45 protein-coding genes and 2 tRNA genes are annotated in these 43,401 nt (G+C 68.4%); 25 read left to right on the forward strand and 22 right to left on the reverse strand.

The features are described 5' to 3' along the window. From ACDP63_RS08185 to ACDP63_RS08230, 10 genes are all read right to left on the reverse strand, one after another. Nucleotides 1-982: DNA polymerase III subunit delta' (locus ACDP63_RS08185; RefSeq protein ID WP_409927894.1), on the reverse strand; the 982-nt coding region annotated here is incomplete at its 3' end. After that, nucleotides 979-1,578, reverse strand: a complete 600-nt coding sequence (gene tmk / locus ACDP63_RS08190; RefSeq protein ID WP_024844965.1) for a dTMP kinase — start codon at nt 1,576-1,578, stop codon at nt 979-981. The genes tmk and ACDP63_RS08185, both read right to left, overlap by 4 nt. 14 nt (nt 1,579-1,592) lie before the next feature. Further along, nucleotides 1,593-2,750: a D-alanyl-D-alanine carboxypeptidase family protein gene (locus ACDP63_RS08195; RefSeq protein WP_024844966.1), complete on the reverse strand. Its 1,158-nt coding sequence runs from the start codon at nt 2,748-2,750 to the stop codon at nt 1,593-1,595. A gap of 105 nt (nt 2,751-2,855) precedes the next feature. Beyond that, the gene (gene lexA, locus ACDP63_RS08200; RefSeq protein ID WP_409927895.1) at nt 2,856-3,554 is read right to left on the reverse strand and encodes a transcriptional repressor LexA; all 699 of its coding nucleotides are present in this window, start codon (nt 3,552-3,554) and stop codon (nt 2,856-2,858) included. Between the two features lie 111 nt (nt 3,555-3,665). Continuing rightward, on the reverse strand, nt 3,666-4,838 hold the full coding sequence (gene glp / locus ACDP63_RS08205) for a gephyrin-like molybdotransferase Glp (protein WP_024844968.1): 1,173 nt from the start codon (nt 4,836-4,838) through the stop codon (nt 3,666-3,668). A gap of 11 nt (nt 4,839-4,849) precedes the next feature. Beyond that, a complete protein-coding gene (moaC, locus tag ACDP63_RS08210) occupies nt 4,850-5,323 on the reverse strand; it encodes a cyclic pyranopterin monophosphate synthase MoaC (RefSeq protein WP_024844969.1) in 474 nt (157 codons plus the stop codon). Continuing rightward, on the reverse strand, nt 5,320-6,111 hold the full coding sequence (trpC, locus tag ACDP63_RS08215) for an indole-3-glycerol phosphate synthase TrpC (RefSeq protein ID WP_024844970.1): 792 nt from the start codon (nt 6,109-6,111) through the stop codon (nt 5,320-5,322). The genes moaC and trpC overlap by 4 nt, the downstream gene beginning before the upstream one ends. Before the next feature lie 9 nt (nt 6,112-6,120). Further along, on the reverse strand, nt 6,121-6,789 hold the full coding sequence (locus tag ACDP63_RS08220) for a uracil-DNA glycosylase (protein WP_024844971.1): 669 nt from the start codon (nt 6,787-6,789) through the stop codon (nt 6,121-6,123). After that, complete coding sequence (trpD, locus tag ACDP63_RS08225) at nt 6,782-7,819, reverse strand: anthranilate phosphoribosyltransferase (protein WP_024844972.1); 1,038 nt, start codon at nt 7,817-7,819, stop codon at nt 6,782-6,784. The genes ACDP63_RS08220 and trpD overlap by 8 nt, the downstream gene beginning before the upstream one ends. Next, complete coding sequence (locus tag ACDP63_RS08230; protein ID WP_024844973.1) at nt 7,816-8,406, reverse strand: anthranilate synthase component II; 591 nt, start codon at nt 8,404-8,406, stop codon at nt 7,816-7,818. Before ACDP63_RS08230 ends, trpD begins: the two co-directional genes overlap by 4 nt. Nucleotides 8,407-8,570: 164 nt before the next feature. Between ACDP63_RS08230 and ACDP63_RS08235 the strand changes: the two genes are divergently transcribed. From ACDP63_RS08235 to trpE, 4 genes are all read left to right on the forward strand, one after another. Continuing rightward, entirely contained in the window at nt 8,571-9,485 is a 915-nt protein-coding gene (locus tag ACDP63_RS08235) for a hypothetical protein (protein ID WP_024844974.1), read from the forward strand. Between the two features lie 10 nt (nt 9,486-9,495). Further along, on the forward strand, nt 9,496-10,671 hold the full coding sequence (locus tag ACDP63_RS08240; protein WP_024844975.1) for an aminotransferase: 1,176 nt from the start codon (nt 9,496-9,498) through the stop codon (nt 10,669-10,671). Between the two features lie 123 nt (nt 10,672-10,794). Then, the gene (locus ACDP63_RS08245; protein WP_024844976.1) at nt 10,795-12,747 is read left to right on the forward strand and encodes a peptidylprolyl isomerase; all 1,953 of its coding nucleotides are present in this window, start codon (nt 10,795-10,797) and stop codon (nt 12,745-12,747) included. Next, nucleotides 12,747-14,249, forward strand: a complete 1,503-nt coding sequence (trpE, locus tag ACDP63_RS08250; RefSeq protein WP_024844977.1) for an anthranilate synthase component I — start codon at nt 12,747-12,749, stop codon at nt 14,247-14,249. Before ACDP63_RS08245 ends, trpE begins: the two co-directional genes overlap by 1 nt. Before the next feature lie 102 nt (nt 14,250-14,351). Here the strand turns inward: trpE and ACDP63_RS08255 are convergent, their stop codons facing one another. The 4 genes from ACDP63_RS08255 to fabI all read right to left on the reverse strand — a co-directional run bounded on the left by ACDP63_RS08255 (nt 14,352) and on the right by fabI (nt 16,769). After that, the gene (locus ACDP63_RS08255) at nt 14,352-14,735 is read right to left on the reverse strand and encodes a hypothetical protein (RefSeq protein ID WP_024844978.1); all 384 of its coding nucleotides are present in this window, start codon (nt 14,733-14,735) and stop codon (nt 14,352-14,354) included. Nucleotides 14,736-14,849: 114 nt separating this feature from the next. Then, nucleotides 14,850-15,347 (reverse strand): xanthine phosphoribosyltransferase, encoded by a 498-nt coding sequence (gene gpt, locus ACDP63_RS08260; RefSeq protein ID WP_024844979.1) that lies wholly within the window; start codon nt 15,345-15,347, stop codon nt 14,850-14,852. Between the two features lie 9 nt (nt 15,348-15,356). Next, complete coding sequence (locus tag ACDP63_RS08265; protein ID WP_024844980.1) at nt 15,357-15,959, reverse strand: LysE family translocator; 603 nt, start codon at nt 15,957-15,959, stop codon at nt 15,357-15,359. A gap of 9 nt (nt 15,960-15,968) precedes the next feature. After that, entirely contained in the window at nt 15,969-16,769 is an 801-nt protein-coding gene (fabI, locus tag ACDP63_RS08270; protein WP_024844981.1) for an enoyl-ACP reductase FabI, read from the reverse strand. A gap of 110 nt (nt 16,770-16,879) precedes the next feature. Here fabI and pdxH point away from each other — a divergent pair, with 110 nt between their 5' ends. The 5 genes from pdxH to ACDP63_RS08295 all read left to right on the forward strand — a co-directional run bounded on the left by pdxH (nt 16,880) and on the right by ACDP63_RS08295 (nt 19,352). Beyond that, nucleotides 16,880-17,542 (forward strand): pyridoxamine 5'-phosphate oxidase, encoded by a 663-nt coding sequence (gene pdxH / locus ACDP63_RS08275; RefSeq protein ID WP_024844982.1) that lies wholly within the window; start codon nt 16,880-16,882, stop codon nt 17,540-17,542. 131 nt (nt 17,543-17,673) lie between these two features. Then, nucleotides 17,674-18,267, forward strand: a complete 594-nt coding sequence (locus ACDP63_RS08280) for a cold-shock protein (RefSeq protein ID WP_024844983.1) — start codon at nt 17,674-17,676, stop codon at nt 18,265-18,267. A gap of 86 nt (nt 18,268-18,353) precedes the next feature. Further along, complete coding sequence (locus ACDP63_RS08285; protein ID WP_409927896.1) at nt 18,354-18,758, forward strand: DUF192 domain-containing protein; 405 nt, start codon at nt 18,354-18,356, stop codon at nt 18,756-18,758. Between the two features lie 67 nt (nt 18,759-18,825). After that, nucleotides 18,826-18,902, forward strand: a tRNA-Pro gene (locus tag ACDP63_RS08290). Between the two features lie 249 nt (nt 18,903-19,151). Continuing rightward, nucleotides 19,152-19,352, forward strand: coding sequence for a hypothetical protein (locus ACDP63_RS08295; RefSeq protein ID WP_143091260.1), 201 nt, complete (start codon nt 19,152-19,154; stop codon nt 19,350-19,352). On the opposite strand, the gene ACDP63_RS08300 is transcribed toward ACDP63_RS08295, so the two are convergent. Continuing rightward, the gene (locus tag ACDP63_RS08300; RefSeq protein WP_024844985.1) at nt 19,349-19,546 is read right to left on the reverse strand and encodes a hypothetical protein; all 198 of its coding nucleotides are present in this window, start codon (nt 19,544-19,546) and stop codon (nt 19,349-19,351) included. The genes ACDP63_RS08295 and ACDP63_RS08300 overlap by 4 nt on opposite strands. Before the next feature lie 172 nt (nt 19,547-19,718). On the opposite strand from ACDP63_RS08300, the gene ACDP63_RS08305 reads away from it, so the two are divergent. The 6 genes from ACDP63_RS08305 (at nt 19,719) to ACDP63_RS08330 (ending at nt 26,735) form a co-directional block, all read left to right on the forward strand. Beyond that, on the forward strand, nt 19,719-20,975 hold the full coding sequence (locus tag ACDP63_RS08305; RefSeq protein WP_024844986.1) for an aspartate kinase: 1,257 nt from the start codon (nt 19,719-19,721) through the stop codon (nt 20,973-20,975). A gap of 31 nt (nt 20,976-21,006) precedes the next feature. Continuing rightward, complete coding sequence (ptsP, locus tag ACDP63_RS08310; protein WP_024844987.1) at nt 21,007-23,250, forward strand: phosphoenolpyruvate--protein phosphotransferase; 2,244 nt, start codon at nt 21,007-21,009, stop codon at nt 23,248-23,250. A 704-nt stretch (nt 23,251-23,954) separates the two neighbouring features. Beyond that, on the forward strand, nt 23,955-25,781 hold the full coding sequence (locus ACDP63_RS08315; RefSeq protein WP_024844988.1) for an ABC-F family ATP-binding cassette domain-containing protein: 1,827 nt from the start codon (nt 23,955-23,957) through the stop codon (nt 25,779-25,781). 181 nt (nt 25,782-25,962) lie between these two features. Then, entirely contained in the window at nt 25,963-26,169 is a 207-nt protein-coding gene (locus ACDP63_RS08320; RefSeq protein ID WP_024844989.1) for a cold-shock protein, read from the forward strand. Nucleotides 26,170-26,234: 65 nt separating this feature from the next. Further along, nucleotides 26,235-26,438, forward strand: coding sequence for a hypothetical protein (locus ACDP63_RS08325; RefSeq protein ID WP_024844990.1), 204 nt, complete (start codon nt 26,235-26,237; stop codon nt 26,436-26,438). Nucleotides 26,439-26,585: 147 nt separating this feature from the next. Further along, nucleotides 26,586-26,735, forward strand: coding sequence for a hypothetical protein (locus ACDP63_RS08330; RefSeq protein ID WP_155984367.1), 150 nt, complete (start codon nt 26,586-26,588; stop codon nt 26,733-26,735). A 53-nt stretch (nt 26,736-26,788) separates the two neighbouring features. Here ACDP63_RS08330 and ACDP63_RS08335 read toward each other — a convergent pair whose 3' ends face one another. Beyond that, complete coding sequence (locus ACDP63_RS08335) at nt 26,789-27,364, reverse strand: TIGR02281 family clan AA aspartic protease (RefSeq protein WP_024844991.1); 576 nt, start codon at nt 27,362-27,364, stop codon at nt 26,789-26,791. Further along, on the reverse strand, nt 27,364-27,975 hold the full coding sequence (locus ACDP63_RS08340; RefSeq protein WP_024844992.1) for a MarC family protein: 612 nt from the start codon (nt 27,973-27,975) through the stop codon (nt 27,364-27,366). Before ACDP63_RS08340 ends, ACDP63_RS08335 begins: the two co-directional genes overlap by 1 nt. 165 nt (nt 27,976-28,140) lie before the next feature. On the opposite strand from ACDP63_RS08340, the gene ACDP63_RS08345 reads away from it, so the two are divergent. The 10 genes from ACDP63_RS08345 (at nt 28,141) to ACDP63_RS08390 (ending at nt 39,994) form a co-directional block, all read left to right on the forward strand. After that, nucleotides 28,141-28,419 carry a twin-arginine translocase TatA/TatE family subunit gene (locus ACDP63_RS08345; protein WP_024844993.1) on the forward strand — a complete coding sequence of 93 codons (279 nt, stop codon included), beginning with the start codon at nt 28,141-28,143 and terminating at the stop codon, nt 28,417-28,419. Nucleotides 28,420-28,437: 18 nt separating this feature from the next. Continuing rightward, entirely contained in the window at nt 28,438-28,953 is a 516-nt protein-coding gene (gene tatB, locus ACDP63_RS08350; RefSeq protein WP_024844994.1) for a Sec-independent protein translocase protein TatB, read from the forward strand. Continuing rightward, on the forward strand, nt 28,954-29,796 hold the full coding sequence (tatC, locus tag ACDP63_RS08355; RefSeq protein ID WP_024844995.1) for a twin-arginine translocase subunit TatC: 843 nt from the start codon (nt 28,954-28,956) through the stop codon (nt 29,794-29,796). It begins immediately after the preceding gene. Then, nucleotides 29,789-30,631 carry an ATP-binding protein gene (locus ACDP63_RS08360; protein ID WP_024844996.1) on the forward strand — a complete coding sequence of 281 codons (843 nt, stop codon included), beginning with the start codon at nt 29,789-29,791 and terminating at the stop codon, nt 30,629-30,631. Before tatC ends, ACDP63_RS08360 begins: the two co-directional genes overlap by 8 nt. A 166-nt stretch (nt 30,632-30,797) precedes the next feature. Beyond that, nucleotides 30,798-30,874: transfer RNA gene (locus tag ACDP63_RS08365), tRNA-Met, on the forward strand. A 267-nt stretch (nt 30,875-31,141) separates the two neighbouring features. Then, complete coding sequence (locus ACDP63_RS08370; RefSeq protein WP_024844997.1) at nt 31,142-32,971, forward strand: sigma-54-dependent Fis family transcriptional regulator; 1,830 nt, start codon at nt 31,142-31,144, stop codon at nt 32,969-32,971. Between the two features lie 157 nt (nt 32,972-33,128). Then, nucleotides 33,129-35,276, forward strand: coding sequence for a hydantoinase/oxoprolinase family protein (locus tag ACDP63_RS08375; protein WP_028710106.1), 2,148 nt, complete (start codon nt 33,129-33,131; stop codon nt 35,274-35,276). A 20-nt stretch (nt 35,277-35,296) separates the two neighbouring features. Next, complete coding sequence (locus tag ACDP63_RS08380) at nt 35,297-37,612, forward strand: hydantoinase B/oxoprolinase family protein (protein WP_028710107.1); 2,316 nt, start codon at nt 35,297-35,299, stop codon at nt 37,610-37,612. 67 nt (nt 37,613-37,679) lie between these two features. Then, a complete protein-coding gene (locus ACDP63_RS08385; RefSeq protein WP_024845000.1) occupies nt 37,680-38,180 on the forward strand; it encodes an acetone carboxylase subunit gamma in 501 nt (166 codons plus the stop codon). Nucleotides 38,181-38,341: 161 nt separating this feature from the next. Next, the gene (locus tag ACDP63_RS08390; protein WP_024845001.1) at nt 38,342-39,994 is read left to right on the forward strand and encodes an acyl-CoA dehydrogenase family protein; all 1,653 of its coding nucleotides are present in this window, start codon (nt 38,342-38,344) and stop codon (nt 39,992-39,994) included. On the opposite strand, the gene ACDP63_RS08395 is transcribed toward ACDP63_RS08390, so the two are convergent. From ACDP63_RS08395 to ACDP63_RS08415, 5 genes are all read right to left on the reverse strand, one after another. Continuing rightward, nucleotides 39,979-40,908 carry a DNA/RNA non-specific endonuclease gene (locus ACDP63_RS08395; protein WP_024845002.1) on the reverse strand — a complete coding sequence of 310 codons (930 nt, stop codon included), beginning with the start codon at nt 40,906-40,908 and terminating at the stop codon, nt 39,979-39,981. The genes ACDP63_RS08390 and ACDP63_RS08395 overlap by 16 nt on opposite strands. Continuing rightward, on the reverse strand, nt 40,908-41,162 hold the full coding sequence (locus ACDP63_RS08400; RefSeq protein ID WP_143091259.1) for a hypothetical protein: 255 nt from the start codon (nt 41,160-41,162) through the stop codon (nt 40,908-40,910). The genes ACDP63_RS08395 and ACDP63_RS08400 overlap by 1 nt, the downstream gene beginning before the upstream one ends. A gap of 18 nt (nt 41,163-41,180) precedes the next feature. Continuing rightward, nucleotides 41,181-42,728 (reverse strand): S8 family serine peptidase, encoded by a 1,548-nt coding sequence (locus ACDP63_RS08405; RefSeq protein WP_231493200.1) that lies wholly within the window; start codon nt 42,726-42,728, stop codon nt 41,181-41,183. Nucleotides 42,729-42,758: 30 nt separating this feature from the next. Beyond that, complete coding sequence (locus ACDP63_RS08410) at nt 42,759-43,046, reverse strand: hypothetical protein (RefSeq protein WP_143091258.1); 288 nt, start codon at nt 43,044-43,046, stop codon at nt 42,759-42,761. Further along, a partial coding sequence (locus tag ACDP63_RS08415) for a hypothetical protein (protein WP_409927897.1) occupies nt 43,043-43,401 on the reverse strand: 359 nt, incomplete at its 5' end. The genes ACDP63_RS08410 and ACDP63_RS08415, both read right to left, overlap by 4 nt.

The raw sequence follows: 43,401 nt of genomic DNA on the forward strand, positions 1-43,401 counted from the left end.
CCCAAAGCCGTGCCGCTGCCGGATCGGGGGCGATGCGGCTCAGCACCTCGGCCTCGCCCTCGGCCGCCTCGGGCAGGGGGGCACCCAAGAGGCCGGTGCGCGCGGCGCGAGTCAGAAAACGGTCGAGAAGAGTTACGACCAGGTCGAAGGGATCGCCCTCGGCCCCCGCGCGTCCCGCCGCCAGTTCGGCCAGGGCGGCGGCGGCGCGGCGGTCCATGCGCGGATAATCGGCGAACAGCCCGGCGATGCGCTGGTAAAGCGCCAGCCCGTCCTGCCCGGCCAGCCGCAGCGCCTCGCCGATCGAGCCGCCGGACAGCGCCGCCAGCCGGGCCGCGTCATGGTCAAGGCCGAGGTCGTGCAGAACCCGGCCCATGTCCTCGGGGCTCAGCGGCTGCAGCCGCAACTCGCGGCAGCGCGAGCGGATGGTCGGCAAAAGCCGCGCCGGCTGATGCGCGACCAGCAGCAGCGTCGCTTCCTGCGGCGGTTCTTCCAGCAGCTTCAGCAGCGCATTGGCGGCGGCCTGGTTCATTTCGTCCGCGGCGTCGATGATGGCGATGCGCCGCCCGCCCTCGGCCGCGCTCATGTGGAAGAAGCCCTGCAGGCGGCGGACCTCGTCCACGGTGATCTCGGCGCGCAGGCGCAGGGTCTTTTCATCCACCGGGCGCCGGACCAGGTGCAGCCGCGGCTCGGACAGCGCGCGGATGCGGCGGACGGTGGGATCGTCCTGCGGCGTGGTCAGGTCGGGCGACGCGGCACCGCTCAGCAGCCATTTGGCGATGGTCCAGGCCAGCGTCGCCTTGCCGGTGCCGCGTGGCCCCGAGATCAGCCAGGCATGGTGCAGCCGATGCGCCTGGGCGGCGGCCAGGAAATCCGCGACCGCGGCGTCCTGGCCGATGATGCGCGCCGCCTCGCGGGGATGGGGCGCGCCCGGCACGCGGTCGGGTTCGGGCAGCGGCTCGTCGCTGATGCCGGGCCGGCTCATGTCAGGGCGGCCAGTACGCGGGCGGCGACCTCGTCCTCGCTGCCGCGGCCGTCGATCACCCGGATGCGTTCGGGCGCCTCGGCAGCCAGCGCCAGGAAGCCCGCGCGCAGCTTCTGCTGGAAGCCCAGGCCCAGCGTCTCGAACCGGTCCTCGGCCCCGCCGCGGGCCTGGCCGCGGGCCAGCGCCACCGCCGGGTCGATGTCGATGATGAAGGTGCGGTCGGGCTCGATGCCGATGGTCAGCCGGTGCAACTCTTCGACCAGCTGGCGCAGCTCGGCGCGGGCGAGGCCCTGGTAGACTCGGCTGGAATCGGCGAAACGGTCGGTCACGATCCAGGCGCCGCGGTCCAGCGCCGGTCGGATCAGCCGCTCAACATGGTCGCGGCGGGCGGCGGTGAACAGCAGCAGCTCGGTTTCGGGGGACCAGCGTTCGCCCGCGCCCTCGACCAGCAGGCGGCGGATCTCCTCGGCGCCCAGGCTGCCGCCGGGTTCGCGCGTCAGCAGCGTCTCGGTGCCGCGCGCGTTCAGCGCCTGTGCCAGCCGCCGCGCCTGGGTGGATTTTCCCGATCCGTCGATGCCCTCGAAACTGATGAACATGGGTGGCTGCGGCGTCAGTTGCGCATCGCCTGGACGGCCCTTTCGCCCAGGCGGAAGGCTGCGCTTTGCATGCGGCCCAGCACGCCGGTCCGGGCGACGTTGCTGGCTGCGAACAGCGGCAGGCGCGATTGTCCGGCGCCGGGAATGTCCACGATCAGTTCGCCCAGCCGGTCGCCTTGGGCGATGGGGGCTTCGATGGGGCCGTTGAAGACAGCTTCGGCCTTGACGCCCGCATGCGAGCCGGCGGGGATCAGCACCCGGACCCCGTCCTTGGTGGTCAGTCCGACGCGGCTCTTGTCGCCCAGCCAGACCGGGGCCTGGACCACGATCTCGTCCTTGGGGATGATGGTGCGCATGGTGAACTGGCGATAGGCCCAGTTCACGATCTGCTCGGATTCCTCGGCGCGGGCCTTTTCACTGGGCAGGCCGGTGATGACGAAGACGATGCGCCGGTCGCCCTGTACGGCCGAGCCGACAAGCCCGTAGCCCGCCTCCTGCGTGTGCCCGGTCTTCAGCCCGTCGGCCTTCCAGTCGCCGGTTCCAAGCCGCAGCAAGGGGTTGCGGTTGCCCGCATTCGAGGGCACCCGCCCCTTGTAGTTGTATTCGGTAAGGGCGAAGTTCTTGTAGAGTTCCGGGAACTCGGTGATCAGCCGGGTGGCGAGCAGGCCCAGGTCGTGCATCGACATCCGGTGCTGGGGATCCGGCCAGCCCGAGGCGTTGACGAAATGCGAGTTCGTCATGCCCAGCTGCCGGGCGCGCTCGTTCATCAGCCGGGCAAAGGCTTCTTCGGTCCCGGCCAGCCCCTCGGCCACGACGACGCAGGCATCATTGCCCGAATTGATGATGATGCCGTGGATCAGATCCTCGACCGTCGGCCGATCTGCCGGTTCGACGAACATCTTCGACCCACCCATCTGCCAGGCCTTGGTCGAGACGGGAAAGGTCGTGTCCATCGCCACCCGACCGTCGTGCAGTGCCTCGAACAGCATGTTCAGGGTCATCAGCTTGGACATGGAGGCCGGCGGCAACGGCTCGTCGGCGTTCTTTTCCATCAGCACGGTGCCGGTCGCCACGTCATAGACCCAGGCCGCACGGGCCGTGGTGTCGAAGGCCTGCGCCGGCAGCGCAAGCAGCATGGCCAGAGTGAAGATGCGGAACGTCAGTGCGCGCATGGATTATCCTTGACCTGTCGCCTTTGGCCCATGGTTATCCCAGCCGGCCGAGACCCGCAACGCCGCCCGGCGATCTGTGCCGCGCAAGTGAACGGTGGTCGCCGCCTAATAGCTGCGGATCAGCCCCACCAGCCGGCCCTGGATCCGGACCTTGTCCTCGGGCAGCATGCGGGTTTCGTAAGCCGGGTTTGCGGCTTCCAGCGCGATCATGCCCCCCTTGCGGCGATAACGTTTCAGCGTGGCTTCGAAACCCTCGATCAGCGCCACCACGATATCGCCGTTTTCGGCCGCGTCCTGTTCGCGGATCACCACCACGTCGCCGTCGTTGATCCCGGCCTCGATCATCGAATCGCCGCGCACCTCAAGCGCGTAATGACGATCCTGGCCCGAGAGCATCGAGCCGGGCACGGCGATGTGATGTGAGATTTCCGAGATCGCCTCGATCGGGACGCCGGCGGCGATGCGGCCCATCACCGGCAATTCGATGACCGAGACGGAGACGTCCATGGCGCCGCGCGGCAGGGGAGCGGGACGGTCGGGAACCACCCCTTCGATCACGCGGGGCTGGAAGCCCGGACCCTTGCTGAGGCTGTCGGGCAGGCGGACGATTTCCAGCGCGCGGGCGCGATGCGGCAGGCGGCGGATGAACCCGCGTTCTTCAAGGGCGGTCACGAGGCGATGTATTCCCGATTTCGAGCGCAGGTCCAGCGCGAGCTTCATTTCGTCGAAGGACGGCGGCACCCCGTCGCGAGCCATCCGCGCCTGAATGAATTCAAGAAGCTGGATCTGTTTCTTCGTCAGCATGCTCTGCCCCCGATCTGCTGCGGCCGCCATCATGTTCATCGAATGTTCTAGCGCGCCCCGTCCCATGCGTCAATCGTTATGGCGATTCGGGTAAATTTCCGGTTAACCGGGCTAGAGCGGCAGGTAGCCCATGCGCTCGCCGGCCCGGTGTGCCGGGTCGTGTGCGGGACGGATCAGCAGCGCGTCGGCCTCGGCCAGAAGCCAGAGCCGGGCGGAATCCTGGTCGCCGAAGGGCTCGATCCGGGGCAGTGTCTCGCCGGGGGCGAGGCGGGCGCGCAGATAGTGCTGCCGGTCGCCCTCGGGCGGCAGGTCGCGGGCGAGCGTCGCCTGCAAGGGCTCGGGCCCCGCCGGCAGGCCCTGCATGGCCCGGATCAGCGGCTGCATGAAGAGTTTCGCGCAAACCACGGCAGAAACGGGGTTTCCGGGCAGGCCCAGCATGGCGGCGAGGCCGATCCGCCCGGCCATCAGCGGCTTGCCCGGCCGCATGGCCAGCTTGTAGAAGGCCCGCTCCATGCCGAGATCGGCCGCCACCTTGCCGATCAGGTCGTGATCGCCCACCGAGGCGCCGCCGATGGTTACGATCAGGTCGCACCCTTGGGCCTGGGCAAAGCGGTCGCGCAGGCTTTGTTCGGTGTCGCGGGCGAGCGGCAGGATGACGGGATCGGCCCCGGCTTCGCGCGCCAATGCCGCGATGGCGAGGTCGTTCGAGCTGATGATCTGGCCCGGCGCAGGCTCGGAGCCGGGGGGAACCAGTTCGTCGCCGCCGGCCAGGACGGCGACGCGCGGGCGGCGCGCGACCGTCACCTGCGGCACGTTCATTGCCGCGATGAGTGCCAGATCGGCGGGGCGCAAGGGGCGCCGCGGCAGAAACTCGGAGCCTTGTGCGAAATCATTGCCCTTGGCGCGGATATTACGACCGTGGCCGGGCTCGGCCACCGTGATGTGGTCGCCTTCGCGCACCACCAGCTCCTGCATGACCACGCGGTCGTAGCCTGCGGGAACCGGCGCGCCGGTGAAGATGCGGATGGCGCTGCCGGGGTGCGTTTCGCCGGCATAGGGCTGGCCGGCGGCGGCGGTGCCGATTACCGGCAAGGGGCCGGGCAGGTCGGCCGAGCGCAGCGCATAGCCGTCCATGGCCGAGGCGTCGAAGGGCGGCTGCGTCAGCCGGGCCACGGCGGGCGCCAGCAGCGCGCGGCCAAGCGCCTCGGCCAGCGCCACCTGCTCTGGCTCGGGGGCGGGTGCAAGGGCCAGGACGCGGGCGCGGGCTTCTTCGACGCTGATCATGGGTTCCCCCTTCAGGGTGCGGCGCGGAACGGGCCGGATTTGCCGCCGGTCTTGGACAGCAGGCGGATGCCTTCGATCCGCATGTCCTTCTGCGCGGCCTTGAGCATGTCATAGACGGTCAGGCAGGCGGTCGAGACGGCGGTCAGCGCCTCCATCTCGACCCCGGTCTTGCCGGCGGTGCGAACGGTGGCGGTGACGCGGATGCCGGGCAGGGCGGGGTCGGCCGCCAGATCGACCGAGACCTTGGTGATCGGCAGCGGGTGGCACAGCGGGATCAGCTCGGCGGTGCGCTTGGCGCCCATGATGCCGGCCAGCCGCGCCACGCCCATCACGTCGCCCTTGGCCGCGCCGCCCTGCGCCAGCACCAGCGTTTCGGGGGCCATGATCACCATGCCCTCGGCCACCGCCTCGCGCGCGGTCTCGGGCTTGTCCGAGACATCGACCATATGCGCCTGGCCCTGGGCGTCGAAATGCGTCAAGCTCATGCGGCAAGACCCAGGATCTGGCGGGTGGCGCCGGTCACGTCCGGCTGGCGCATCAGGCTTTCGCCGATCAGGAAGCGCCTGACCCCGGCCCCGGCCATGCGGTTCAGGTCGGCAGGCGTGAACAGCCCGCTTTCGCAGACCAGGTCGCGATCCGCAGGCACATGCGGCGCCAGGTCCAGCGTCACCTCCAGGCTGACCTCGAAGGTCTTCAGGTTGCGGTTGTTCACCCCGATCAGCGGCGACTTCAGGCGTAGCGCGCGGTCGAGTTCGGCGCGGTCATGCACCTCGACCAGCGCGTCCATGCCCCAGTGGAAGGCCGCATCCTCAAGCTCGGCGGCCAAGGTGTCGTCGACCGAGGCCATGATGATCAGGATGCAATCGGCACCCCAGGCGCGGGCCTCGGCCACCTGATAGGTGTCGTAGAGGAAGTCCTTGCGCAGCGCCGGCAGGCCGCAGGCATCGCGCGCGGTGGTCAGGAATTCGGGCGCGCCCTGAAAGCTGGGGGCGTCGGTCAGCACCGAAAGGCAGGCCGCCCCCCCGGCCTCATAGGCGCGGGCCAGCGCCGGCGGGTCGAAATCCGGGCGGATCAACCCCTTGGAGGGGCTGGCCTTCTTGATCTCGGCGATCAGCGCATGGCCGGTCGCGGCCTTCGCGGCCAGCGCGCGGGCAAAGCCGCGGGGGGGCGAGGCTTCGCGGGCCGCGGCCTCGATGCCCGACAGCGGCCGGGCGGCCTTGGCGGCGGCGATTTCTTCCAGCTTGTAGGCCTTGATGCGGTCGAGAATATCCATGACGTCGGTTTACCCCGCGGCGGCGGTTTCGGAAAGGGCCCAGTCGATCACCGGCTCGCCCCGCGACCGCAGCCAGTCGTTGACCCGGCCGAAGGGGCGCGAGCCGAAGAAGCCGCGCCGCGCCGATAGCGGTGAGGGATGGGCGCTTTCGATCACCAGATCCTGCGGACGCGGCAGCCCGGTCAGCGCCTTTTGCGCGTGGCCGCCCCAGAGGATGAAGGCCAGCGGGCGCTCGGCCTGCGCGCGGGCGACGGCCTGCCGCGCCAGCTTCTCCCAGCCCCATTTCGCATGGACGCCGGCTTGGCCGGGCAGCACGGACAGCGCGGTGTTCAGAAGCAGCACCCCCTGCCGCGCCCAATGGCTCAGGTCGCCGTTCGGGGGGGCGGCGCCGATATCCTCGCGCATCTCGGCATAGATGTTTCGCAGCGAGCGCGGCAGCGCGGTTTCCGGCGTGACCGAAAAGGCCAGCCCGTTGGCATGGCCCGGCGTGGGATAGGGGTCTTGCCCCAGGATCACCACCCGGACCTGCTCCGGCGGCGTCAGCTCCAGCGCGGCGAAGACGCGGGCGGGGCCGGGCAGCCAGTCGCGGTCCCGCAACCGGGCCGCGATGGCCGGCCAGTCCTGGCGAAAGAACGGCAGGCCGGCCCAGGCGCCGGGAACGGGGATGGGCTCAGCCATGGGGCTCGGCCGGCGCGCCGACCTGGGCGGCCAGCGCGGCCAGCTTGGCCCTGGCCTTGCCGCTGTCGATGGAATCGCGGGCGATCTCGGCTCCTTCGCGCAGCGATGCGGCCTTGCCGGCGATCAACAGCGCGGCGGCGGCATTCAGCAGCACGGCATCGCGATAGGCGCCCGGCGCGCCGTCCAGCAGCGCCCGCAGCGCCGCGGCGTTCTGCGCCGGATCGCCGCCCAGGATCGCCTCGAACGGATGCACCGGCAGGCCGGCATCCTCGGGCGAGACCTGGAACTCGGTGATCTCGCCGTCCTTGAGCTGCGCCACCCAGGTCGGCTCGGCGATCGAGATCTCGTCGGTGCCGTCGCCGCCATGCACCAGCCAGGCGCATTCCGAGCCCAGTTCGCGCAGCGTCTCGGCCATCGGCCGGTTCCAGACCTTGTCGAAGGTGCCCGTCAGCTGCCGCTTGACCGAGCCGGGATTGGTCATCGGCCCCAGCAGGTTGAAGATGGTGCGGGTGCCCAGTTCAGCCCGCGCCGGACCGACATGGCGCATGGCGGGGTGATGCACCGGCGCCATCATGAAGCAGATGCCGGTCGCGGCCAGCGCGGCCTCGGCGATCTCGGGGGTGCCCATCACGTTCAGCCCCAGATGGGTGATGGCATCGGCCGAGCCGGATTTCGAGGACAGGTTGCGGTTGCCATGCTTGGCGACCGGCACGCCGGCGCCCGCGACCACGAAGGCGGTGGCGGTCGAGATGTTCAGCGTGCCCTTGCCGTCGCCGCCGGTGCCGACGATGTCCATGGCGCCCTCGGGGGCCTTGATGCGGTTCATCCGCGCGCGCATGGCGCGGGTGGCGGCAGCCATTTCCTCGACCGTCTCGCCGCGCACGCGCATGGCCATCAGCAGGCCGCCGATCTGGGCGGGGGTGGCGGCGCCCTCGAACAGGGCGGAAAAGGCTGCCTCGGCCTCGGTCCCGGTCAGCGGCCGGCTGGCGGCCAGGCCGATCAGCGGGCGGATGTCGGTCGGCGCGCTCATGCGGCGCGGTCCAGGTTCGAGCAGCGGCGCAGGAAGTTGCGGATCATGTCGTGGCCATATTCCGAGGCGATGCTTTCGGGATGGAACTGCACGCCCTCGACCGGCAGGGTCCGGTGCATCAGCCCCATGATGGTGCCGTCGGCGGCGGTGGCGGTGACGCGCAGGCAATCGGGCAGGCTTTCCGGTTCCACGGTCAGCGAATGGTAGCGCGTCGCGGTCAGCGGCGAGGGCAGGCCGGCGAACACGCCGGTTCCGTCATGGGTGATGGCGTCGGTCTTGCCATGCACGATGCGGCTGGCGCGCACCACCTTGCCGCCGAAGGCCTCGCCGATGGCCTGGTGGCCCAGGCAGACCCCGAACAGCGGCACGCCCTTTTCCGCCGCCGCGCGGATCAGCGGCACGATGATCCCGGCATGGGCCGGATCGCAGGGGCCGGGCGAGATCACGATGCCCTGCGCGCCCATCCCCAGCGCCTCGTCGACGGACAGGGCGTCGTTGCGGCGCACGACGACCTCGGCCCCGGCCTCGCCCATGTAATGCACGAGGTTCCAGGTGAAGCTGTCGTAATTGTCGATGAGCAGGATCATGGTCTGGGCCTTCCGGCTGGGGCGCCTTGCATTGGGGGGTGAACCCCGGAAATTCTGCGGCTATAGATGGGCTAAAGCCTTGCCGCGGGTCAAGAGCGCAGGGCAAGAAAAACCGCGCTGGGGCGCATGCGGCGCGGCATGTGGGGCAGGGGCTGGGCAAGGACATGGCAAGAGGGTTCGCGACGGGTCTGGTTCATGGCGCGCTGGTCTGCGGCGCGGCGCTGGTCGGGCTGTCGCTGGCGTTGCCGCAGCCGCCGCGCCCCGAGGCACCCGCCGCCGGCCAGGGCCCGGCGGCCGAGACGCTGTCCGTCCCGGCGGGTTCCGGGTTCTCGAACGCCAGCGACATGCAGCCGCAGGCCCCCGCGCCGCTTGCCGCCGGGGTGCCGCGCCCCGCCGCGGCCCCGCTGGCGCCGCGCCCGGCCGACGAGCCTGCGCCGGCGCCCGCCGATCCGGCCGGGCTGCGCCCGCTTGCACCCGCCGAAAGCCCCGTCGCGCCCGAGATCGCCTTGCCCGAGGCCGATCCGGTCGACCTGCCCGATCCGGCAGCCGAGGCGCCGGTCCCCGTGCCGCCGCCCGGCCAGGTGGTGGTGCCGGCGCTGGACCGCGCCCCTGAACGTACCATGCCGGCCCCCGCGCCCGGGCCGGACGCGGCATCCGCCGACGCGCTGTCCCAACCGGCCGCAGAGGCCCCCGCCGCGCCCGCCGTTTCCGCAGGGTCGGAACCGGCCGCAACTGCGCCCCCACCGCTGCCCGCCGCCCCGCCGCCCGAGCCAGCGCCAGAGGCGCGGCGCCAAGCGGCGCCCGAGGCCCCTGCCGTTTCCGCCGGGACGCAGCCGGCCGGAAGCGCGCATCCGTCGCCGGCCGTCGCCCCAGGGCCCGAGGCATCGGCCGGTCCCGAAGCGGCGCCCGGAACCGGGGCGGCGATGTCCGGTGCCGCGGTGCCGGACCCGCGGGCGTCGTCGCGATCGCCGGAAGCCTCCGGGTCCGGCCAGGAGGAGGGCCCGGCCCGGTCCGCACCCGGCGCCGGACCCGACCTGTCCACCCCGCCCGATTTCGGCGCCTTGCGCCTGACCGACTGAGGCCCGTCCCATGCTGCCGCTGAACCCCGCCCTTGCCGCGACCTTTCGCCCGCCCGTCATGGAGGCGCGGCGCTGGCTTGCCGGCCTGACCTTTCCGCCCGAGCGGCCGTTGATCAATCTCAGCCAGGCCGCGCCGGTCGAGCCGCCGCCCGAGCCCCTGCGCCGTGCCATGGCCGAGGCGGCGCTGGAGCGGGCCGATGCGCATCTCTATGGCCCGGTGCTGGGCCGTCCCGAGTTGCGCGAAGCGGTGGCCCGCGACTGGTCGCGCGCCTATGCCGGCACCATCCGCCCCGAAGAGGTGGCGATCACCCAAGGCTGCAACCAGGCTTTCTGCGCCGCGATCCAGAGCCTCGCCGGGCCGGGGGATGAGGTGATCCTGCCTGCGCCCTGGTATTTCAACCACAAGATGTGGCTCGACATGCAGGGCATCCGCACTGTCCCCGTGCGCTGCGGCGCGGAGATGGTGCCGGACGCGGCCGAGGCGGCCAGGCTGGTCACCGAGCGCAGCCGGGCCATCGTGCTGGTCAGCCCCAACAACCCCTCGGGGGCGGAATACCCGGCCGAGACCCTGCGCGCCTTTGCCGAGCTGGCGCGGTCGCGCAGCCTGGCGCTGGTTCTGGACGAGACCTATCGCGACTTCGACGCCCGCGAGGGCGCGCCGCACGACCTGTTCGCCGATCCCGACTGGGGCGAGGTGCTGATCCATCTCTACAGCTTCTCGAAAGCCTACCGGCTGACCGGGCATCGCGTTGGCGCGGTCATCGCCAGCCCCGCCCGCATGGCCGAGATCGAGAAATTCCTCGACACCGTCGCGATCTGTGCCGGCCAGATCGGCCAGATCGGCGCGGCCTGGGGCATGGCGAACCTGCGCGATTGGCTGGCGGGCGAGCGGGCCGAGATCCTTGCCCGCCGGGCCGCCATGGCCGAGGGCATGGCGCAGCTTCCCGGCTGGCGCGTCAAGGGCTGCGGCGCCTATTTCACCTGGGCCGAACATCCGTTCGACATGCCTGCGCCGGACCTTGCGCAGCGCCTGCTGCGCGAGGCGGGGGTGCTGCTGCTGCCCGGCACCATGTTCATGCCCGAGGGCGACGTGCAGGGCGCGCGCCATGTCCGCATCGCCTTTGCCAATGCCGACCGGGACGGCATCGCGGCGCTGATGCAGCGGCTCGAGGCGTTCCGGCCCTGACCGGCCGACCGGATTGTGACCGGCGGGCAAGGCGGCGCGGCGTCGCGGCTCTTGCCGCCGGGCCCTTGGCACCCTAAAGACTTGCGCTGACTGGCAAGAACAACGGCGGGGCACGGCGACAAGATGCGAGGCAAGGGCAAATCGACGATCGTCTGGTTGCTGATGGGCATGCTGGTCCTGGGGCTGGGCGGCTTCGGCGTCACCAATTTCTCGGGCGGCACGGCCGATATCGGCGCGGTGGGCGATGTCGAGATCTCGGCCCAGGACTATGCCCGCACCCTGCGCGCCGAGATGCAGGATTTCTCTGCCCGCACCGGCCGGCAGATCAGTGCCGCCGAGGCCAAGGCCATCGGCGTGGACCAGGCGGCGCTGGTGCGGCTTTACACCGCCGCGGCGCTGGAGGCCGAGGCGAACCGGCTGGGCGTCTCGGTCGGCGACCAGGCGGTGGCCGAGCAGATCACCGGCATCGCCGCCTTCCGCGGCCTGAACGGCCAGTTCGACCGCGCCATCTATGCCGACGCGCTGCGCCGCGAGGGCATGCGCGAGGCCGAGTTCGAACATGACCTGCGCATGGACATGGCCCGGCTGATCCTGCAGGACGCGGCGCTGGCCGGTGTCAGCGCGCCCGAGCCGGTGGTGGCGCAGACCCAGGGCTGGCTGCTGGAGACGCGCGACATCCATTGGCGCGAACTGACCGCCGAGGATCTGCCCGCGCCGGTTTCCACCCCCGACGAGGCGACGCTGCAAGCCTGGCACAAGGCCAATGCCGACCGCTTCACCGCGCCCGAGATCCGCCAGATCACCTATGTCTGGCTGACCCCCGAGATGCTGGAGGGCGAGGTCGAGGTCGACGAGGCGGCGCTGCGCGAGCTTTACCAGGACCGGATCGAGGAGTTCCAGCAGCCCGAGCGCCGCATGGTCGAGCGGCTGGTCTTCCCCACCATGGCCGCCGCCGAGGAGGCCAAGGCCCGCATCGAGCGCGGCGAGATCACCTTCGAGCAGCTGGCCGCCGAGCGCGGGCTGACGCTGGCCGACATCGACTTGGGCGAGGTGAGCCAGGCCGAGCTGGGTGCTGCGGGCGAGGCGGTGTTTGCGCTGGAGGAGCCCGGCGTCGCCGGCCCGGCCGGTTCCGACCTGGGGCCGGCGCTGTTTTCGATGAATGCGATCCTGGAACCGCTGGACATTCCCTTCGAGGAGGCGCGCGACGACCTGCGGCTCGAGGCCGCGGTGGACCGCGCGCGGCGCCAGATCGAGGAGCGTTCGGACGAGTTCGCCGACCTGCTGGCCGGGGGCGCGGCGCTGGAGGACATGGTCGAGGACACGCCGATGAAGCTCGGCCGCATCGATTGGAGTCCCGGCGCCGAGGCCGATCCGAATGGCATCGACGCCTATCCCGAGTTCCGCCAGCGCGCGGCGCAGCTGACCGAGAAGGATTTCCCCGAACTGTTCGAGACCGGGGACGGCGGCGTCTTCGCCCTGCGGCTGGACAAGATCGAGCCGCCGGCGCTGATCCCCTTCGAGGAGGTGCGCGAGCGCGTGGCCGAGGATTGGGCGCGCAACGAGACGCATCGCCTGCTGCTCGCCCTGGCCGAGGAGCGCCGCGTCGAGGCCGAGGCGGCCGCCGAGACCGGCATCGAGCCGGCCCCGGCGGCGGCGACCGCGCCGGTCGCCCAGGCCCTCGGCGCCGCCGCGACCGCGCCGGGGACCGACGCCCCCGCCACGGCTGACCAGAAGCCCGCCCCCGATCCCGGCACGCCGGCGACCGGCCTTGCCCGCGGCGGTTTCATTAACGGCGTGCCGCAGGACGTGGTGACCCAGGCCTTCGAGATCGCCGAGGAAGGCGCGACCGAGGTGGTCGATGCCGAGAACCGGGTGTTCCTGGTCACGCTGGACAAGATCCACCCGGCCGAGACCAGGGGCGACGAGGCCGCGCAGATCCGCGAGGGCATCTCGGCCCGGCTGGCGGATTCGCTGCGCCAGGACGTCTTCGACTATTACACCCGCGCGCTGCAGTCCCAGGCCGGCATGACGCTGAACCAGACCGCGGTGGATGCGGTGAACGCGCAGGTCCAATGATGGAGATCACCCCGGATTTCGCGTCATTCGAGCGGGGCTGGGCCGAGGGGCGCAACCAGCTTCTGACCATCCGGCTGGCAGCCGACCTGGACACGCCGGTCAGCCTGATGCTGAAGCTGGCCGAGGCCGCGCCCAATTCCTTCATGCTGGAAAGCGTCACCGGCGGCGAGCTGCGCGGCCGCTATTCCTTCGTCGGCATGAAGCCCGACCTGATCTGGGAATGCCGGGACGGCAAGGCCCGCATCAACCGCAACGCCCGCTATTCGGACGAGTTCGCGGGTGACGACCGCCCGGCGCTGGACAGCCTGCGTGCCCTGATCGCGGAAAGCCGCATCGACATGCCGGACGGCGTGCCGGCGGGTGCGGCGGGGCTTTTCGGCTATCTGGGCTATGACATGATCCGCCTGGTCGAGCGCCTGCCCGACGTGAACCCCGATCCGCTGGGCCTGCCGGATGCGATGATGATGCGCCCCTCGGTCGTCGCGGTTCTGGACGGGGTCAAGGGCGAAGTCCTGCTCTGCGCCCCGGCCTGGCACGATGGGGAAACCCCCGCCCGCGCCGCCTATGCCCAGGCTGCCGAGCGGGTGATGGAGGCGCTGCGCGCGCTGGACCGCCAGCCCAGCGAGCCGCGCGCCCTGGGCCACGATCTGAAAATCGGCGAATTGCGCAGCAATTTCAGCAAGGAAGCCTATCTGGCGGCGGTCGAGAAGGCCAAGGAGTACATCCGCGCCGGCGACATCTTCCAGGTGGTGCCCTCGCAACGCTGGGCGATGGATTTCCCGCTGCCGCCCTTTGCGCTTTACCGCGCGCTGCGGCGCACCAACCCATCGCCCTTCATGTTCTTCCTGAATTTCGGCGGCTTCCAGATCGTCGGCGCCTCGCCCGAGATCCTGGTGCGGCTGCGCGAAGGCGAGGTGACGATCCGCCCCATCGCCGGCACCCGCCCGCGCGGCGCCACGCCCGAGGAGGACCGCGCGCTGGAGGCCGACCTCCTGGCCGACCAGAAGGAACTGGCCGAACACCTGATGCTGCTGGACCTCGGCCGCAACGACGTGGGCCGGGTGGCGCGCATCGGCACGGTCACCCCCACCGAGCAGTTCATCGTCGAGCGGTATTCCCACGTCATGCATATCGTCTCGAACGTGGTGGGCGAGCTCAACGAAGGCGAGGACGCGCTGTCGGCGCTGCTGGCGGGGATGCCGGCGGGCACGGTCTCGGGCGCGCCCAAGGTCCGGGCGATGGAGATCATCGACGAGCTGGAGCCGGAAAAGCGCGGCGTCTATGCCGGCGGCGTCGGCTATTTCGCCGCCAATGGCGAGATGGACATGTGCATCGCCCTGCGCACCGGGGTGATCAAGGACGGCACGCTTTACATCCAGGCCGGCGGCGGCGTGGTCTATGACAGTGACCCCGAGGCCGAGTTCATGGAGACGGTGAACAAGAGCCGCGCCCTGCGCCGCGCGGCCGAGGAAGCGGCGCGTTTCGTGCGCGGAAACGGATAGGAGAGGGCCCGGCCCGGCAAGGCGGCTAGCGGATTGGCGGGGGGCGGTGGTTCCGGCCGGGCAAGTTGCCAGCATCGCTGCGCCCGAATGCGGCAGCAGAAGTCAGTCCCGCCAAAAGGGAATGTCTCTGCGACAGTAATTTCCCACCGCCATCCCCAGCGGCAGCGAGCCGTCGCGCGGTCCCGAACCGAATTCGGACAACCCGGCCCCTTCGGCCTTGCGTGCGGGATCGAGCGTGAAGACGATCCCTTGGCCCGCCTTGCGCGGCTTGGGCGTGGCGCGCCAGATCCGGGCCTTGCCAGGCTGGCCCAGGGCGCGCTGCGCAAAATCGCCCGCGGCGCACCAATAATCGGTGTCCTCGCGCCGAGCCTGGTAGGCGACCGCGATCTCGGTCGGGCCGGCCTGGGTGACGGTCATGCCGTTGCGGGCCATGAAGGCGGCCGCCGGCATCGGCAGCAACAGCGCAACAATGAGGATCGGACGCATCACCGTTTTCCCTCGCAGGACAGGGGCCGCTTCCGGCCCGCCATCCGATGATGCGCCACGACGATCTGCGGGGCAATCCTGAAGCGCCGCGCGCCCGCGACATGCCGCGCGGGATCAATCCTCGCCGCGATAGGGCTGGACGTATTGCAGCGCCATGTCCCAGGGGAAGAATATCCAGGTGTCCTGGCTGACTTCGGTCACATAGGTCTCGACCATGGGCCGGCCCTTGGGCTTGGCATAGACGGTGGCGAAATGCGCCTTGGGATACATGGTGCGCACATGTTCCAGCGTGCGCCCCGAATCGACCAGGTCGTCGACCACCAGGATGCCGTCGCCGTCCTGCATCACCGCCGGGTCCGGAGCCTTCAGCACCGTGACCTCGCCGCGCTCCTGCCCGCCCTTGCCGCGATAGGACTTGACGGAAATCGTGTCGATCACCCGCACGTCAAGTTCGCGCGCGACGATCATCGCCGGTACCAGCCCGCCGCGGGTGATGGCCAGGATCGCGCGCCAGGGGCGATCCTCGAGCCGCCAGGCCAGGGCACGGGCGTCGCGGTGCAGCTGGTCCCAGCTGATATGGAATCCGCGTTCATGGGGCAGGCGATCGTTCATGCTGGCTCCTTAGTGGTTGACGATCAGAAGCAGGCCCAGCAGCGCGATGGCGATGCCGGCGGCCCGGTCGATCCAGAACTTTGCCGCAAAATAGCGCGCGCGCATGAGGGCTGTCGACATCAGAACGGCGACCAGCGCATACCAGAACAGCTCGGTCCCCAGGCAGATGCCATAGATCAGCGCCTGCCGCGCGATCCCCATCGGCTCGGGAAAGACCGACAGGATCAACGCGGCATAGAACAGCGCCGGCTTGGGATTGGAGAGGTTCAGCGCGATCCCGCCCCAGAACCCCTTGCTGGCGCCGCCGGCCGCCGGCGGCAGGGGCAGGGTCGAGGCGCGCCACAGCGTCCAGGCGAACCACAGCAGGTAGAAGCCGCCAAAGACCTTGAGCGCGACGAACAGCGCCGGGTGCAGCCGGAACAGCACCGCCAGCCCGGCCAGCGCGAACAGGCACCACAGCGAGGCGCCCGTGGCCAGTCCAAGCGCATAGGGCAGGGCGCGGGCGCGACCATGCAGGAAGGCGGTCTGCACCGTGGCGATGATCGCCGGCCCCGGCGTCAGGATCGCCAGCGTCAGCGCCGAGACAAGCGCGATGACCTGTTCGGCGCTCATCGCGGAGGATCAGTCCTTTTTCGTCGTGGCGATGTCGGGGGCGTCCACGGCCTTCATGCCGACGATGTGATAGCCGGAATCGACGTGATGGGTTTCGCCCGTCACGCCCGAGCCCAGGTCGGACAAGAGATAGACCGCCGACTTGCCGACATCGTCGATGGTGACGTTGCGGCGCAGCGGCGAGTTCAGCTCGTTCCATTTCAGGATATAGCGGAAATCACCGATGCCGCTGGCCGCCAGCGTCTTGATCGGCCCGGCCGAGATGGCGTTGACGCGGATGCCGTCCTTGCCGAAATCCTCGGCCAGGTAGCGCACCGACGCCTCCAGCGCGGCCTTGGCGACGCCCATGACGTTGTAATGCGGCATCACCCGCTCGGCGCCGTAATAGGTCAGGGTCAGCATCGAGCCGCCGTTCGGCATCATCGCGGCGGCGCGGCGCGCCACGGCGGTAAAGGAATAGACCGAGATGTCCATGGTCATCAGGAAATTGTCGCGCGTGGTGTCGGCATAGCGGCCGCGCAGCTGCTCCTTGTCGGAAAAGCCGATGGCATGGACGATGAAGTCCAGGCTGTCCCAGCGTTCCGCAATGGTCGCGAACAGCCCGTCGACCGAGGCCTCGTCGGCCACGTCGCATTCGGCCAGCAGGTCCGAGCCGATCTGCGCGGCCAGCGGCTCGACCCGGCGCTTGAGCGCCTCGCCCTGATAGGAAAAGGCCAGCTCGGCACCCTGTTCGGCCAGCGCCTTGGCGATGCCCCAGGCGATGGACTTGTCGTTCGCCAGGCCCATGATGAGGCCGCGGCGACCCTTCATCAGCCCATTCCCGCCGTCACTTGACATGATGCTGCCCCTCGCGCTTCTTCGGTTTGCAGCAGGATTAGGCGAACTGCATGGAGGCATCAAGTGTCGGTAAGCAGGCAGACATGAGCGACCGCAGCGGAATTTTCGCCGGCGACGACCCCTTTGCCATCGCCCGCAGCTGGCTGGCCGAGGCCGAAAGGACCGAGCCGAACGACCCCAGCGCCATGGCGCTGGCCACCGTCGATGCCGCGGGCATGCCCGACGTGCGCATGGTGCTTTTGAAGGGGATCGAGGGGGCGGGGGCCGAGGGCTCCTTCGTCTTCTATACCAATTACGAAAGCGCCAAGGGCAGCCAGATCGAGGCGACCGGGGTCGCCGCCTTCGTCATGCACTGGAAGTCGCTGCGCCGGCAACTGCGCGTACGCGGCCATGTCACCCGTGTCGAATCCGACCTGGCCGATGCCTATTACGCCTCGCGTCCCTTGCAGTCGCGGATCGGCGCCTGGGCCTCGCGCCAAAGCCGGCCGCTGGCCAGCCGCGGTGCGCTGATGGGTGATGTGGCGCGGCTTGGGATCAATCTTGGGTTGAATCCCCCGCGCCCGCCGCATTGGGGCGGCTATCGAATCCGCCCGGTCCAGATCGAATTCTGGGCCGATGGCGCCTTCCGCCTGCATGACCGTTTTCGCTGGACAAAACGAGGTTTTTCCGACGAAAGCGGCGACGGACAGGACAATAGTCAAGAAATAATTCAAAGTTTATGGCAAGTCTGCCGTCTTAGCCCTTGATGCGGGTTCGCGATTTATCCATGGTATGGAAAGCCTGACCAATCCGGCTCCACCTTCGTTCAGCCTAGACCGAAGGGCGCGGGACCGGAGTTTCGGGTTGTTTCTGGTTTTCTAACGGGTGACAGGACGACATGGAAGAAGACGACGAGCAACAGCGCAAGATCGCGGGCGTCGTGAAATGGTTCGATGGCAGCAAGGGCTTCGGTTTTCTGACCGATCCCGAGGGTGGCGCCGACATTCTTCTGCACGCCAACGTACTGAGGAATTTCGGCCAGAGCTCGGTTGCCGAGGGCTCTCATGTGGTTGCCATCATCCAGAAGACGCCGCGCGGCATGCAGGCGGTCGAGGTGCTGGAGATCACGCCGCCTGCCAGCGAGCCGATGCCCGCCATCGCCGATCTGTGTTCGGCCACGCCGGAAGAGATCGCGCAGCTGCCGCTGCTGCCGGCGCGGGTGAAATGGTTCGACAAGGCCAAGGGCTTCGGCTTTGCCAATATCTTCGCCGAAAAAGCCGACGTGTTCCTGCATGTCGAGGTGTTGCGCCATTCCGGCTTTGCCGATCTGGCCGTGGGCGAGGCGATCGCGCTGCGCGTGGTCGATGGCCGGCGGGGGATGATGGCCGCGCAAATCCTGTCCTGGGAGAAAGCCGCGATCGAGGCGCGGCAGACACAGCCGGGGGGAGCGGCCGCGCTCGCTAAATTGCGGCTGGTCGCGGGCGCGGTATGAAGTTGAGGGCCGTTACGGTTGTTCTTGCTTTTCTTGTCATAAATCAATCCTCGGCCCTTGCGGCCCCGTGTCATCCCGACCGGGCGTTGTTCCAGGGTCGGGGCAAGCCGGTCGAGGTGGCGGTCGAGATCGCGGACAGCGACGAGGAACGCGCGCGGGGCCTGATGTTCCGCCGCGACCTGCCGGCGGGGCAGGGCATGCTGTTCATCTACGAATCGCCGCAGCCGGTCAGCTTCTGGATGCGCAACACGCTGATTGCGCTGGACATGATCTTCATCGACGCACGGGGCGAGGTGCGCCACGTTCATCCGATGGCCAAGCCGCTGGACGAGACGGCGATCGCGGGCGTGGCGCCCGGCGATCCCGCGCCCGAGCGGCTGATGGTGCTGGAGGTGCCGGGCGGCGACGCGGCGCGGCTGGGCATCCATCCCGGCATGGTGCTGTCGCATCCGCGCCTGCCGCAGCAGGATGCGCTGGCGTCCTGCGACTGAAGGTGCTGCGGCCTCTCAGTTTTCCCTTTCCCCCAGCGCGGTCAGCCGCTAGACAGCGCGACAGGTCCGGGGCGTAGCGCAGCCTGGTAGCGCGACGGTTTTGGGTACCGTAGGCCGGAGGTTCGAATCCTCTCGCCCCGACCACCACTCAGTCACCACTCAGTTCCTTCCGACCCTCACCGGTTTGCAGCGCGGTTTGCGGCCTTGTTCCGGATGCCGCCCGCGCCGCTTTCCCGCAGGGATCCGGCGGCGAGCCCGGCGGTTTCCTGCCGAAAAAGCCAGCGTGACTTTGCTGCATCAGCGCCGCTTCATGAAGCTGGGGGCGCCCCCGGTTGTTTTCGGGGTGTCACATTCGTCTGATCGAAGGTGTTTTGATGAGTATGCGAGGTTCTCATGAACGCTTGGTGGAGCGCGTCCGTCTGCATCAACCGGACCCTTGGGGGACAGCAATCAGAGCCGCTTTGCTCGCGCGTCTATCGTCAGCCGCCGTCGCCCTGGCGCAGCGCCTTCATGGCGCTGATGGACCGCGTCTTTGCCGAGACGGCCCATTGCGAGAATATCCATAGCCGCTGGCGCGACCGCAGCGACGCCTAGCGTTTCGCGGCCAGGCTCCGCTCCAGCTGCTCCAGCGCGGCGATGGTGGCGTCATAGCTGTTGCCGGCCTTGGGAAAGCGTGCCTTGCGGCCGCGATAGAAGGCCAGCCATTTCGGCAGCTCCTCCAGGGGATAGGTCGCCGACCAGATCTTGCCGGTCAGGGTGAAGGTGGATTCGTCATGCGTCACTTTCATGCCCGCCCTTTTGCGGTCCTGCGCCGGCGGCATCAAGATGCCGAGCGCGTCGGCGGCCGGGCTGGCAAAATAATGCACCGGAAGGTTCGGGAAATGCCTGCCGCCCCTTGTTCTTTTCCCGTCCCGACCCTAGAAGGCCCCCCTGAAAACTGGTGATGCTGGGGGCAAGGGAATGCCGCTTCTGGTGATGAAATTCGGCGGCACCTCGGTTGCCGACCTGGACCGCATCAAGAACGCCGCGCTGAAGGTTCAGCGCGAGGTCGAGCGCGGCTATGACGTGATCGTCATCGTCAGCGCCATGTCGGGCAAGACCAACGAACTGGTCGGCTGGGTCGAGGCGACCTCGCCGCTGTTCGATGCGCGCGAATACGACGCCGTGGTCGCCTCGGGCGAGAACGTCACCGCCGGGCTGATGGCGCTGACCCTGCAGGAACTGGGCGTGCCCGCGCGCAGCTGGCAGGGCTGGCAGGTGCCGATCAACACCACCTCGCAGCACTCCTCGGCGCGCTTCGTCTCCATCCCTCGCGACAATATCGACCAGAAATTCGCCGAGGGCATGCGGGTCGCCGTGGTCGCGGGTTTCCAGGGGCTCGGCTCGGACAACCGCATCACCACGCTGGGCCGCGGCGGCTCGGATACCACGGCGGTCGCCTTTGCCGCCGCCTTCGGGGCCGAGCGTTGCGACATCTATACCGATGTGGACGGGGTCTATACCACCGATCCGCGCATCACCTCGAAAGCGCGCAAGCTCAAGAAGATCGCCTTCGAGGAGATGCTGGAACTGGCCAGCCTGGGGGCCAAGGTTCTGCAAACCCGCTCGGTCGAGCTGGCGATGCGCTACAAGGTCCGCCTGCGGGTGCTGTCCTCGTTCGAGGAAACCGACGAGAACAGCGGCACCCTGGTCTGCGATGAGGATGAAATCATGGAATCGAAAGTCGTCAACGGCGTCGCCTATTCCCGCGAAGAGGCCAAGATCACCTTGGTCACGGTCGAGGACCGCCCCGGCATCTCGGCCGCGATCTTTGCGCCCCTGGCCGAGGCCGGCGTGAACGTGGACATGATTGTCCAGAACATCTCGGAAAAGGATTACGAGGATCACCCCGGTTCGGTGACCGACATGACTTTCTCCTGCCCGGTGAATCAGGTCGCCCGCGCCCGCAAGGCCATGGAGGATGCCAAGGCCGCCGGCCATATCGCCTATGACGACCTGGTCGTGGATACCGAGGTCGCCAAGGTCTCGGTCGTGGGCATCGGCATGCGCAGCCATGCCGGCGTCGCCGCGCGCATGTTCAAGGCGCTGGCCGATGAAAACATCAACATCAAGGTGATCTCCACCAGCGAGATCAAGATTTCGGTGCTTATCGACCGCAAGTATATGGAACTGGCGGTTCAGGCGCTGCATGATGCCTTCGAACTGGAAAAGCCCTGAATCCGGGCCGATAGGCTGAAGCGGGAGGATTATGCCCGAACGCAAGGACAGCGACTCGCGCAAGCTGCTGCGGCGGCTGCGCGAAACCTTGGCCGCCCCTGGGGGCGGCCAGGACCGTCTCGATCAGATCACCCATCACATCGCCGATTCGATGGGAACCGAGGTCTGTTCGATCTATCTTTTCCGCGATCCCGCCACGCTGGAGCTGTGCGCCACCGAGGGGCTGAAGCCCGAATCGGTGCATAAGACCCGGCTGCGCCTGGGCGAGGGGCTGGTCGGCCGCGTCGCCCGCTCGGGCCGGCACGTGAACACCGCCAATGCCCCGGCCGAGCCCGGTTTCCGCTACATGCCCGAGACCGGCGAAGAGGTCTATTCCAGCTTCCTGGGCGTGCCGATCCAGCGCGTCGGCGAAAAGCTGGGCGTGCTGGTGGTGCAGTCCCGCGATGCCCGCCAGTTCAACGAGGACGAGGTCTATGGGCTGGAGGTGGTCGCCATGGTCCTGGCCGAGATGGCCGAGCTGGGCGCCTTCCTGGGCTCGCAGGCGGACAGCCTGCCGCTCCAGCACCGCTTTCCGGTCATGTTCCGCGGCTCGACCGCGCAGGAGGGCGCGGCCGAGGGCCGGGTCTGGCTGCACGAGCCCCGCGTGGTGGTCACCAATCCGGTCGCCGACGATCCGCTGAAGGAAAAGGCCCGGCTGACCGAGGCCGTGGCCATGCTGCGCACCACGGTCGATTCCATGCTGGCCGCCACCGACATGGGTTCGGGCGATTCGGCCGAGGTCATGGAGACCTATCGCATGTTCGCCCATTCCCGCAGCTGGCTGCGCCGGATGGAAGAGGCGATCGACCTGGGCCTTTCGGCCGAGGCCGCGGTCGAGAAAGAACAAAGCCAGGCCCGCGCCCGGCTGGAAAGCGCCGCCGATCCCTATCTGCGCGACCGGCTGCACGATCTGGACGACCTGTCGAACCGGCTCTTGCGCATCCTGACCGGGCAGGGGCGCGACACCGGCGCCGAGATGCCCGACGACCCGATCCTGGTCGCACGCAATATCGGCCCGGCCGAGTTGCTGGATTATGGCCGGCGCCTCAGGGGCGTGGTGCTGGAGGAGGGCTCGGTCGGCAGCCATGCCGCCATCGTCGCCCGCGCGCTGGCCATCCCGCTGGTGATCCATGCCGAGCGCGTCACCTCCGAGGCGCTGAACGGCGACCTGATCCTGGTGGATGGCGACATGGGCACCGTGCATCTGCGCCCCGAGGAATCGGTCGCCAAGGCCTTTCGCGACAAGATGGCGATGCAGGCCGAGGCGCAAAAGCGTTATGCCGGGTTGCGCGACCTGCCCGCCACCGCGAAATGCGGCACGACGATCCAGCTTTACATGAATGCCGGGCTGATGGCCGACCTGCCCAGCCTGGAAAGCTCGGGCGCCGAGGGGGTGGGGCTGTTCCGCACCGAGTTGCAGTTCCTGACCCGCACCCGCGTGCCGCGCCGGGGCGAGCTGGCGGCGCTTTACGCGCATGTGCTGGACAATGCCCATGGCAAACCGGTGATGTTCCGCACGCTGGACATCGGCTCGGACAAGGTGCTGCCCTACATGAAGCCGCAGGACGAGCCGAACCCGGCCATGGGCTGGCGGGCGATCCGGGTGGGGCTGGACAAGCGCGGCGTCTTGCGGATGCAGTTGCAGGCGCTGATCCGCGCCGCGGTGGGGCGGCCGCTCTATGTCATGTTCCCCTTCATCACCGAGATGCACGAGTTCGAAGAGGCGCATAAGCTGCTGATGGAGCAACTGGCGCGCGAACAGCGGCTGGGCCATGCCATGCCCTCGGACATTCGCGTCGGCGCCATGCTCGAGACGCCCTCGCTGGCCTTCGCGCCGAAGAAGTTCTTCGAGATGTGCGATTTCATCTCGGTGGGCGGCAATGACCTGAAGCAGTTCTTCTTTGCCGCCGACCGCGAGAACGAGCGCGTGCGGCGGCGCTATGACACGCTGAACACCTCCTTCATCTCGCTGCTCGACCAGATCGTGCGGCGCTGCGACGAGGCGCGGGTGCCGGTGTCGTTCTGCGGCGAGGATGCCGGCCGTCCGATCGAGGCGGTAACGCTGGCGGCGCTGGGGTTCCGGCGGCTGTCGATGCGCCCGGCCTCGATCGGGCCGGTGAAGCACCTGATCCGGCGCGTGGACCTGAGCGAACTGAAGCGGCTGATCGACGACGCGCGCACTCTGGGCGAGACGAATCTGCGCCGCTGCATCACCGACTGGCTGGCGCGGCAGTAGCGGCCCGGCGTGCCGTGCCCTTTGCGCGCCGTATCGCGCGCCGCAGGGCCGGGCCTGCCGTCGATCATGATGTCCCGCGTCGGCGCGCAGGCCGGCCGCCGGGCAGTTGCGCGCTTGCAGGCGTCTGTGGCCGCCGCGGTCAATGGGCGCCGTTCCGCACCTGTTTTGACCGCAGGCACCAGCCGGCTTTGTGCCGGCTTCGGCGGCCGAAGCGCGGGACGCCGGGCTGCCGCCACGCACCTTGCCTGCGCAGGCCAGGCGTCGAAAGGTAGCGGTCAGACCGGACGGTTACGATCATGGGTTATGAAATCCATGAGGTCGCGGCTGCGGCGATGTTTGACTTTATGCGACAGGTAGAGTTGCAGAGCACTCATCCTGCCCGTCCCCGAGGCTACTTTAAGCGGAGCTGCGAATCTTGGTCTCGCATGGCCGTAGAGGAAGGGATACCCAGTTCAGCCGACGGCCTTGGTCAGCGCACACCATAAACAAAAAGGTTTACGGTGTGCGTGAAACCGCGCACATATTTTCATCTAACGTATTGATTTTTCGGCGCCAGAATTTCTGACATTTCGGAAAAATGGCAGGTTTCGAGCCCAAAAGCTCAAACCTTTTGCCACCCGTCATCGCGCCGGGGGCAGCGCCCCCATCCCGCCCGCATGCGTCCCCGGTTGACCGGCAGGCTGGCGCGGCATATCTGCCCCCTCATGGCACGCGCTCCGCTTCTGCAACTCACCGATATTTCCCTGACCTTCGGCGGCAATCCCGTCTTTGAGGGGCTGAACCTGACCGTTCAGCAGGGCGACCGGCTGGCGCTGGTCGGCCGCAACGGCTCGGGCAAGTCCACGCTGATGAAGGTCATGGCAGGCCTGGTCGAGCCCGATGCCGGCCAGGTCGTCACCCCTGCCGGAACGACCGTGGGCTACATGGAGCAGGATCCCGACCTGTCGGGCTTTGCCACCCTGGGCGATTTCGCCCGCGCCGGCCTGGGCGAGGCCGAGGGCTACCGCGTCGAGATGGCGGCCGAGGGGCTGAAATTCGACCCCGACCGCCCCACAGCCACCGCCTCGGGCGGCGAGCGGCGGCGGGCGGCGCTGGCGCGGCTGCTGGCCGAGGCGCCGGAACTGATGCTGCTCGACGAGCCGACCAACCATCTCGACATCGAGGCGATCGGCTGGCTCGAGGAGCAGCTTTCCGCGACCAGGGCGGCTTTCGTGCTGATCTCGCACGACCGTGCCTTCCTGCGGGCGCTGACCCGGGCGACGCTGTGGATCGACCGCGGCGAGGTCCGCCGCCAGGACAAGGGCTTCGAACATTTCGAGGATTGGCGCGAAACCGTCTGGACCGCCGAGGACGAGGCGCGCCACAAGCTCGACCGCAAGATCAAGGCCGAAGCCCGCTGGGCGGTCGAGGGCATATCCGCCCGGCGCAAGCGCAACCAGGGCCGCGTCCGTGCGCTGGCCGCGCTGCGCGAGGAGCGCGCCGGCCAGATCCGCCGCCAGGGCACGGCGGCGATGGAACTGGACGCGGGGCCGCAATCGGGCAAGCGGGTGATCGACGCCAAGGGCATTTCCAAGTCCTTCGGCGATCGGGTGATCCTGAAGCCCTTCGACCTGCGGGTGCTGCGCGGCGACCGGGTGGCCTTTGTCGGCCCGAACGGCGCCGGCAAGACCACGCTGATCAAGATGCTGACCGGCGAGATCGCCCCCGATACCGGCACGGTCAGGCACGGCACCAACCTGGAAATCGCGGTCTTCGACCAGGCGCGCTCGGCCATCGACGAGACGGTGACACTGTGGGACGCGCTGGCGGGCGATCCCTCCATGCGGGTCTCGGGGCGCTCGGACCAGGTGATGGTGCGCGGCAACCCGCGCCATGTCGTGGCCTATCTCAAGGATTTCCTGTTCGACGAGGCGCAGGCGCGGGCGCCGGTCGGCAGCCTGTCGGGCGGGGAAAAGGCGCGGCTTTTGCTGGCGCGGATCATGGCCCGGCCCTCGAACCTCTTGGTGCTGGACGAGCCGACCAACGATCTGGACGTCGAGACGCTGGACCTCTTGCAGGACATCCTGGGCGATTACGACGGCACGGTGCTGCTGGTCAGCCACGACCGCGACTTCATCGACCGCGTGGCCACGACCACCGTGGCGATGGAGGGCGACGGTCGGGCCACGATCTATCCCGGCGGCTGGTCCGACTACCGCGCGCAACGCCAACAGGCGGCCCCCGTGCCCGAGCCGACCCGGCCGGCCCCCGCCAGGCCCGCGCCGGCCGCGCCCGCGCCCCAGCCCAAGGCCACGGCACCGCGCACGGGGCTCAATTTCTCGGAACGCAAGCGGCTGGAGGCGCTGCCGGCCGTCATCGAGCGGCTGGAGGCCGAGATCGGCAAGCTGACCGAGTTCCTGGCCCAGCCCGACCTGTTCCAGACCGCCCCGGTCAAGTTCGCCAAGGCCAGCGAGGGCCTGGCCGAGCGCCAGCAGGCGCTGGCCGCCGCCGAAGAGGAATGGCTGCAACTGGCCGAGCGCGACCAGGGCTGAGGCGGCCCTGTCATCCGCCCGGCGCAGACAGCCCTTGCATTCCTGCCCATTGCACCCCATGTTCAGCGGGCTAGGTTATTTCTTCTGCATCCTGTCTCCTTTCCGGCTTCAGACTATGCTTCGATCTGACTGAGCCGGGCCGTCGCATGTCGCGGACGGTATAACTGAAGGAGACATCACGATGGCCACTGGCACCGTGAAATGGTTCAACGCCACCAAAGGCTTCGGCTTCATCGCTCCCGCGGAAGGCGGCAAGGATGTGTTCGTGCATATCTCGGCCCTCGAGCGGGCGAATATCCGTCAACTCGATGACGGCCAGGCCGTGACTTTCGAAATCGAGACCGGCCGCGACGGCCGCCAATCGGCGCGCGACCTGGCCCTGGCCTGATCCTGCACGATGGCAAGACAGATGGTCCGACCGATCCTGGTCGGACCAACATCCCGGAGGCTCGCATGGCACCCAAGGACAGACTGAAGGGGCTTTTCCGCGAGCCGACGCCGCTGACAGCGATGGATCGGACGACCTCGGAAGCCAAGCTGATCATCAGCGAGCAGACCGAACGCCGCCAGGAACTGACCGCAAGCCTGCGCGCGGCGAGGCTGGCCAAGGAAGCGTCCGAGGGCGGCACCCCCGCCAAGAAACGCAAGAAAAAATAGGCGCCTGGCGCCCAGGGCGTTGCGCAGTTCCATCTGCCCGCCCGACGATACTCCCCCTATAGCGGCTGGTTCTGTCGGACCTCTCTCGGCGCAGCCGGGCGGGGGCGGCGGAGACTGCCCAATAATTTCAAGAAAACGAGGCAAGAAATGGCAGGAACACCGAACAGGCGCGCCAATCGCCGGAAGACCGCGCAAAGACAGCAGGACCGCCGCCGGTTGGCGATCATGTTCCTGAACAAGCAAACCGAGGCCGCAGCCGTTGCCGCGCGCGACTGCAAGGAGGCCTCCGCCTCCTGAACGAGGCGCGGCTGGCCGCTCTTCCCCGGACATCCGGGCGGAAAGGCAGCCGGTCAGCGTTCGAGGATCAGCCGGTTGCCCTCGATGCTGACGCGGGCAAAGCGCGACAGGTAGGACATGCCCATCAGCGATTGCTCGAGTTCGGCGCGCAGCACCACCGCGGGGACGCGGCTGTCGTGGATCTCGCCGATCGCGACTGAATCAAGCAGCACGGCCGCGGTCTGGACGATGCCGTTCGCGGTGCGGGCCTGGCCGGCATAGGCCAGCGTCTCGGGGTCGATGCCGACGCGCGCGGCGTCCCGTGGTCCCAGGGCGATGCTGGTGGCGCCGGTGTCGATGACGAAGCGCACCGGGGTGCCGTTCACCTGCGCGGTCAGGTGGTAATGGCCGTCATTGCCGACCGGCACCTCGATCCGGCCGCCTTCGAGCATCCGGGCCTGGGGCGAGATCGTGCCGCGGATGTCGTCCCAAAGCCCGGCCAGCGCCACCACGCCCAGGAAGATCAGCCCCCAGGCCGCCGCCTGTCGCAGGGCCTGGCCCGGCCGGGCGCGCAGCTCGACCAGCAGGAAGCCGCCGACGGCGATCAGCAGCAGCACCAGATAGGCAAGGCGGCCGAATTCTTCGCCCATCAGACCAGCCCCGATCCCTTGAGCCCGTCGATCACGAACTGGATCGACAGCGCCGCCAGCAGCATGCCGAAAAGCCGCGTGACCACCATGGTCCCGGTGCGGCCCAGCACATGCGCGATGGGCCCGGCCATGGCGAAAAGCGCGGCGGCGATGCCCAGCACCGCCAGCATGACCAGATGGATCATCAGCGTATGGGCGGGGCCGGGGTTCTGCCCGACCAGCAGGATCATCGAGGCCAGCGCCCCAGGACCGGCCAGCAGCGGCGTGGCCAGCGGAAAGACCGAGGGGTCGTCGTCATCGTCCCTGGCCTGGCCCTCGCGCCGCTCGGTGCGGCGTTCGAAAAGCATGTCGAGCGCGGTCAGGAACAACAGCAGCCCGCCGGCGATGCGGAAGGCGGACAGCGAGATGCCGATACCGGCCAGGATCGCCTCGCCCGCCAGGCCGAAAAGCGTCATCAGCGCCGCCGCGATGCCGAGCGCGCGCCAGCCGATTCGCCGCCGCCGCTGCGGTGTCATGCCGCGGGTCAGGGCGATGAACAGCGGCGCAAGCCCCACCGGGTCGATCACGACGAACAGCGTGACGAAGGCGCTGATGATCTGAGTTATCTCCATATCGTTACCTTATTCCCCGGATTGCATGCGATGGAAAGCATGGCGGATTTTCCGCCGCGCTGCCATGGTTGGAAGGAGAGGGCGCGTTTGGGCTTTGCATTGCAATGGTCGAGGACTACATATGACCCGTCAACGCCGGCACGGCCGGCAAGGAGTGGAAACGACATGCTGAACAACATCGGCCTTCCGGGGCTTTTGCTCATCGCGGTGGTGGTGCTGGTGCTTTTCGGGCGCGGCAAGGTTTCGTCCCTGATGGGCGAGGTGGGCAAGGGCATCACCGCATTCAAGAAGGGCGTCAAGGACGGTGCCGAGGAATATGACCGCGCCGCCGAGGACGCCAAGAAGCCCATCGGCCAGAGCCCGGCCGAGGACGCAGCCCGTGCCCAGGCCCAGACCAACGAGGCCATGCGCGACGTCACGCCGCACGGCACCGACCGTTCGTAACCGTCGCGGGACATCGCAATGCTGGATATCGGCTGGAGCGAACTGCTGCTGATCGGCATCGTCGCGCTGATCGTGATCGGGCCGAAGGATCTGCCGCATCTGTTTCATTCGCTGGGACGGATCACGGCCCGCGCCCGCTCCATGGCGCGCGAGTTTTCCAGCGCGATGGAGGATGCCGCCAAGAGCACCGGCCTGGACGAGGCCGGCAACGCCTTGCGCGACGTCAAGTCTCTGACCTCGAAGAAGGCGCTGGGTCTGGATGCCCTGGAGCGCGCCGCCGACCGGTTCGAGAAATGGGAGCCCAAGGCCCCCTCGGCCAGCACGCGGGCCGTGCCGGATCCGGGCGCGGCCGGGCTTGCGGCTGGCCCCGCGGCTGGAGACGGCCCGAGCCTGGCCAGCGCCCCTTCCGACAACCCTGCCGCGGCCGGGTCGGGGCAGGGGGCCGCGCCGGCGGCGCCGGTCACGGCCGCCGACCCTGAACCCGGCCAGCGCCGCCTGCATGCGGTGCGCCGCTCCGATACGAAAGATCGCTGAGTGTCCGCGAAATCCGACAAGAACCCCGATAGCATCGACGACAGCTCGGCGCCGCTGATCGAACACCTGGCCGAGTTGCGGACCCGGCTGATCTGGTCGGTCCTGGCCTTCGTCGTGGCGATGGTGCTGTGCTATACGGTCTGGAACCCGATCTACAACTTCCTGACGCGGCCGATCTGCCATGCGCTTGAGACGCGCGGGCAGGAATGCGGGCTGATCCTGCTGAAGCTTCAGGAAGGCTTCTTCGTCGCCATCCAGATCTCTTTCCTGGGCGGCTTCGTGCTGGCCTTCCCGGTTATCGCCTACCAGCTTTGGCGCTTTGTCGCGCCGGGCCTCTATCGCAGCGAAAAGGCGGCCTTCCTGCCGTTCCTGGTCGCGTCGCCGGTGATGTTCATGATCGGCGCGGCCTTCGCTTATTACATCATCCTGCCCATGGCCTATGATTTCTTCCTGGGCTTCCAGCAGGGGCCGCTGGCCCTGCCCGACGACCCGGCGGCGGCCGAGCAGAACCCGCATCTGGCCGGGATCGTCTTCCAGGGCTCGGTCAGCGAATACCTGGCGCTGACCACCAAGTTCATCCTGGCCTTCGGCCTGTCCTTCCAGCTGCCGGTGGCGCTGACGCTGATGGGCAAGGCCGGGCTGGTGTCCTCCGAGGGGCTGGGCAGCGTGCGCCGCTATGCCATCGTGGTGATCCTGGTGCTGGCCGCCATCGTCACCCCGCCCGATGTCATCAGTCAGGTCGTGCTGTTCACGGTGATCTATGGGCTTTACGAGGTCTCGATCTTCTTGGTGCGGCGGATGGAAAAGAAGCGCGAACTGGAAGAACGGGAAGCCGATGCCTGACGAAGCCTTGCTGCGCATCGCCGCGGCGCTGGAACGCATGTCGCCGCCGCCCGCGCCCGAGCCGAGTTTCACCGAGGCGACCGCCTATGTCTGGCAGCCCGATCCCGACCGGCTGGAGCCGGTGGCCGAGGTCAACCGCGTCGATCTGGTGCAGCTGATCGGCATCGACCGGGCGCGCGACACGCTGCTGGCGAATACGCTGCAATTCGCCCGCGGCCATGCGGCGAACAACGCGCTGCTCTGGGGTTCGCGCGGCATGGGCAAAAGCTCGCTGGTCAAGGCCGTGCATGCCGAGGCCGTGCGCCAGGGCCTGCCGCTGGTGCTGGTCGAGATCGCGCGCGAGGATCTGGGCTCGGTCGGGCGGCTCTTGGCGATCCTGGGCCGGGCGCGCGAGCGCCGCTTCGTGCTGTTTTCCGACGACCTGTCCTTTAGCCATGACGATACGCAATACAAGTCGCTCAAGGCGGTGCTGGACGGCGGCATCTCGGGGCGGCCGGCCAATGTGATCCTTTATGCCACCTCGAACCGGCGCCACCTGATGCCGCGCGACATGATCGACAACGAGCGGTCGACCGCCATCCATCCCGGCGAGGCGGTCGAGGAGAAGGTCTCGCTCTCGGATCGGTTCGGGCTGTGGCTGGGCTTCCACCCCTGTTCGCAGGACGAATACCTGGCCATGGTGCGCGGCTATTGCGACGCCTATGGCTTGCAGATCCCCGAGGATCGGCTGCGCGCCGAGGCGATCGAGTGGCAGGCGACGCGCGGCTCGCGCTCGGGCCGGGTGGCCTGGCAGTTCTTTACCGACCTGGCGGGGCGCAGCGGGATTTCCGTCTGATGCTTTCCATCGAGGGCGGCGGCGCTGGCGCCGTCGCTTTTTGGGTATTTGGGGAACGAAGAAGCCGGGCGTCGGGCCGGGCTGGCGAGCGGGCCAAAAACTTTGAAAAACCTGCTTTCGGCCCCTTGACGCCCCCAGCCGCTCACCGTAAATCGCACGCACCCGTGGCGGAGTAGCTCAGCTGGTTAGAGCAGAGGAATCATAATCCTTGTGTCGGGGGTTCAAATCCCTCCTCCGCTACCATTTCACCCTTGCAGATGAACCGCTCCGCGGCTGCCGGCGCCGCCGGTTTGGCCCATGCGCCGATGCCTGTCCGCAGCGGTCGGTTCGTTGCCGTCGCCCTGGTGCGTGGCGGGAGAGGGGCGCGTCGCGACCGCTGGCGGCCTTTTTTGCGATGATCGACGGGCGGTTGCGGCAGGAAAGCCGCAGGCCGGGCCGGCCGGCTTTTCCTTGACAGCAGCGGGCGCGCGCACCTTACTATCCGTCAGCCTTAACGCGGGGCGCAGAGACATGCCGGAAAGCATCCAGAAGGAGGACTGGGAGCGATTCCGCGCGCTGGGGAGCGTGCCCCCCAGCATACGGGAGGTCGTGCTCAGATCCTGGGTCAGGTCCAGGGGGCGGAAAGAGATCGAGACCCTCAAGCGCGCGCCCAGCGTCGCCCAGGACGAGTTGCGCGTGATCCGCCACCGCAACCAGCGCCTGCGCTCGGCCGCGCAGACGGCGATCCGCCGCGCCGGCTACATGCTGAACGATGCCGGGATGATGCTGCTGCTTTGCGACCGCAGCGGCGTGGTGATGGAGGCCGAGGGCGATGCCCGCATCCTGTCGCGCGGCCAGGAAAACCACCTGCATCCCGGCGGCCATTGGGACGAGGACGCCATTGGCACCAATGCGATCGGCACCGCGCTGCACCTGGCCAAGCCGGTCACCATCTCGGGCGTCGAGCATTTCTGCGAGGCGATCCAGCGCTGGTCCTGCGCCGCCGCGCCGATCCGCGACCCGTTCAACGGCGCGCTTCTGGGCGCCATCGACATCTCGGGGCCCTCGGGGCAGCCCTTTGGCCAGGTCGCGGCCTTTTCCGTGACCCTGGCCATGCAGATCGAGGAGGCGATGCGCAATGCCGGGCTGCAGGAGCATCGCCGCCTGGTCGAGCGGCTGCTGGCCGAGCGCCGCGAGCGCGCCGGCGATGCGATCATGGTGCTGGACCGTTTCGGCCAGCCGGTCTGGTCCAGCGCCGGTTTCGACGCGGCGGCGGGCCGGGCCTGGGACGGCGAGGGCAGGGCGCTGCACCTGCCGGCCGAAGCGCGCGACGGCGATCCGGGCCATCTGGCCGCCCGGCTGCGGCAGGTTCTGCCCCATGCCGACGTGGACGTGCTGGCGGATCGCGGCGACATGCTGGGCGTCATGCTGACCCTGCCGCGGCCCGGCTTGCGCAGCCGATGCCCGGCTGATCCGGCCGTCGGCCTGGCGCAGATCGCCCAGAGCGGCGCCTGCCTGGGCCCGATCTGCGCCGCCGCGGTGAAATATGTCGAGGGTGGCGTGCCCCTGCTGATCGAGGGACCGGTGGGAGCGGGAAAGGAGACCCTGGCCCGCGCGCTGCACGGTGCCGGTCCGCAGGCCGGCCAGCCCTTCGAATTCGTCGATTGCAGCCTCTTGGACGCCGATGCGCTGCGCGACGACCTGGTCGACGCGGGTGCGCTGACACGGCTGGCCGAAAGCGGCGGGACGCTGTGCCTGGACGAGCCGGGCCAGGCGCCGCCGCCGGTGCAGGCGCTGCTGGCGCAGGTGCTGGCCCATCTGCGCCGCGCGGCCGGGGCGCCGCTGCAGTTTCTGTCGCTGTCCTCGGTCGGCCTGGCCGAGCGGATGGCCCAGGGCGAGCTGCGCAGCGACCTGTATTTCCGCCTGGCCGCCGCCACGCTGCGCCTGCCCGCGCTGGCCGAGCGGCGCGACGACCTGCCCGGCCTGATTCGCCGCTTTGCCGCGGCCTATCCGCAGCAGCGCCATGGCCGGGCGCTGCGCTTTACTCCGGCGGCGATGCTGCATCTTCAGGCGCATGACTGGCCGGGCAACCTGCGCGAGTTGCGCAATCTCATGGAATCGCTGGGCGCGACCTCGCTGAGCGGGCTGATCGACGTGGCGGACCTGCCGCGGCACCTGACCCGGCCCGCCGGGCCGCGGGCCGAAAGCACCCTGCGCGACCGCGAGCGGGCCGAGATCGCCGCCGCCCTGGCCGAGGCGGGCGGCAACATGACCGAGGTCGCCCGGCGGCTGGGGATCGCGCGCTCGACGCTGTATCTGAAGCTGGACCAATACGGCATCCCGCGCCCCCGCCGCGACTGACTGACGCCCGCGACTGGCGCCCCGGCATCTGTCCGCCCGCTGTCCGCCTATTGTCCGATGCATCGTCCGAAAACCGGACAACACGGGGCCGCCCCCCGGTTCCATCCTGTCATCACGCCACGGGAGGGTGGCGCAATGGGAGGAGAAAACCGTGCCATTGGACAAATCCAACAATCGCAAGGTGCAGGTGCTGGGCATCGATGCCGGCGGCACCATGACCGATACGTTCTTTGTCGACAGCGAGGGCGATTTCGTCGTCGGCAAGGCGCAATCGACGCCGCAGAACGAGGCGCTCGGCCTGATCGCCAGTTCCAGGGAGGGGCTGGAACATTGGGGCCTGACGCTGGAGGAGGCGCTGTCCGAAATCCAGACCGGCGTCTATTCCGGCACCGCCATGCTGAACCGCGTGGTGCAGCGCAAGGGGCTGCGCTGCGGGCTGATCGTCAATGCGGGGATGGAGGATTTCCACCGCATGGGCCGCGCCATCCAGGCCTATCTGGGCTTCGCCTACGAGGACCGCATCCACCTGAACACGCATTACTACGACGAGCCGCTGGTGCCGCGCCACCTGACGCGCGGCGTGATGGAGCGGGTGGACATGTCCGGCACCGTGGTGATCCCGTTGCGCGAGGACACCGCCCGCCAGGCCGCCCGCGACCTGATCGCCCAGGATGTCGAGGGCATCGTGATCTCGCTTCTGCACAGCTATCGCAATCCCGGCCATGAACGCCGGGTGCGCGACATCGTGCTGGAGGAGATCCAGAAATCCGGCAAGGCGATCCCGGTCTTCGCCTCGACCGACTATTACCCGGTGCGCAAGGAAACCCACCGCACCAACACCACGATTCTGGAAGCCTATGCCGCCGAGCCCTCGCGCCAGACGCTGAACAAGATCACCAGCGCCTTCAAGGAGAACGGCTCGAAATTCGACTTCCGGGTCATGGCGACGCATGGCGGCACCATCAGCTGGAAGGCCAAGGAACTGGCGCGCACCATCGTCTCGGGCCCCATCGGCGGGGTGATCGGGGCGAAATACCTGGGCGAGGTGCTGGGCTATTCCAACATCGCCTGTTCGGATATCGGCGGCACCTCCTTCGACGTGGCGCTGATCACCCAGAACGAGCTGACGATCCGCAACGACCCGGACATGGCGCGGCTGGTCCTGTCGCTGCCCTTGGTCGCCATGGATTCGGTCGGCGCAGGGGCGGGCAGCTTCATCCGGCTGGACCCCTATACCAAGGCGATCAAGCTGGGGCCGGACAGCGCCGGCTATCGCGTCGGCGTCTGCTGGGCCGAGTCGGGGATCGAGACCGTGACCATTTCCGACTGCCATGTCATCCTGGGCTATCTGAACCCCGACAACTTCCTGGGCGGGCAGGTCAAGCTGGACCGCGAACGCGCCTGGAACGCCATGAAGGAGCAGATCGCCGACCCGCTGGGCCTGACGGTCGAGGATGCGGCGGCGGGCGTGATCGAGCTTCTGGACAGCGACCTGCGCGACTACCTGCGCTCGATGATCTCGGGCAAGGGCTCGACGCCGGGCAACTTCGTCTGCTTCAGCTATGGCGGCGCCGGTCCGGTCCATACCTACGGCTATACCGAGGGGCTGGGCTTCGAGGACGTGATCGTGCCGGCCTGGGCCGCGGGCTTTTCCGCCTTCGGCTGCGCGGCGGCGGATTTCGAATACCGCTATGACAAGTCGCTGGACATCAACATCGCCAGCGACGCAAGCGCCGATCTGAAGGCCAACCAGGCCAAGACCCTGCAAGCCGCCTGGGAGGAGCTGCGCGAGCGGGTGCTGGAGGAGTTCGAGATCAACGGCTACAGCCCCGACCGGGTCAAGCTGCAACCGGGCTTCCGCATGCAGTATCGCGGCCAGCTGAACGACCTCGAGATCGAAAGCCCGATCATGCAGGCGCATTCCGCCGAGGACTGGGACAAGCTGGTCGATGCCTTCAACGACACCTATGGCCGGGTCTATGCCGCCTCGGCGCGTTCGCCCGAACTGGGCTATTCGGTGACCGGCGCGATCATGCGCGGCACGGTGCCGATCCCGAAGCCGAAGATCCCGAAAGAGCCCGAGGCCGGCCCGACCCCGCCCGAGGAGGCCAAGCTCGGCATGCGCAAGTTCTACCGGCACAAGCAATGGGTCGATGCCCAGCTTTACCGGATGGAGGCGCTGCAGCCCGGCAACCGCATCACCGGCCCCGCCGTGATCGAATCCGACGCGACGACCTTCGTGGTGCCGGGCGGGTTCGAGACCTGGCTGGACGGTCACCGCCTGTTCCACCTGAAAGAAGTCTGATTTCCCGGGGAGGAAACATCATGAACATGCAATCCAAAGTCGAGACGCGCGGCATCGTCCGCGGCGGCGAGACGCTGAAGCAGCATCGCGACCGGCTGATGGAGGCCACCAAGCGGACGAAACATTACGCCGGCCTCGACCGGCTGGAACTGCGCGACAGCGACCCGATCAAATACAACAAGCTGTTTTCCCGTCTGCGCGCCGGCGTCGTGGATGCCCGCGAAACCGCCAAGAAGATCGCCGCCTCGCCCATCGTCGAGCAGGAGGGCGAGCTGTGCTTCACCCTCTACAACGCGGCGGGCGATTCGATCCTGACCTCGACCGGCATCATCATCCATGTCGGCACCATGGGCGCGGCGATCAAATACATGATCGAGAACGGCTGGGAGCATAACCCCGGCATCCGCGACAAGGACATCTTCTGCAACAACGACAGCCTGATCGGCAATGTCCATCCCTGCGACATCCACACCATCGTGCCGATCTTTCACGAGGGCGAGCTGATCGGTTGGGTCGGCGGCGTGACCCATGTGATCGACACCGGCTCGGTCGGCCCCGGCTCGATGTCCACGGGCCAGGTGCAGCGTTTCGGCGACGGCTATTCCATCACCTGCCGCAAGATCGGCGAGAACGACGAGCTGAAGCGCGACTGGCTGCATGAAAGCCAGCGCATGGTGCGCACCACCCGCTACTGGATGCTGGACGAGCGCACCCGCGTCGCCGGCTGCCACATGATCCGCGACCTGGTGCAGGAGGTGATCGCCGACGAGGGCATCGAGGCCTATTGGAAATTCGCCTATGAATCGGTCGAACACGGCCGTATCGGCCTACAGGCCCGCATCAAGGCGATGACCATCCCCGGCAAGTATCGCCAGGTCGGATTCGTGGACGTGCCCTATGCGCATGACGACGTGCGGGTGCCCTCCGACTTCGCCAAGGTCGACACGATCATGCATACCCCGTCGGAAATCACCATCCGCGGCGACGGCACCTGGCGGCTGGATTTCGAGGGATCAAGCCGCTGGGGCTGGCACACCTACAACGCCCATCAGGTCAGCTTCACCAGCGGCATCTGGGTGATGATGACGCAATCGCTGATCCCGACCGAGATGATCAACGACGGCGCCGCCTACGGGACCGAGTTCCGCCTGCCCAAGGGCACCTGGATGAACCCGGACGACCGGCGCGTCGCCTTCAGCTATTCCTGGCACTTCCTGGTCAGCTCCTGGACGGCGCTGTGGCGGGGTCTCAGCCGCGCCTATTTCGGCCGCGGCTACCTGGAAGAGGTGAACGCCGGCAACGCCAATACCTCGAACTGGCTGCAGGGCGGCGGCTTCAACCAGTATGACGAGATCCATGCCGTGAACTCGTTCGAATGCGCCGCGAACGGCGTGGGCGCCAGCGCGCATATGGACGGCATCAGCCATGCCGCCGCGGTCTGGAACCCCGAAGGCGACATGGGCGACATGGAGATCTGGGAACTGGCCGAGCCGCTGGTCTATCTGGGCCGGCAGATCAAGGCCAGCTCCGGCGGCGCCGGCAAGTATCGCGGCGGCTGCGGCTTCGAAAGCCTGCGCATGGTCTGGAACGCCAAGGACTGGACGATGTTCTTCATGGGCAACGGTCATATCAGCTCGGACTGGGGGCTGATGGGCGGCTATCCGGCGGCCTCGGGCTATCGCTTCGAGGCGCATGACACCCGGCTTCAGGAGATCATCGCCGCGGGCGGCGCCATCCCGCATGGCGGCGACACCGACCCCGAGAACCCGAGCTGGGAGGCGATGCTGCCCGATGCGCGGATCAAGCGCGACAAGCAGGCCATCACCACCGAGGCGATGTTCAAGGATTACGACCTCTATCTGAACTACATGCGCGGCGGGCCGGGCTTCGGCGATCCCCTGGACCGCGAGCCGCAGAAGGTGGCCGACGACGTGAACGGCGGCTATCTGCTGCCCCGCTTTGCCGACAGCGTCTATGGCGTGGTGCTGAAGGGTGCCGGCGACGGCATGAAGGGCGTGGACGCCGCCGCGACCGAGGCCCGGCGCCGCGCCATCCGCAAGCAGCGGCTGGAGGAATCGGTGCCGACGCAGGAATGGATGGCGGGCGAGCGCCAGCGCATCCTGGCCAAGGAGGCCGGCGTGCATGTCCAGCAGATGTATGCCGCCTCCTTCAAGCTGGGCCCGCGCTTCGAGCAGCAGTTCCGCAGCTTCTGGAACCTGCCGGCGGACTGGAAGCTGATGGAGGCCGACCTGCCGATCCCGTCCTACGGGCGCGAATACTCGATGGACATCTCGGAACTGCCGGACGTCCGGACCGTGCAATTCGTCGAGGAATGACGCCCGGGGCTGCGCCCGTCCCCCTCGGGCGCAGCCGTTCTTTCAGGCCCATCCAATGGAGGAAAAGATGGCCTATACCAAAGCCAAGATCAAAGACCTGGTGGACGGCAAGATCGACCGCGACACGCTGCACACCATGCTGTCCACGCCCAAGGACCGCGAACGCTTCCAGATCTACCTGGAGATCCTGCAGGAACAGGTGGACTGGGACGACCCGATCATCCTGCCGCTGGGGCCCAAGCTTTACATCGTGCAGCGCCAGTCGGACCGGAAATGGATGATCCGCAGCCAGGCCGGCCATGATTTCTGCGAATGGGACCAGAACTGGAAGCTGCACGCCCGCATCCGTGTGCGCGAGACCGCCGAAAGGATGGAGGAGCTTTATCCCCGCCTGATGGCGCCCTCGCCGGAATGGCAGGTGATCCGCGAATATTTCTGCCCGCTTTCCGGCGATCTGCTGGATGTCGAGGCGCCGACGCCCTGGTATCCGGTGATCCACGACTTCGAGCCGGATATCGAGACCTTCTACAAGGACTGGCTCGACCTGCCCGTCCCCGAACGCGCCTGACCGCCGGCCCGAACCATGCCTGATGCCGCGGCTGCCCCGATGCGGGCGGCCGCGGTTTTCCATGCGCTTCGCGCGGGCCGCCCGTTTCCCCGTCGGGACTCGCGGCGCGGTGGCCTTCCGGGTTAGGATCGCCCGGCAGGCGGCAGCAGGAGGGCCTGGCCATGCATATCGATCCGACGGCGGATCTGGGCACGCATGAGGTGCTGAACCAGCCGGCCGCGCCCGGCGACCGCGACCTGTGGCGCGACGATCCGGCCCTGCGCGCCATGCTGGAGGCCGGCGGCGGGCAGGCCGAGGGGCCGGCCCGTTACGGCGCGCTTTTGGGCCGGGCCGAGATGGCGGGGGCGGCGCGCGATGCCAACCGCCACCCGCCCGAGCTTGTGCTGTTCGACAGCGGCGGCAGGCGGCTGGACGAGCTGCGCTTTCACCCCGCCTGGCACCGTTTCATGCGCGATTCCATCGCCGCCGGCTATCATTCGGTCGCCTGGGAGGGCCGGCCGGCCGGTCACCTGACCCATGCCGCCATGGTCTATCTGGCCAGCCAGGTCGAGCCGGGGCATTGCTGCCCGCTGACCATGACCTATGCCGCCATCCCGGTCGTTTCGGGCGCCGGCGATCTGCCGGGCGACTGGCGGGCGGCGCTGCTCTCGCGGCGCTACGACCCGGCGGTGCTGCCGCTTTCCGCCAAGCAGGGCGCGACGCTGGGCATGGCGATGACGGAAAAGCAGGGCGGCTCGGACCTGCGCGCCAATACCACGCGGGCCGAGCCGGACGGGGGCGCCTGGCGGCTGACCGGGCATAAATGGTTCTGCTCGGCGCCGATGTCGGACGGGTTCCTGACCCTGGCGCAGACCGGGCGCGGGCTGACCTGCTTTCTGGCGCCGCGCTGGCTGGAGGGCGGGCGCAACGCCATCCGCATCCAGCGGCTCAAGGACAAGCTCGGCAACCGCTCGAACGGCTCGGCCGAGATCGAATACCAGCGCGCCCTGGCCTGGCGGATCGGCGAGGAGGGCGCCGGCATCCGCACCATCCTTGCCATGGTGCATCACACCCGGCTCGACACCGCCATGGCGCCGGCCGGGCTGATGCGGGCGGCGCTGCGCGAGGCGCATCACTGGAGCGCGCAGCGCAGCGCCTTCCAGCGCCGGCTGATCGACCAGCCGCTGATGCGCTCGGTGCTGGCCGATCTGGTGCTGGACTGGCTGGGCTGCCTGGCGCTTGGCCTGCATGTCGCCGCCAGCTTCGACGGCCAGGCGGCCGAGGATCGCGCCTTCGCCCGCATCGGCGTGGCGCTGGCGAAATACCTGTCGAACAAGCTGTGCCCCATGGTCGTGGCCGAGGCGATGGAGGTGCTGGGCGGCATGGGCTATGTCGAGGACACGCCCCTGCCGCTGCTGTATCGCGAGGCACCGCTGAACGGCATCTGGGAGGGATCGGGCAACGTCATCTGCCTTGACGTGCTGCGCACGCTGGCGCGCGAGCCGCTGGCGGCCGAGGTGCTGGCGGCGCGGCTGGATGGCGCGCGGGGGTTGGACCCGGCCTTTGACGCGGCGCTGGCCGCGCATCGCGAGTGCTGGGGCGGCGGCGTGCCCGAGGCCGAGGCGCGCTGGTTCACCGAGCGCAGCGCCCTGCTGCTGGCCGGTGCCGTGCTGCTGCTCCAGGGCGATGCCGACCTGGCCGGGGCTTTCGTGCGCACCCGCCTGGGCGCCGAGCGCGGCCGCACCCCCGGCGCCATCCCCGCCGTCCTGGCCGAGCGCATCCTGGCCCAGGGCTTTCCGGTCGGGGCGGAAGCGGCGGATCAGCGCGACAGGTAGAAATCGGTGGCGCGGGCGACAGCGACTTCCATCTCGGGCGAAGCACCGGCCATCACGTCCAGCGCGGCATAGGCGGCAAGCTCCAGCCCGCTTTCCTGCGCGATGGCGCGGATCGGCACCTGGCTGTCGCGGAAATCGCCGAAGACGAAGCGCCCGCCCGCCGGCCGGGGCAGGTAGTCCATCTGCGAACGGCGATAGCCGATGGTCGTAAGCTCGCCGGTTTCGTCATGGACGAAGGCCAGGATCTTCCAGAAGGCGGTGGGGATCTGGCGGTTGTAATAGACCGGATCCCCGGCCGAGAGCATGGGGCCGGTGATCACCGTCACCTTCAGGTTGGCGCGGTCGGCATTGTCCAGCACGTAATCCTCGAGTGCCAGCCAGATGCCGCCGTTGAAGCCCTGGCGCTGCGGGGCGGCATTGGTGATGTGGAAGGTGTCGGCATCGGCCTGCCGCGCGATCTCGGGCGCACCCCAGTTCGGATCCTCGCGCCGGGTCAGGTGGCCGCGGCTGAACAGGCCCTGGTGGTCTTGGCCATAGCCTTCGCGCAGGTTCTGCACCTGCGGGTCGATGCGCGGATCGCGCCGCCAGACGTCGCTGCGCGGCAGGCCGCGCCGGGACCGGCTGCCGTCGATGTTGCAGGCGCTGTAAAGCGGCAGGCCGCGCGAACGCGACATGCGGACCGAAAAATGGGTATAGCGGATCTCGGTCCCGTCCCCGCCGGGATCGCGCGCCTCGGGAACCAGGTCCACCAGATCGTCCGCCCAGCGGCCCGGTCCGGGCAGGGGCAGGGGCTGGTCGGGCAGGATGAAGCGGGGGTCATAGCCCTGCCGGTCGCCATAGCTTTCCAGCGGCAGCGGCGTCTCGGCCACCCGCAGCGGGTCCGGCCCGGCGGGCGGGCCGAAGCCGCGCCGCATCAGCGCAGCTGTGCCTTGTGCGGGGGATTGAGCCGGAAGATCCTTTCCTGCGCCAATCGCCAATGCGCAAGATCGCCCAGGCATTTGCGCACGTCCTGCACGCTGCCCTTGACCCGGATCGTGCCCGGCACGACCTCCTCGGCGGGAAACGGCTTCAGCTGGTCCAGCACCTCGGCGGTTTCCTCGCGGCTGGGGTCGCGGTCATCGGAATAGACGAGCATGCAGCTCGGGGTCTTCTTGCGTTCGGCCTTCATGGTCATACCTCTGCGCCGTCATTTCTGGTCGATCAGGCCGGCACCTTCGTAGCGGGGGCCGAAACCGATCGGAACAGCATGGCTGTTCGCCAGCTTGATAATATCGTCAGAGCGCTGCTGGTTGCGCTCTGCCGAAAGGATTTCGGGGGTGCGGGACAGCAATCGCGCCATCAGCCCGGCCACGGCGGGACAGGCCATCGAGGTGCCGTCCATCACCCCTTTCGAGGTCTTGTCGACCCAAGATATAATACCGACCCCCGGTCCGATAAAGTCCACTTCCGGTCCGATATTGCTGAATCGGGCGAAAAAGCGGTCCTGGACGGGGGCCGGGTCGGCTGCGACATTTCGTCCGGTGATCGCGCCCTTTGGCCAGGCGTCCAGCACGCCCCCGGCCGAGACCGCCGCCACCACGCCCGAGCGCGCCGGATACGAGACGGGCGACATGTAGTCGTTGCCCGCCGCCGCGACGCAGACCACGCCCAGGGCGCGGGCGCGGCGAACCTCGCGCGAGATCGCGATGGGCTCCGAGGATTGGCCCAGGCTCAGGTTGACGATGTCGCAGCCGTCCTCGACCGCCTGGCGGATGGCGCGGGCGATGGCAAATTCGCTGGCCCCGCCCGCGCCCTTTTCGAAGACGCGATAGGAATGCAGCACCACGTCGGGCGCGACCCGCGCCACGATGCCGGCGACATGGGTGCCGTGGCCGGTGCCGTTGTCGAACCATTCGTCGGCGGGCTCGGTCCCGGTGGTGTTCAGCCCGCGCTCAAGGTTCAGCCCTCTGGCGGGATCGACGCCGGTGTCCACGATGGCGACGCGGACGCCGCGCCCGTCGGCCTTTTTCGCCGGCGCCAGCATCCGCTCCAGCCCGTCCGGGAAATCCGCCGCGATGGGCACCAGCGGCAGTTCCAACTCCGTCACGCCCTCTGCCTTGACGGGGATGTCCTCGGTACCGCCGGGCCAGTATCCGGCCAGCGGCTGGCAGATCACCGCGTCGATCCGGGTCTGGCCGGCGGGCAGGGGCGTGCGGAACCGCCCGTCCTTGTCCGTCACTGCATCCGAGATGCCGAAGCTACGCCGCCTGTCCAGCACCACCACCACCGAGGCCCCGGCGACCGGCTTGCCGCTGGCCGCATCGACGCAGCGCAGCTCAAGCGCCTTGGCCGAGCGGAAGGCGGCGGGCTTGGCCTCCTTGCGGATGATGTTGAGCCGGCCGTAGCGCAGCGGGTAAAGCCGCAATTCGCGCCGCACGCGCAGGCCGGGATAGGCGCGCTGCAATTCGCGCGCCTGTTCGGGGGTCATGCTGACCAGCGAGGCCTCGTTCTCGCCGATGGAATCGAGCAGCCGGATGCGGCCGACCTCGGTCTCCAGCATCCGCAGGCGTGGCCTTGTCGCCGGCGCCGAGCCTTCGCAGGCGCCCTGCACCATGCTGTCCGCGGGCCTTGCCCCGGAGGCGCGGAACAGCCGCCGGTGCATGGCGCGAAACAGCTGGAAGCTGGTGGTCTCCATGCTGTCGTTGAAGACGTTGTCGTCGGGAACGATCACATAGCGGGCTGTCTTTCGGGACATGCGCATCGGCTCCTTGCTGCAAGCACAAGGCTACACCTTTGACGCGATTTCGCCAGATGCGGTTTTGCGGCCCGGCTGGCAGATGCGCTGTTCTGCGAAGCGTGAAATGACCTTTCCCAACCTGACTGCTCTGGCAGGGCATTGAAAATTATGAGAGATCTTTTCCGGCTCCTGCCGGGTGTTCAGGTCTTTGCCCTTGACCTGCACATTCGGCAGCAGGCCACGCATGCTGCAGCAAGACCGTTTCCAGGCCGGCTGCGCGCGCAATGAGGGACAGGCAAGGGATAGATTCCCTTGCCTGTCGGAACGGTGGATCATGCCGCCGCGAGCTTCCTGAACAACGGTGAGGCTTCCGTCATCAGCAGCTTGTAGTCGGAAAGCATTCTCTCATAGAGCGCCCGATGCGATGTGTCCGGGCTATATTCCAGGTCATATTCAGCCAATCGCGTTGCCGTCTCTTCGACGGATCTCCATATTCCGGCACCGACACCCGCCAGAATGGCTGCGCCGAGACAGGCAGCGGCTTCGGTGGTTTTCATGGTGTGAACCGGCAGGCCGGAGGCATTTGCCTGGCTCTGTTGCACAAATCCTGTGAGGGATTCATCTTGTGAATCCAGTATGGTAGCTGGAGGGCATGAGCAGACCCACACCCCCCGCATACAAGACCAGGAAC

Source organism: Paracoccus sp. P2 (assembly GCF_046335115.1).
Lineage (GTDB): Bacteria > Pseudomonadota > Alphaproteobacteria > Rhodobacterales > Rhodobacteraceae > Paracoccus > Paracoccus pantotrophus.

Coding starts and splice junctions, on each gene's coding strand:
- ACDP63_RS08370 (WP_024844997.1), top strand. CDS start 31,142: ATGCCGGAAAGCATCCAGAAGGAGGACTGGGAGCGATTCCGCGCGCTG.
- ACDP63_RS08390 (WP_024845001.1), top strand. CDS start 38,342: ATGCATATCGATCCGACGGCGGATCTGGGCACGCATGAGGTGCTGAAC.
- ACDP63_RS08410 (WP_143091258.1), bottom strand. CDS start 43,046: ATGATCCACCGTTCCGACAGGCAAGGGAATCTATCCCTTGCCTGTCCC.
- fabI (WP_024844981.1), bottom strand. CDS start 16,769: ATGAAGGGTCGCCGCGGCCTCATCATGGGCCTGGCGAACGACAAGTCC.
- ACDP63_RS08195 (WP_024844966.1), bottom strand. CDS start 2,750: ATGCGCGCACTGACGTTCCGCATCTTCACTCTGGCCATGCTGCTTGCG.
- ACDP63_RS08280 (WP_024844983.1), top strand. CDS start 17,674: ATGGAAGAAGACGACGAGCAACAGCGCAAGATCGCGGGCGTCGTGAAA.
- ACDP63_RS08395 (WP_024845002.1), bottom strand. CDS start 40,908: ATGCGGCGCGGCTTCGGCCCGCCCGCCGGGCCGGACCCGCTGCGGGTG.
- ACDP63_RS08295 (WP_143091260.1), top strand. CDS start 19,152: ATGAACGCTTGGTGGAGCGCGTCCGTCTGCATCAACCGGACCCTTGGG.
- ACDP63_RS08345 (WP_024844993.1), top strand. CDS start 28,141: ATGCTGAACAACATCGGCCTTCCGGGGCTTTTGCTCATCGCGGTGGTG.
- ACDP63_RS08240 (WP_024844975.1), top strand. CDS start 9,496: ATGCTGCCGCTGAACCCCGCCCTTGCCGCGACCTTTCGCCCGCCCGTC.
- lexA (WP_409927895.1), bottom strand. CDS start 3,554: ATGCTGACGAAGAAACAGATCCAGCTTCTTGAATTCATTCAGGCGCGG.
- ACDP63_RS08235 (WP_024844974.1), top strand. CDS start 8,571: ATGGCAAGAGGGTTCGCGACGGGTCTGGTTCATGGCGCGCTGGTCTGC.
- ACDP63_RS08320 (WP_024844989.1), top strand. CDS start 25,963: ATGGCCACTGGCACCGTGAAATGGTTCAACGCCACCAAAGGCTTCGGC.
- trpE (WP_024844977.1), top strand. CDS start 12,747: ATGGAGATCACCCCGGATTTCGCGTCATTCGAGCGGGGCTGGGCCGAG.
- ACDP63_RS08230 (WP_024844973.1), bottom strand. CDS start 8,406: ATGATCCTGCTCATCGACAATTACGACAGCTTCACCTGGAACCTCGTG.
- ACDP63_RS08325 (WP_024844990.1), top strand. CDS start 26,235: ATGGCACCCAAGGACAGACTGAAGGGGCTTTTCCGCGAGCCGACGCCG.
- ACDP63_RS08300 (WP_024844985.1), bottom strand. CDS start 19,546: ATGAAAGTGACGCATGACGAATCCACCTTCACCCTGACCGGCAAGATC.
- moaC (WP_024844969.1), bottom strand. CDS start 5,323: ATGAGCTTGACGCATTTCGACGCCCAGGGCCAGGCGCATATGGTCGAT.
- tatB (WP_024844994.1), top strand. CDS start 28,438: ATGCTGGATATCGGCTGGAGCGAACTGCTGCTGATCGGCATCGTCGCG.
- ptsP (WP_024844987.1), top strand. CDS start 21,007: ATGCCCGAACGCAAGGACAGCGACTCGCGCAAGCTGCTGCGGCGGCTG.
- tmk (WP_024844965.1), bottom strand. CDS start 1,578: ATGTTCATCAGTTTCGAGGGCATCGACGGATCGGGAAAATCCACCCAG.
- glp (WP_024844968.1), bottom strand. CDS start 4,838: ATGATCAGCGTCGAAGAAGCCCGCGCCCGCGTCCTGGCCCTTGCACCC.
- ACDP63_RS08265 (WP_024844980.1), bottom strand. CDS start 15,959: ATGAGCGCCGAACAGGTCATCGCGCTTGTCTCGGCGCTGACGCTGGCG.
- ACDP63_RS08385 (WP_024845000.1), top strand. CDS start 37,680: ATGGCCTATACCAAAGCCAAGATCAAAGACCTGGTGGACGGCAAGATC.
- ACDP63_RS08315 (WP_024844988.1), top strand. CDS start 23,955: ATGGCACGCGCTCCGCTTCTGCAACTCACCGATATTTCCCTGACCTTC.
- ACDP63_RS08340 (WP_024844992.1), bottom strand. CDS start 27,975: ATGGAGATAACTCAGATCATCAGCGCCTTCGTCACGCTGTTCGTCGTG.
- ACDP63_RS08255 (WP_024844978.1), bottom strand. CDS start 14,735: ATGCGTCCGATCCTCATTGTTGCGCTGTTGCTGCCGATGCCGGCGGCC.
- ACDP63_RS08220 (WP_024844971.1), bottom strand. CDS start 6,789: ATGGCTGAGCCCATCCCCGTTCCCGGCGCCTGGGCCGGCCTGCCGTTC.
- ACDP63_RS08380 (WP_028710107.1), top strand. CDS start 35,297: ATGAACATGCAATCCAAAGTCGAGACGCGCGGCATCGTCCGCGGCGGC.
- gpt (WP_024844979.1), bottom strand. CDS start 15,347: ATGAACGATCGCCTGCCCCATGAACGCGGATTCCATATCAGCTGGGAC.
- ACDP63_RS08245 (WP_024844976.1), top strand. CDS start 10,795: ATGCGAGGCAAGGGCAAATCGACGATCGTCTGGTTGCTGATGGGCATG.
- trpD (WP_024844972.1), bottom strand. CDS start 7,819: ATGAGCGCGCCGACCGACATCCGCCCGCTGATCGGCCTGGCCGCCAGC.
- ACDP63_RS08400 (WP_143091259.1), bottom strand. CDS start 41,162: ATGAAGGCCGAACGCAAGAAGACCCCGAGCTGCATGCTCGTCTATTCC.
- pdxH (WP_024844982.1), top strand. CDS start 16,880: ATGAGCGACCGCAGCGGAATTTTCGCCGGCGACGACCCCTTTGCCATC.
- trpC (WP_024844970.1), bottom strand. CDS start 6,111: ATGGATATTCTCGACCGCATCAAGGCCTACAAGCTGGAAGAAATCGCC.
- ACDP63_RS08305 (WP_024844986.1), top strand. CDS start 19,719: ATGCCGCTTCTGGTGATGAAATTCGGCGGCACCTCGGTTGCCGACCTG.
- ACDP63_RS08360 (WP_024844996.1), top strand. CDS start 29,789: ATGCCTGACGAAGCCTTGCTGCGCATCGCCGCGGCGCTGGAACGCATG.
- ACDP63_RS08335 (WP_024844991.1), bottom strand. CDS start 27,364: ATGGGCGAAGAATTCGGCCGCCTTGCCTATCTGGTGCTGCTGCTGATC.
- ACDP63_RS08330 (WP_155984367.1), top strand. CDS start 26,586: ATGGCAGGAACACCGAACAGGCGCGCCAATCGCCGGAAGACCGCGCAA.
- ACDP63_RS08405 (WP_231493200.1), bottom strand. CDS start 42,728: ATGTCCCGAAAGACAGCCCGCTATGTGATCGTTCCCGACGACAACGTC.